The 55,966-nt window shown below is 64.7% G+C and carries 57 protein-coding genes (1 of these 57 cut by a window edge); 26 read left to right on the top strand and 31 right to left on the bottom strand.

Going from position 1 to position 55,966, the window contains the following annotated elements; genetic code table 11:
• Window positions 1–314: 314 nt before the first annotated feature.
• A complete protein-coding gene (locus tag IEW19_RS24255) occupies window positions 315–626 on the top strand; it encodes a DUF3024 domain-containing protein (protein ID WP_188572721.1) in 312 nt (103 codons plus the stop codon).
• Here the strand turns inward: IEW19_RS24255 and IEW19_RS16670 are convergent.
• The 7 genes from IEW19_RS16670 to IEW19_RS16700 all read right to left on the bottom strand — a co-directional run bounded on the left by IEW19_RS16670 (window position 595) and on the right by IEW19_RS16700 (window position 6,222).
• On the bottom strand, window positions 595–1,950 hold the full coding sequence (locus IEW19_RS16670; RefSeq protein WP_188572722.1) for an alpha/beta hydrolase: 1,356 nt from the start codon (window positions 1,948–1,950) through the stop codon (window positions 595–597). The genes IEW19_RS24255 and IEW19_RS16670 overlap by 32 nt on opposite strands.
• Before the next feature lie 52 nt (window positions 1,951–2,002).
• Entirely contained in the window at window positions 2,003–2,575 is a 573-nt protein-coding gene (flgN, locus tag IEW19_RS16675) for a flagellar export chaperone FlgN (protein ID WP_188572723.1), read from the bottom strand.
• A gap of 138 nt (window positions 2,576–2,713) precedes the next feature.
• The gene (locus IEW19_RS16680; protein ID WP_188572724.1) at window positions 2,714–3,499 is read right to left on the bottom strand and encodes a hypothetical protein; all 786 of its coding nucleotides are present in this window, start codon (window positions 3,497–3,499) and stop codon (window positions 2,714–2,716) included.
• The gene (locus tag IEW19_RS16685) at window positions 3,496–4,038 is read right to left on the bottom strand and encodes an RNA polymerase sigma factor (protein WP_188572725.1); all 543 of its coding nucleotides are present in this window, start codon (window positions 4,036–4,038) and stop codon (window positions 3,496–3,498) included. Before IEW19_RS16685 ends, IEW19_RS16680 begins: the two co-directional genes overlap by 4 nt.
• 68 nt (window positions 4,039–4,106) lie before the next feature.
• Window positions 4,107–4,631, bottom strand: a complete 525-nt coding sequence (locus IEW19_RS16690) for a hypothetical protein (protein WP_188572726.1) — start codon at window positions 4,629–4,631, stop codon at window positions 4,107–4,109.
• A gap of 600 nt (window positions 4,632–5,231) precedes the next feature.
• Window positions 5,232–5,489, bottom strand: coding sequence for a hypothetical protein (locus IEW19_RS16695; RefSeq protein WP_188572727.1), 258 nt, complete (start codon window positions 5,487–5,489; stop codon window positions 5,232–5,234).
• Window positions 5,490–5,637: 148 nt separating this feature from the next.
• A complete protein-coding gene (locus tag IEW19_RS16700) occupies window positions 5,638–6,222 on the bottom strand; it encodes a recombinase family protein (protein WP_229748534.1) in 585 nt (194 codons plus the stop codon).
• A gap of 422 nt (window positions 6,223–6,644) precedes the next feature.
• Between IEW19_RS16700 and IEW19_RS16705 the strand changes: the two genes are divergently transcribed.
• From IEW19_RS16705 to IEW19_RS16715, 3 genes are read left to right on the top strand one after another with little or no spacing between them, the layout of a single operon-like run.
• Window positions 6,645–7,745, top strand: a complete 1,101-nt coding sequence (locus tag IEW19_RS16705) for an adenine-specific methyltransferase EcoRI family protein (protein WP_188572728.1) — start codon at window positions 6,645–6,647, stop codon at window positions 7,743–7,745.
• The gene (locus IEW19_RS16710) at window positions 7,742–8,836 is read left to right on the top strand and encodes an HNH endonuclease family protein (RefSeq protein ID WP_188572729.1); all 1,095 of its coding nucleotides are present in this window, start codon (window positions 7,742–7,744) and stop codon (window positions 8,834–8,836) included. The genes IEW19_RS16705 and IEW19_RS16710 overlap by 4 nt, the downstream gene beginning before the upstream one ends.
• A 58-nt stretch (window positions 8,837–8,894) precedes the next feature.
• Window positions 8,895–11,453, top strand: coding sequence for an AAA family ATPase (locus IEW19_RS16715; RefSeq protein WP_188572730.1), 2,559 nt, complete (start codon window positions 8,895–8,897; stop codon window positions 11,451–11,453).
• Window positions 11,454–11,770: 317 nt separating this feature from the next.
• Here IEW19_RS16715 and IEW19_RS16720 read toward each other — a convergent pair whose 3' ends face one another.
• Complete coding sequence (locus tag IEW19_RS16720; RefSeq protein ID WP_188572731.1) at window positions 11,771–13,114, bottom strand: ParB/RepB/Spo0J family partition protein; 1,344 nt, start codon at window positions 13,112–13,114, stop codon at window positions 11,771–11,773.
• Between the two features lie 420 nt (window positions 13,115–13,534).
• Here IEW19_RS16720 and IEW19_RS16725 point away from each other — a divergent pair, with 420 nt between their 5' ends.
• Entirely contained in the window at window positions 13,535–13,783 is a 249-nt protein-coding gene (locus IEW19_RS16725; RefSeq protein WP_188572732.1) for a hypothetical protein, read from the top strand.
• Between the two features lie 85 nt (window positions 13,784–13,868).
• On the opposite strand, the gene IEW19_RS16730 is transcribed toward IEW19_RS16725, so the two are convergent.
• From IEW19_RS16730 to IEW19_RS16740, 3 genes are all read right to left on the bottom strand, one after another.
• Window positions 13,869–14,015: a hypothetical protein gene (locus tag IEW19_RS16730; RefSeq protein ID WP_188572733.1), complete on the bottom strand. Its 147-nt coding sequence runs from the start codon at window positions 14,013–14,015 to the stop codon at window positions 13,869–13,871.
• A gap of 187 nt (window positions 14,016–14,202) precedes the next feature.
• Complete coding sequence (locus tag IEW19_RS16735) at window positions 14,203–15,180, bottom strand: DUF4192 family protein (RefSeq protein ID WP_188572734.1); 978 nt, start codon at window positions 15,178–15,180, stop codon at window positions 14,203–14,205.
• Window positions 15,181–15,528: 348 nt separating this feature from the next.
• Window positions 15,529–15,957, bottom strand: a complete 429-nt coding sequence (locus IEW19_RS16740; RefSeq protein ID WP_188572735.1) for a hypothetical protein — start codon at window positions 15,955–15,957, stop codon at window positions 15,529–15,531.
• Window positions 15,958–16,492: 535 nt separating this feature from the next.
• Here IEW19_RS16740 and bioB point away from each other — a divergent pair.
• The 6 genes from bioB to IEW19_RS16765 are packed head-to-tail and all read left to right on the top strand — an operon-like array spanning window position 16,493 to window position 22,169.
• Complete coding sequence (bioB, locus tag IEW19_RS16745; protein WP_188572736.1) at window positions 16,493–17,518, top strand: biotin synthase BioB; 1,026 nt, start codon at window positions 16,493–16,495, stop codon at window positions 17,516–17,518.
• Window positions 17,515–17,754, top strand: a complete 240-nt coding sequence (gene bsaP / locus IEW19_RS24390; protein WP_442863723.1) for a biotin synthase auxiliary protein BsaP — start codon at window positions 17,515–17,517, stop codon at window positions 17,752–17,754. Before bioB ends, bsaP begins: the two co-directional genes overlap by 4 nt.
• Window positions 17,751–19,112 carry an adenosylmethionine--8-amino-7-oxononanoate transaminase gene (locus tag IEW19_RS16750; RefSeq protein ID WP_188572737.1) on the top strand — a complete coding sequence of 454 codons (1,362 nt, stop codon included), beginning with the start codon at window positions 17,751–17,753 and terminating at the stop codon, window positions 19,110–19,112. The genes bsaP and IEW19_RS16750 overlap by 4 nt, the downstream gene beginning before the upstream one ends.
• Before the next feature lie 8 nt (window positions 19,113–19,120).
• A complete protein-coding gene (locus IEW19_RS16755) occupies window positions 19,121–20,278 on the top strand; it encodes an 8-amino-7-oxononanoate synthase (protein WP_188572788.1) in 1,158 nt (385 codons plus the stop codon).
• Window positions 20,275–20,952 carry a dethiobiotin synthase gene (gene bioD / locus IEW19_RS16760; protein ID WP_188572738.1) on the top strand — a complete coding sequence of 226 codons (678 nt, stop codon included), beginning with the start codon at window positions 20,275–20,277 and terminating at the stop codon, window positions 20,950–20,952. The genes IEW19_RS16755 and bioD overlap by 4 nt, the downstream gene beginning before the upstream one ends.
• Window positions 20,949–22,169, top strand: coding sequence for a cytochrome P450 family protein (locus tag IEW19_RS16765; RefSeq protein WP_308420014.1), 1,221 nt, complete (start codon window positions 20,949–20,951; stop codon window positions 22,167–22,169). The genes bioD and IEW19_RS16765 overlap by 4 nt, the downstream gene beginning before the upstream one ends.
• A 187-nt stretch (window positions 22,170–22,356) precedes the next feature.
• Here IEW19_RS16765 and IEW19_RS16770 read toward each other — a convergent pair whose 3' ends face one another.
• From IEW19_RS16770 to IEW19_RS16825, 12 genes are all read right to left on the bottom strand, one after another.
• Complete coding sequence (locus tag IEW19_RS16770) at window positions 22,357–23,562, bottom strand: IS110 family RNA-guided transposase (protein ID WP_229748535.1); 1,206 nt, start codon at window positions 23,560–23,562, stop codon at window positions 22,357–22,359.
• 308 nt (window positions 23,563–23,870) lie between these two features.
• Window positions 23,871–26,837 carry a Tn3 family transposase gene (locus tag IEW19_RS16775; protein WP_188572739.1) on the bottom strand — a complete coding sequence of 989 codons (2,967 nt, stop codon included), beginning with the start codon at window positions 26,835–26,837 and terminating at the stop codon, window positions 23,871–23,873.
• A 66-nt stretch (window positions 26,838–26,903) separates the two neighbouring features.
• Window positions 26,904–27,476, bottom strand: coding sequence for a recombinase family protein (locus IEW19_RS16780; protein WP_188572740.1), 573 nt, complete (start codon window positions 27,474–27,476; stop codon window positions 26,904–26,906).
• A gap of 930 nt (window positions 27,477–28,406) precedes the next feature.
• Window positions 28,407–29,021 carry an HAD family hydrolase gene (locus IEW19_RS16785; RefSeq protein WP_188572741.1) on the bottom strand — a complete coding sequence of 205 codons (615 nt, stop codon included), beginning with the start codon at window positions 29,019–29,021 and terminating at the stop codon, window positions 28,407–28,409.
• A complete protein-coding gene (locus IEW19_RS16790) occupies window positions 29,018–30,139 on the bottom strand; it encodes an ABC transporter ATP-binding protein (RefSeq protein ID WP_188572742.1) in 1,122 nt (373 codons plus the stop codon). Before IEW19_RS16790 ends, IEW19_RS16785 begins: the two co-directional genes overlap by 4 nt.
• Window positions 30,140–30,141: 2 nt before the next feature.
• Window positions 30,142–31,437 carry an extracellular solute-binding protein gene (locus tag IEW19_RS16795; RefSeq protein WP_188572743.1) on the bottom strand — a complete coding sequence of 432 codons (1,296 nt, stop codon included), beginning with the start codon at window positions 31,435–31,437 and terminating at the stop codon, window positions 30,142–30,144.
• 48 nt (window positions 31,438–31,485) lie between these two features.
• On the bottom strand, window positions 31,486–32,316 hold the full coding sequence (locus tag IEW19_RS16800) for a carbohydrate ABC transporter permease (RefSeq protein ID WP_188572744.1): 831 nt from the start codon (window positions 32,314–32,316) through the stop codon (window positions 31,486–31,488).
• Window positions 32,313–33,266 (bottom strand): carbohydrate ABC transporter permease, encoded by a 954-nt coding sequence (locus IEW19_RS16805; protein WP_188572745.1) that lies wholly within the window; start codon window positions 33,264–33,266, stop codon window positions 32,313–32,315. The genes IEW19_RS16800 and IEW19_RS16805 overlap by 4 nt, the downstream gene beginning before the upstream one ends.
• Complete coding sequence (locus tag IEW19_RS16810) at window positions 33,263–35,419, bottom strand: outer membrane protein assembly factor BamB family protein (protein ID WP_188572746.1); 2,157 nt, start codon at window positions 35,417–35,419, stop codon at window positions 33,263–33,265. Before IEW19_RS16810 ends, IEW19_RS16805 begins: the two co-directional genes overlap by 4 nt.
• A 39-nt stretch (window positions 35,420–35,458) precedes the next feature.
• Window positions 35,459–36,334, bottom strand: a complete 876-nt coding sequence (locus tag IEW19_RS16815) for a MurR/RpiR family transcriptional regulator (protein WP_188572747.1) — start codon at window positions 36,332–36,334, stop codon at window positions 35,459–35,461.
• A gap of 697 nt (window positions 36,335–37,031) precedes the next feature.
• A complete protein-coding gene (locus IEW19_RS16820; RefSeq protein ID WP_188572748.1) occupies window positions 37,032–37,307 on the bottom strand; it encodes a hypothetical protein in 276 nt (91 codons plus the stop codon).
• 71 nt (window positions 37,308–37,378) lie between these two features.
• Window positions 37,379–37,807, bottom strand: a complete 429-nt coding sequence (locus IEW19_RS16825) for a hypothetical protein (protein WP_188572749.1) — start codon at window positions 37,805–37,807, stop codon at window positions 37,379–37,381.
• 474 nt (window positions 37,808–38,281) lie between these two features.
• Here IEW19_RS16825 and IEW19_RS16830 point away from each other — a divergent pair, with 474 nt between their 5' ends.
• From IEW19_RS16830 to IEW19_RS16855, 6 genes are all read left to right on the top strand, one after another.
• On the top strand, window positions 38,282–38,923 hold the full coding sequence (locus IEW19_RS16830; RefSeq protein ID WP_188572750.1) for a helicase associated domain-containing protein: 642 nt from the start codon (window positions 38,282–38,284) through the stop codon (window positions 38,921–38,923).
• A gap of 202 nt (window positions 38,924–39,125) precedes the next feature.
• Window positions 39,126–39,461 carry a hypothetical protein gene (locus IEW19_RS16835; protein WP_188572751.1) on the top strand — a complete coding sequence of 112 codons (336 nt, stop codon included), beginning with the start codon at window positions 39,126–39,128 and terminating at the stop codon, window positions 39,459–39,461.
• Window positions 39,442–39,750, top strand: coding sequence for a hypothetical protein (locus IEW19_RS16840; protein ID WP_229748536.1), 309 nt, complete (start codon window positions 39,442–39,444; stop codon window positions 39,748–39,750). Before IEW19_RS16835 ends, IEW19_RS16840 begins: the two co-directional genes overlap by 20 nt.
• Before the next feature lie 13 nt (window positions 39,751–39,763).
• A complete protein-coding gene (locus tag IEW19_RS16845; protein WP_188572752.1) occupies window positions 39,764–40,138 on the top strand; it encodes a hypothetical protein in 375 nt (124 codons plus the stop codon).
• 44 nt (window positions 40,139–40,182) lie between these two features.
• Entirely contained in the window at window positions 40,183–40,455 is a 273-nt protein-coding gene (locus IEW19_RS16850) for a hypothetical protein (RefSeq protein ID WP_188572753.1), read from the top strand.
• A 26-nt stretch (window positions 40,456–40,481) separates the two neighbouring features.
• The gene (locus IEW19_RS16855; RefSeq protein WP_188572754.1) at window positions 40,482–40,628 is read left to right on the top strand and encodes a hypothetical protein; all 147 of its coding nucleotides are present in this window, start codon (window positions 40,482–40,484) and stop codon (window positions 40,626–40,628) included.
• A 41-nt stretch (window positions 40,629–40,669) separates the two neighbouring features.
• Here IEW19_RS16855 and IEW19_RS16860 read toward each other — a convergent pair whose 3' ends face one another.
• The 7 genes from IEW19_RS16860 to IEW19_RS16890 all read right to left on the bottom strand — a co-directional run bounded on the left by IEW19_RS16860 (window position 40,670) and on the right by IEW19_RS16890 (window position 46,338).
• Complete coding sequence (locus tag IEW19_RS16860) at window positions 40,670–41,023, bottom strand: ParB family protein (protein ID WP_188572755.1); 354 nt, start codon at window positions 41,021–41,023, stop codon at window positions 40,670–40,672.
• On the bottom strand, window positions 41,020–41,937 hold the full coding sequence (locus tag IEW19_RS16865) for a ParA family protein (RefSeq protein WP_188572756.1): 918 nt from the start codon (window positions 41,935–41,937) through the stop codon (window positions 41,020–41,022). The genes IEW19_RS16860 and IEW19_RS16865 overlap by 4 nt, the downstream gene beginning before the upstream one ends.
• Window positions 41,938–42,084: 147 nt before the next feature.
• On the bottom strand, window positions 42,085–43,650 hold the full coding sequence (locus tag IEW19_RS16870) for a bifunctional DNA primase/polymerase (protein WP_229748537.1): 1,566 nt from the start codon (window positions 43,648–43,650) through the stop codon (window positions 42,085–42,087).
• Window positions 43,651–44,077: 427 nt separating this feature from the next.
• Window positions 44,078–44,281: a hypothetical protein gene (locus IEW19_RS16875; RefSeq protein WP_066431794.1), complete on the bottom strand. Its 204-nt coding sequence runs from the start codon at window positions 44,279–44,281 to the stop codon at window positions 44,078–44,080.
• A 238-nt stretch (window positions 44,282–44,519) separates the two neighbouring features.
• Entirely contained in the window at window positions 44,520–44,825 is a 306-nt protein-coding gene (locus IEW19_RS16880; protein ID WP_188572757.1) for a hypothetical protein, read from the bottom strand.
• A gap of 14 nt (window positions 44,826–44,839) precedes the next feature.
• Entirely contained in the window at window positions 44,840–45,559 is a 720-nt protein-coding gene (locus IEW19_RS16885; protein ID WP_188572758.1) for a hypothetical protein, read from the bottom strand.
• Window positions 45,560–45,600: 41 nt separating this feature from the next.
• On the bottom strand, window positions 45,601–46,338 hold the full coding sequence (locus IEW19_RS16890) for a hypothetical protein (protein ID WP_188572759.1): 738 nt from the start codon (window positions 46,336–46,338) through the stop codon (window positions 45,601–45,603).
• Between the two features lie 180 nt (window positions 46,339–46,518).
• On the opposite strand from IEW19_RS16890, the gene IEW19_RS16895 reads away from it, so the two are divergent.
• Genes IEW19_RS16895 through IEW19_RS16935 form a run of 9 tightly spaced genes read left to right on the top strand, consistent with a single transcriptional unit; the run spans window position 46,519 to window position 55,633 of the window.
• Window positions 46,519–47,616 (top strand): CHAP domain-containing protein, encoded by a 1,098-nt coding sequence (locus IEW19_RS16895; RefSeq protein ID WP_229748538.1) that lies wholly within the window; start codon window positions 46,519–46,521, stop codon window positions 47,614–47,616.
• Complete coding sequence (locus IEW19_RS16900; RefSeq protein WP_188572760.1) at window positions 47,613–48,131, top strand: hypothetical protein; 519 nt, start codon at window positions 47,613–47,615, stop codon at window positions 48,129–48,131. Before IEW19_RS16895 ends, IEW19_RS16900 begins: the two co-directional genes overlap by 4 nt.
• A gap of 42 nt (window positions 48,132–48,173) precedes the next feature.
• Window positions 48,174–49,610 carry a chromosome partitioning protein ParA gene (locus IEW19_RS16905; RefSeq protein ID WP_188572761.1) on the top strand — a complete coding sequence of 479 codons (1,437 nt, stop codon included), beginning with the start codon at window positions 48,174–48,176 and terminating at the stop codon, window positions 49,608–49,610.
• 34 nt (window positions 49,611–49,644) lie between these two features.
• Entirely contained in the window at window positions 49,645–50,247 is a 603-nt protein-coding gene (locus tag IEW19_RS16910; protein WP_188572762.1) for a DUF6668 family protein, read from the top strand.
• Window positions 50,244–50,528 (top strand): hypothetical protein, encoded by a 285-nt coding sequence (locus IEW19_RS16915; protein WP_229748539.1) that lies wholly within the window; start codon window positions 50,244–50,246, stop codon window positions 50,526–50,528. Before IEW19_RS16910 ends, IEW19_RS16915 begins: the two co-directional genes overlap by 4 nt.
• 25 nt (window positions 50,529–50,553) lie before the next feature.
• On the top strand, window positions 50,554–51,309 hold the full coding sequence (locus tag IEW19_RS16920) for a DUF8175 domain-containg protein (protein WP_188572763.1): 756 nt from the start codon (window positions 50,554–50,556) through the stop codon (window positions 51,307–51,309).
• Between the two features lies 1 nt (window position 51,310).
• Entirely contained in the window at window positions 51,311–52,594 is a 1,284-nt protein-coding gene (locus tag IEW19_RS16925; protein WP_188572764.1) for a TrbL/VirB6 family protein, read from the top strand.
• Window positions 52,581–54,089, top strand: coding sequence for an SCO6880 family protein (locus tag IEW19_RS16930; RefSeq protein WP_188572765.1), 1,509 nt, complete (start codon window positions 52,581–52,583; stop codon window positions 54,087–54,089). The genes IEW19_RS16925 and IEW19_RS16930 overlap by 14 nt, the downstream gene beginning before the upstream one ends.
• Window positions 54,089–55,633, top strand: a complete 1,545-nt coding sequence (locus tag IEW19_RS16935; RefSeq protein WP_188572766.1) for a helicase HerA domain-containing protein — start codon at window positions 54,089–54,091, stop codon at window positions 55,631–55,633. Before IEW19_RS16930 ends, IEW19_RS16935 begins: the two co-directional genes overlap by 1 nt.
• Window positions 55,634–55,692: 59 nt before the next feature.
• On the opposite strand, the gene IEW19_RS16940 is transcribed toward IEW19_RS16935, so the two are convergent.
• Window positions 55,693–55,966, bottom strand: the 3' portion of a protein-coding gene (locus IEW19_RS16940) for a site-specific integrase (RefSeq protein WP_229748540.1). It continues 1,085 nt past the right edge of the window; the window shows 274 of its 1,359 coding nt (coding positions 1,086–1,359); its start codon lies off the right edge, out of view — the gene reads right to left on this strand; it ends in the stop codon at window positions 55,693–55,695.

Genomic DNA, 55,966 nt, shown 5'->3' on the forward strand with positions numbered 1-55,966 from the left:
GTCTGATCGATGATCTCTCCCGTCACAGGATCGATCATCACCCCTGTTACTGCGGTCGTGGACTCTGACACGGCCGTCTCCTTTCGGATCAGGCCGGACCATCACACACCGTTTTTCTTACAGTCCCCTTGACAACCCCAACGTTCTACCAGGATCTGCTGGACGGCTACGCCAGCGCGGGTGGCACTGCCATGATTCCCAACTACGTCAATGGCGGCGAGGGGTTGAACGATTGGTTGTGTCAAGTAGTTCTGAACCCACTGTGACGGTTTGATTTGAGCCCACCTGGTGATGATTCTGGGATTATCGTGGGAATGGTTTCTTCCGGATTGCCCGAACTCGATATTGCCCGTGCGCGCCGCTGGTGTGCTGGGCGGGTGCCTGCCAGGTTCAAGGATGAGATGCGGGTGGAGTGCGATGTCGCTGCCCGTCACATCACGATTCTTGAATGCCGCCCGCCATGGGATGAGAGCGGGGAAACGGAATGGTCGCGGTTCCCCATAGCCCGGATGTCTTTCACGAAGAAGACAGGGCTATGGACCTTGTTCTGGCGCGACCGGAAGAGAGCATCGAGGCCAGTGCGCCTGGAGTTGTTCATTTTTTGGTGGAGGGTGCGGCCTGGGTGAGGCCCAGCCGGGGGTATAGGATGCGGAATCCTTCGCGGAGGCCTCCGTTCAGGGCCCCGATCACGTGGCCGGCGTTGGGTATCTCGATGTAGGTGGCGGTCATGCCGGCCGATGTCGCGGCGTCATTGACTTTCCTGGCCGCGTCGACGTAGATGGGGTCATCGTTGGAGACCGTAAAAACGGCCGCAGTGTTGGGGTAGTGGTGCCCGTGCAGGATGGTGATGGGCTTTTGCGCGTCGTAGGCGCTTTGGTCTCCGCCGAAAATGTCACGGAGGGTGCTGTCGGGGTGTTCGGCGCCGGGGTATTCTTCCCCGGAAATGTCCAGTACGTTGCCCCAGAGTTGCGGGTATTTAGCGGCGAAGGAAATCGCGCATTGGCCGCCGTGGGAGTACCCGGCGATGGTCCGGTAGCGGGGGTCATTGATGACGTTCAGGTGTGTGCTCGCCCAAGAAAGGACGTCCTTGTTGATGAAGGTCTCTACGTTTCCGTAGACCGGGGTGTCCAGGCAGAGGCTGTCGATCAGGGGGTCTGCGAGTTGGTCCGCCACGATCACGATCGGTGCCAGGCCTTGGTGGCGGGAGGCGTACTTGTCTAATACGGCGGCAATGAACTGTGGGTCCGGGTTCCCCGGTTGCCCCATCATGAGAACGACCAGGGGCAGTGCGGGCGGTTCCGGGACCAGGGCGGCCGGGGGCAGGTAGATTCCGGCCGGGCGTGAGGGGAATCCCGATTCGGGGTTGGGGATGATCTGGGTTCCGGTGGTCCCGGTCTCGGGCATCCCGGGCGGGGGAGTCCAGTGGACGGGCGGACCGGTGGGGCCGGTACTGGCAGGGGGCGGCACCGCCGGAGCAGCAGGTTGGGGTTGGAGGTTGATCGGTTTGACCAGCGAGAGTCCGGCCAGGGATGCCACTGTGGGGTGGAACCCGTAGTGGGCATTTATACCCAGACCGGCAGCCAGCACGAAGATCAGGGACGCGCCGGCGGCGGCGACTTTCCTCCAGGGCCCGGAGTTCCAGAAGTTGGCTCCGGCGAGGCCGAGGGCGGCGGACAGGGCCAGAATCCAGGCCCTGGTTTGCCACCCCAAGGGGGTGCCGAATACGTTGAAGACTTTTTCAACAAGCCACAATGCAATGGCCCCGCAGAGGGCCCCGGTCGCGGCCGCACCGGCAGCTATGACCGCCCAACGGCGTGCGCGGCGAACGCATAGGAAGACCAGCCCGGTACTTGCGAGCACGAAAACGATGACGAGGACCGGGCCATCGACGATCCTCAACGCCAAGACAATATCCGCCACGTCCGGGTGCTTCCCTTCCTCCGCCGCCATCTAGAATACGTGACCTGGTTCCGCGGACGGGTCAGTTCCGGTCCCGCGCGGGCTATGGCGTCTTTGGGATCCGGAGGAATTCCTGGAGGGTTCCCGGGAGCACCTGTCCGGTGATGACTTGCGCAGCCCGGATGGTGTCATCGCGCAGCATCAGGTCGAGATCGTCGGCGTCGGTGTCCGCGTCCGGGTGTGGGATCACCGAGATGCCGTGTGTGTCGGTGGACAGTTTCGCGGGTTCCTCCCGGGCCTGGAGCGCGGCCTTCTCCAGCAATTCTTCGTTGATTTGACCCAGCGCCATGACCCGGCGCGCCTGGACGCTCATGGCCGTGAGGTGCGCTCCGAGGATTTCGGCCCACACACTCGTAGGGGCATGGGCAACCAGACCGCCAAGGGTGACGCTGTCCGGGGCTGACCATTCCCTGGCCAGAAGGGAAACCTCGACGCTGCGCGCCAGTTCTTCCAAGCGGAGCCGACCGAGGACGTCTCGGAGTTCCTCCGTCGAGTGGCCCAGCCAGTGCAGGCTGCCTTCCCGAAGGAAAAACCGTTCGGTCTCCAATTTCAGGAGCAGTCGTTCCAGTAATGCCCGTTCCCGCCAGAGCAGGGCAGATAAATCGTTCGCGTTCACAGGTCCCTCGCCGGTTACCTCCCGCCAGGAACCACCAGCGGGATTGCCGGGGAAACGCGGGGCAAAAAGACAATCGACCGCGGGGCCTAAAAGTTACCCGCAGGACGAAACTTTTTTGCAGCCGACGACAGTCGCCAATCACGGGCCTGCCGCAGGCCCCTCCGTTCCCTCGTTCCCGCCCCGCCCGGCCGTGTCCGCCGCCCCGGTGTCCTGGGGTGCTGCTGACCCGGAAACAGACCCAGACCCCGGGCCAGGCACTGGCGTCACCGGTTCGAGCGTGCCCTCAAAAGGCGCATCTCCCGGCCCCTGGACTCCCTGCGCGGGCTTCTCCCCGGAACCGCCGCCATCCGAATAGCCACCGGATACTCCAGTGCTGTCTTCCCGACCGGCAGGCACATCCCCGCCGACGGGACTGTCGGCACCGGCACCTTCCGGGAGGTCAACGGACCCTGCGGTGTCCCCCGGGACGACTGTCCCGGACGGTGCGGGTGAACCGCCTGGAGCCGGGGCCCTGTCAGGGTCGGTGAGGCCTGGTTCCACGGGGGTTTCTGAAGGCGCAGAGGGCTTCCTCACCTCCGGGCCGGGTCGCGTAGCCCCAGTTATCGCCTCTATCACCTCCTCCACCGCGTGCCGGACATCCGGGCTGGCGGCGGCCGCTGCACCGCCTCCCAAAGCCAACGCGGCTGCCACCAGAGCGGCCGGCAGTATCCGAGGACGGAAGCGGGCTGGGGCCAACGGGATCACCACACCGCCGGTGATCAGGGCAGCCAATTCCGGGGAGGGCGCAGGTACGGGCGGAACGTCCTCGGTGAAAGCCGTCAGGGCCGCCAGCAACCGAGGGGAATCCCCTATCCCGGACTCCCGAAGGACGGCCTGGACGCGGCCGCCGCCGGCCCCATCGGAATCCGTCACTGTGGTATTCATTCCCCGTCCTCCAGGATTGCCCGTAATGCAATGAGGCCTTTTCGCTGCAGCTGCTTGACGGCCCCGGTGCTCCGCTTCATGATCCGTGCAGTCTCGGCCAGGGAGAGGTCCGCAACAATCCGCAGCAGAAGCGCCTCGCGCTGGTCGGCTCCGAGCCTTTGCAGTAATTCGTCCATCTCGGCGGCCCCGGCAAGGGTGATCACAGTTTCCTCGGCCGATTCCACGCTTCGGTGATCGGCCGCAGCGACGAACTCACCCACCGGGGGCTGCCGGCCGTTCCAGCGGTACTGATCCACGATCCGGGCATGCGCGACAGCGAACACGAAGGACCTCAAGCCCGCCATACCACCGGTGACAGTGGGAATCCGGGAGAAAACCGTCAACAGCACGTCATGGCATGATCCCTCGGGGTCCCCCGCGCCCCGGCCCCGGAAATACTGGATCAGGACCGGTGCGAAATACCGGTAAATATCCTCCAGCGCTCCCACCTCCCCGGACGCGGCAGCAACAAGCACCGAGTCCGGGGGAAGCTGAGTCATCCGACAATAATCCCATCGTCACCGGCCGAACCGAACCAAAATCCCCAACGGCTACCGCAGCACCAGACTCAATTGTTCTCCCCGGTCACCCCGGACTGGGTTTCGTTGTTCTCCCCGGTCACCCCGGACTGGGTTTCGTTGTTCTCCCCGGTCACCCCGGACTGGGTTTCGTTGTTCTCCCCGGTCACCCCGGACTGGGTTTCGTTGCTCTCCCCGGTCACCCCGGACTGGGTTTCGTTGCTCTCCCCGGTCACCCCGGACTGGGTTTCGTTGCTCTCCCCGGTCACCCCGGACTGGGTTTCGTTGCTCTCCCCGGTCACCCCGGACTGGGTTTCGTTGCTCTCCCCGGTCACCCCGGACTGGGTTTCGTTGCTCTCCCCGGTCACCCCGGACTGGGTTTCGGCGTTCTCCCCGGCGGGGCCGGTCGTGCTGTTTCCATCGGAGGTCTGTTCCGCAGGCGTCAGAGGCCTGTCCGACGGCGCGGCACTAGCCATCGCGGCACCGGAAATTGCGCCGGTCACCAGAACGGTCGCTGCAAGAAGAGCTTTCCCTGCCGCGCTCATCGCGTTCATGCGGGTAAATATGCCGGTCATGGTGGATCCCTTCAGAAGTGAAAAATACGGAACATCCAAGCAATCGACCACGCGACCGAAAAAGTTACCGCCAGATAAATCCGGAGAGGTTGCGCGAGCGTCCCAGAGGCGCGTTCCCATGACGCCGGCGGCCCGGCAACCCCGGCCGCCCCAATCACCGACGGCGCCGGCACCGAGTTCGCCCGTTACTCCAAACCCCCTCCCGCGCTGGCCCTCTCGGCGGAATGAGTCCGGCTCCGCGACTCCCAGAATCCCCACGCATCCGCAGTCTTCTGTACCTGAGTGCCAGCCAGACGCGGGCGTTTTTAGAATAGCGATTGAGGTTCCTCGACGAGATGAACGCGGTCTCGATGGAGACCAACGAGTACTGTCCCGTTAACCGATCCACCACTATGCCGGACTCCAATGTTCCAGGAACGGCAGGGGCATTTCTGGTAGTTCACGTCGAGACTTTCATGGCCGGCGTTGGGGACCTGAACTATCCTTTGGGAAAGGAAGGTAATCTCCTTGCGGGCTGGGGTCCGCGGTCTTTCCAGGAAGGCTCCCATTCGTCGGTTTCTAGCGATTTCCGGAAGGTCTCATGCCACAGCTCTCAGCCCTTCAACGCAAGCGCCGGGCCGCTGGCTCCGGGGAACATGGCGCTGTGGCAGTGCTTATTGCGTTGTTCACCAGTCCCACGTACTCCAGCGGGTCTTCCTGGCCCCGGGGCGGGATCAGGTCCTCGCTCAGTGCCCAGATCCTGTCCTGAATCTCCCGGCCCAAAGTCGAAAAGTGTGTCTCGGGGTCCGCTATCTGCGCGAAGCTCTCCGGGTCGTGGTTCTTCATGGTTTCCATGGCGTGTCTGCCGTGCTCGTTCATTGACTACCTCTTCCGGTTCGGCCCACAAGGACTCCAGGCTCATCTGGCCTTCGATGTGGTTTCTAGATTTCTTCGGTGCCATGTGCGCCGTCCCCCTCCGTTTGCCTCCAACGTTAACGAAGGCCTGGATGGATTAACAGCCGCACCCTTACTCCTGCGGGGCCTGCTGGCCCTTCCTCTGTCGTGCGAGCTCGCGGACTACCGTCGCTTCGCTGACGTCGATGGTCTTGGCGATGTCCCGGATGGTCCGTCTCTCGCCTCTCATCCGGTGGGCGGTGGCTGCTTTGTCCGGGGTCATCTTTGTCGGCCGACCGCCGACGCGGCCGCGGGCCTTTGCTGCTGCGAGGCCGGCCATGGTCCGTTCGCGCAGCCGGTTCCTTTCGTACTCCGCGAGGGCGGAGAAGAAGTGGAACATCAGCACGCCCTGGGACGTGGTGGTGTCTAGCCAGGTCTCCGTCAGGGAGCGGAGGCCGATGTGCCTGTCGGCCAGCGTCTGCACGATGCCGGCCAAGTCCGCGGTGTTTCGGCCAAGCCTGGATAGGTCGTTCACCACGAGGATATTCCCCGGTTGAAGGTGGTCGAGGCATTCCTTCCACTGCGGCCGTTCCGCCGTCGCACCGGATGCGAAATCTGTCCAGATCCGGAAGCAGCCGGCCTCGTTCAATGCGTCGTGCTGGAGGTCAACTGACTGCTCGGTCGTGCTGACTCTGGCGTATCCCATCAATGTGGCCACGACGTTCCCCCTTCGTTGGTCAAAAACCGTCACCCACGGAGTTTTGACCAACAGTGGCCCCGTAGATTTCGTAGTCGAGTTCTGACACAGCGTAGCACTGCCAAAACCGATATTTGGAGGGGTCACCGGCCGCCCGTGTCGACACAGGCACAAAGGGTCGTTTTTGACCGTTGCGGTCAGCGCCCCTTCACCGGGCATCATTGTCGGCGAATCTTCCACGAATCGACCCGGTCGGAGCCACGCTGATCCAACGATCGTGAGCGGCCCGCTCTTACGTCCGATCAGGGATCGACTTACGGGCCTCCAACGTCGTTGGTGGTCGTCATCCCGTCAGACGTCGTTGCCCATGGGTACGATAACGACGTACAACGTGCCCCGTTCCCGGCGGTGCGAGACAGCCGGGTGAATGGGGCACTTCCAGCATGGCATCGAAGCAGCAGTCTCTTGGAGACGCCAAGTCCGCCAAGCTGGACGAGTTCTACACGCAGCTGTCAGACATCGAGAAGGAACTGCGGCACTACAAGGCGCATTTCAAGGACAAGGTCGTCTACCTCAACTGCGATGACCCCCGTGAATCGGAGTTCTTCCACTACTTCAGCTACAACTTCGAGAAGCTTGGCCTGAAAAAGCTGATCGCCGCGTGCTACAAGAGCCAAAACGTCGACCTGTTCTCCACGGGCGACAACGAGCGGGCCATCTACCTCGAGTACACCGGCGACAAAGACGGTGACCGCGTCCCCGGGCGCGACGAGATAGAGGTCAAGTGCTTCGACGGCGACGGTGACTTCCGCTCTGCCGAGAGCATCGCCCTACTCAAGCAGGCCGACGTCGTGGTGACCAACCCTCCGTTCTCCCTGTTCCGGGAGTATGTCGCGCAGCTGGTCGAGCACGAGAAGAAGTTTCTGATTATCGGGAACATGAACGCCGTCACGACCAGAGATCTCTGGCCGCTCGTTCAGGCGGGCAAGTTCTGGTTGGGTATTACCCGCGCCGGCACCGGGCAGATGTGGTTCCGCATCAGTGATGACTTTCCGGAAAAGACCGGTCAGCGCACCGACGAGAACGGCCAGCGCTACCAGACCATCGGCAGTTCTGCGTGGTTTACGAACCTGGATCATGCCAAAAGGCATGAAGAACTGATCCTCTACAAGTCTTACGACCCTGCGGAATACCCAACGTACGACAATCATGACGCCATTGAGGTGTCAAAAACGGTGGATATCCCGGTTGACTACGACGGTGTGATGGGTGTTCCCGTCAGCTTCCTGGGCAAGCACAACCCTGATCAATTCGAGATCGTCGGCATCACAAAGACATGGTTCGGCGCGGCTACCAAGACCTACCCGAAGCAGACGCAGGTCAGCGCGAACGGTGCGACCAGCGCTGTAGGAAAACTCAACGACGGTGCAGTGCTAAAGGTCGAAACTCCCCCTCGAGGGAAAACGTACTACCAGGTGGATGACGAGTATTTCATTCAGACCTATCCACGAGTTCTCATACGTCGTAAGGAAGCGACCTCATGAAAATTGAACTGTTCAAGCTCAGGATCCGCGACCTCGTCGATGGGTACGAAGACAACGACGAGCTAGGCGTCCGCGCCTACGGCGGCAAGCTCGACGTGCGTCCGCCCTATCAGCGCGAGTTCGTCTACAAGGACAAGCAGCGCGATGCCGTCGTCGAGACGCTCCGCAAGGAGTTTCCGCTGAACGTCATGTATTGGGCCGTCCAGAATGACGGCACCTACGAGATCATCGACGGTCAGCAGCGCACTATCTCGATCTGCCAGTACGCCGAGGGCGACTTCTCGATCCAGATCGATGGGCACCAGCTGGCCTTCCACAACCTGCAGCCCAACCAGCAGGACCAGATCCTCGACTACGAGCTCATGGTCTACCTCTGCGAAGGCACCGATTCCGAGAAGCTCGACTGGTTCAAGACGATCAACATCGCCGGCGAGAAGCTGACCGACCAGGAGCTGCGCAACGCGGTCTACCACGGCTCGTGGGTGACCGCAGCGAAGAAGTACTTCAGCAAGAACGGCTGCCCTGCCTACGCGATCGGATCCGATTACATGAGCGGCGTCCCCATTCGACAGGACTACCTCGAAACAGCGATCGAGTGGATCAACGGAGGCGATGCCGACGGCTACATGCGCGACCATCAGCACGACCCCAACGCCAATGGGCTCTGGCTGTACTTCCAGAACGTCATGGCCTGGGTCAAGGCGACCTTCCCCAAATGGCGCAAAGAGATGCGCTCGGTCCAGTGGGGGCCGCTGTACAACGCCTACAAGGACGCGAGCCTCGACCCCACGCAGCTCGAGGCACAGATCAAGAACCTCATGATCGACGACGACGTAACCAGGAAGCCCGGCATCTATCCCTACGTCCTCAGCGGCGAAGAGAAGCACCTGAGCATTCGCGCCTTCACGGACAACCAGAAGCGCGAAGCGTATGAGCAGCAGGAAGGAATTTGCCCCAGCTGCAAACAGCACTTCGAGCTCGCCGAAATGCAAGCTGACCACAAGACGCCTTGGAGCAAGGGCGGCAAGACCACCGCCCAGAACTGTGTCATGCTCTGCGCGCCGTGCAACCGCAAAAAGTGGGACGTTTAGGGCGCATTAGTGTGAGCCGAGCTATTCCCCGCAACGCCCTCCGACAGAACGAGACAAAGTGACTGCTTACGCAGACGTACTTGACTGGATCGCTACCCGACCCTGGTGGCAGCAACGATCCCTGGCACGCATCGCGAGCGGTGAGACAATCTCCGAGGCCGCGTACGAGGAGATCGCCCAAAGCCTGTTTGAAGCGCCGCCTGCTGCACCGGAAGAGGGATGGCTCGCATCCGTCACCGCTCCTCAGAGCACCGACGATGATCCGGTGCGGATCCTCTCAGTCAAAGGTGTATCGAACGTCAATCGACTCGCGGAGAACCAAGAGCTCACGTTCGCCCCTGAAGGCCTGACCGTCGTGTACGGCAACAACGGCAGCGGGAAGTCCGGCTACGCGCGCATCCTGCAGTCCATGGTGCGCGCCCGCCACCGGGCAAACATTCTCCCTGACGTCTTCGCTGAGTCTCCGGGAAAGCAGTCGGGCGAGGTTACATTCCTCGTCGCGGAAACCGCGTACACCTCGGCCCTCGGGTCCACTGCCGACCCTGCCCTCGGGCGCGTCGCCCTCTACGACGAGCACTGTGGAGACACCTACCTCAACTCGGAAGCAGAGATTTCATACCGACCTTCGGCGGTTCAGCTTCTTGACGACCTTTCGACAGTGACCGCCGGCGTGCGACGTGTCATCGACGGGTGGAGGAGCGATAAAGGCGTACCCGGACCTCTTCCCGTTGTCACCGAGTCAGGATCGGCCGCGACGTTCCTTCAGGCTCTCACTGCCAAGACGACCGGCGAAGAGATCGCCGCGGCCGCCTCTTGCTCTCACGACGTCGACCAGAAGTTGAGCAATCAGGTTGAGGAAGTGGCTCGACTTCGAACTACTGATCCCGGGCAGGAGAAGCAGAAGCTAATCCGAACGGCCGATGCCTTAAGCCGGGTCTCCGAACACTTAGCAGCCCTCGACCGCTCCTTCGGCACCGTGGTACACGAGAAGCTGAGTGCGCTGCGTGAGGGCGCGAAGGTGGCCCAGGAAGCGGCAGATGCAGCATCAGCAACCACGTTCGGAGACGAACCGCTCCCCGGCATCGGGTCGCCGGCCTGGAAAGCGCTGTGGCAAGCGGCCGAGAACTACTCTCTGGTCGTCTACCCGGAGCACGGTTTCCCGCATACAGACGAACGAGCGGTCTGCGTCCTGTGCCAACAATCCCTCGACGGCGGAGGCGGGGCACGGCTGGAGCGGTTCCGTCAGTTCGTAGCGGACAGGACGGCCCAAGATGCAGAGTCGGCCGTGAAGGAACTCAAGACGTTCCTTGAGGCTCTCGGCCGACAGCCAATCGAGAGCCAACCGGTAGCGGTCGCTATCGCGACTGTCGAGCACTCTGAACCGGGATTCACCGCGCAGGTCCAGGCGTTGTTCGACGCGTTCCGCGCGCGTCAGGCAGCAATGATCGCGGATGAACAGCCCGCGAGCATAGGCGTAGCCACGGAGGTCACCACTCTTGCCAAACAGGCAGACGGCCTCCGCGACCAAGCCGGCGCGATCGACGCCGCGGATTTCGCCGAACGTCTCACTCAGGCCCAGTCCGAAGAAAACCGGCTGCGCGACCAGATCGCTATGCGGGACGGGAAGCCTCTCATCGAGTCGGAACGCGACCGCCTGCTCCAGCTGAAAGTGCTCAACGACAAGTATTCCGAGACGAACACCCGCCCCATCACGGACAAGGTGGGCGAACTTACGAAGAAGTACGTGACCGAAGAAGCGCAAGATCGCTTCACTCGCGAAACGGACCGGCTCGAACTGGAGCGGGTCACCTTCAAGGCAACCAAGTCGCGCCAAGGGGTGGGCTTGCTCCACAAGGCCGACTTCTTGAACGCTCGTGCAGGCGCGCGCCTCGGCGACGTCCTCTCCGAAGGCGAGCAGACGGCGCTCGGCTTCGCAGGATTCCTGACCGAAGTGCACTTCGACAAGAGTAAGTCGGCGCTTGTGTTCGACGACCCCGTGTCCTCGCTCGACCACATGCGGCGCGAGGCCGTCGCCAACCGAATCACCGACCTGGCCGGAGAGCGACAGGTAATCGTCTTCACGCACGACATCGCATTCACCATGGTTCTTCGCAAGAATGCAGAAGCATCGGACATCCCCTTCGCGACCCGCGGCATCGAACGCAAGCGCAAGGTCGGCCCCGGGTTCACCACCCTCAAGCATCCCTGGACGGCGCAGGATGCCGCGCAACGCGTAAACACGTTGAGGCAAGAAGTAGCTTCCCTGCGTCGCGACGAGGAAGGGATGTCCGATCAGGCCTACCAGCGCGCCACCGAAGAAATTGCGGGTCACATGTCCCAGACCTGGGAACGAATCATCAGCCAAGTGCTGGCCGAGCCGCTTGTGGACTATCGCACACTGGAGGTCCGTGTCGGGAAACTGAGGGTTATCGGCCGAGTCACTCCTGAAGACATAAAGACGTACGACGATTCCTACAGCAGGATCTCAGGTTGGGCTTCCCGTCACGATCCCCACCCCGAGTTGAACTACACACCGCCCTCGGTGGACACCCTCACGGCCGAGATCGATGTGCTGGATACATGGCTAAAGAGCGTTAAGAAGTACCAATCAACCTAACTCCTGTTGGGGTTACGTGGCCGTCGCAACCTGCCGCAAATCCCGGGTTTTTCCTCTGCAAAAGGAAATCCGTGGTTCAGCGGAGCTGAAGTGTTTGTGGTGCTGCCGCGGTCGGATTACCTCGTTGTTCCTGGTCGCGCGGCTATTGAATGGCCGGCTGCGTGGTCGCGGTGAATGGCGGTCTGCCGCTGGTGAGTGGCTGCTGTGGTTCGCCCTGGGCGGCGGACCGCCCGCCGTCCGGGAGGTTCCTGGCCCTTGCCGGGGTGAGTGACCGGGCGACCGCATTGGGGGATTCAGCCGCCCGGCACACTTTCAGGCTACTCCGCTTCGGCGGTGTGGTTATCGATGATGATCTGCTCCACGGCGCTTGCCGTGTAACCCCAAACGACTAGCTGGTTCAGGTAGTGGAAGTGCCGCTTCTCAGCTGACCTCCATGAGTCTTTCTGGATGGTCTTCTCGTACCCGGCGCAGATCAGGGCGACCAGGGAGAACTCGGGGCGTGCGGTGGTTTTGGCGGTGTGGTCCCGGAGCGGGTTCCAGCCCCAACGGTCGGTGTCCTCCCCGGTCTTGGCCCCGAGCATTTCGGTGGCGACTTTGCCGTCGTAGCCGCTGGCGGTTTCGGGGTGGTGGGTGATGGCGTGGACGGTAAAGTACTGCCAGCCCTTCGGCGCGGTCTTCCGCGAGAGCAGGGTCTTTACGAACTCGCGCCTTACCTTGGTAGCGCTTTCCATCTCGCGGTTGTTGGCGATCAGGGTCTTGCGTTCGGCTTTCTGCTCCTCGGTCATCGGACCTTTCTGGGCCTGGGTGCCGCCGTCGTAGCGTTCGTACTTCGGGGCGAAGCCCAGGTCTTTCCAGCCGGTGATGACGGTGGTGGCGTTGTGTTGGCCCCGGTAGTCGGTGCTGATCTTGTAGGCGTTGGCGTCCTCGTCGGTGGCCGGTTCCCCGTCGGCACGCTTGGCGGCCGAGACGTAGAGGTTTTCCTCGTCGGCGTAGTGTCCGGCGTCCTCGACGATGGTCTTGCCCGCTGCCTCGAGCTCGGCGATGAGCGCCGCGAGGGCGGCGGCGCGGTCGCGGCGGTCCCGGAGCATCTGCGCGACGTGCAGGAGCTGGTCGGGTTCGTCCGCGATCACGGACTCCAATTCATCCGTGGCGTCCTGGTCGCCTTCAAATTCGGCCATGATGAGTGCTTCGTCGATGGTGTAGCCCTTGCCCAGGGCGGCGGCTCCGGCGTCGGAGGCTTTGGCCTTCAGCGCGCCCTCGACCGTGGTTTTGGTCCGGCCGGTTTTCTTGGCGATGGCGGCGGCCGAGACGCCGATCAGGGACAGCTGGTGGTAGGCGTCTGCTTCGTCCGCTTCTGTCAGCACGGCGCGCTGGATGTTCTCTACGACCTGGGTCACGATGCGTTCGGCTTCCTCGGGGGATTCGATGATCATCACCGGAATCAGGGGTCGGGCGGCTTCGACGGCGGCGCGGGTGCGGCGCTGGCCCATCAGGACGTGCACGGTGCCGTCGTCCTTGCGGTGTGCGATCACGGGTTCCATGACGCCGTGTTCTTTGATGCTGGCGATGAAGTCGCCGGTTAGGGCCGCGTCTTTGCGGACGTTGATGTCGACGGTCAGGGTGGCGGGGTCGAGCATTTCGAGGGTGGGGTTGGTGTTCATGGTGTTGCTCCTTTTTGCCCAAGGATTTCGGTGGGTGGGGCGGCCATGGTGACCGGCCAGCGTCCCCTCTCCCCCCGTTGTTTTTTGGCTGCTGGCGGAGCTTGCGGAGCTGTGCCCGACGGAGGCCTGTCTACCGGAGGCAAGGGGCGGGAAATTCCCGGAGGAAATAAGCGACGAAGGAGCGCCGCAGGGACATTTCCTGCACCGCAGGCCCCGGAGGAACGACAGGGGCTAGACGGGCTGGAGCAGGCACGTACGATCCGAAGGACAGCAGCCAAAAAACGTCGAAGACGTGGAGAACAGGGCCAGGGATCCCGGAGCTCTGCGACGGAAGCACTGGGCCCAACAGCCGGCCGCGCCAGCGGACGCCCGAATCGGTGCGAGCCCTGCGAGCATGCCCTTTCTGCGTAGGGTGGGGGCATGGATGATCCTCACCGACATGATGGTGGGCGCCCGGGCCGCCCTCGGCGCGCTCCCGGGTGGGACTCTCCGCGGGTTTACCGGGTCCTGGCCTTGGTGTTCACGGTCACCGCCGGCGGGGCTCTGGCGCTGGTGATCCTGGATCTCTTCATCAGCCGGCCGATCCCCGGCGACCTCTTCGTCCTGACTCTCAACAGCCTCGCGGCCGCCGTTTTGTGGCGGCGAGCCCGGGCAGGAGCCAGGGCATGAAGAAGGCCGGCACCTTGCGGTGCCGGCCTTCTCGTTTTCCCTTGGGCAAAGGAAATCTGTGGGGCAGCGTCTCGCTGCCTGGTCGTTAGAAGTTGTGGTGCTCCTGGGCCCATTCGGTATCGACCGGGCCGGTGGTTTCGCCGGCGGTGAGCAGGCTGAGCTCGATGACGTCTTCGGCGATGCTGGGATCTTCGGGGCGTTCGTCGCCGGTACGGGTGTTCTCGGTGCTCATGCTCACGTTCCCCTGGTCGATGCAGTGTTCGTCTCTCCACTGTATCCGGGGATCTGCCCGTTGGTTGGGTTTGGCGGCTGCGCCCGCGCGAGCGTCCGGCGGCCGGAGGAGCGCCAGCGGGGGAGGCCGCCCCGCCACCGAAAAGGCCGGACCGGGTCCTCTCAGTCCCGGGCCGGCCTCTTCCTGACTAGATCATGCGGCGCTTGTAGGCGGTTTCAACGTTCCGGGCGACCTCGGCAATTGAGCCGCGGTTGATCAGTTCCTGCATGAGGACCGCGAGCCGGAATCCGGGGACGTCGTTGGCGGCGTGCTTGAGGTAGCGGGTGGCTGCGGTGGCGTTGCCTTTGAGCCATTCGAGCCAGCCCATCAGGGTCAGCATGGGTGCGCGCTGGCCAGTGGGGACTGCTTTCATCAGTTCGAAGGCCATAGCTTCGGCGCGGTCGATGCGGTCCCAGTCGGGGCGGCCGGTGAATTTGCCGAGCATCACGTCGGCGAAGCTGCCGTTGTGGGTGGTGATGGTCTCGCGGAACATGAAGTCCCGGATGAACTTGTTCTGGAACGCGGCCGCGAGGTCACGGGCGCTTTGGCCGTCCGGGGTCGCGGTGCCGTCGAGCAGCACCGCCCACGCCTCGCACGCCGCCTCGGTCTGGGCTTCCGTGCCCTCGGGGGCTTCGACGCGCAGCGCCCAGGTTCCCAGCAGGGCCGGGTTGTAAACGTCGACGTCGGTGGCGCTCCCCATGTAGGTCAGGGCGGCGTTGGCTTGGCTGTCGGCGATTTCCTCCAGCGGGTGGTGTTCGTCGGTGCCGAATTCAGCCCAGTGGATGGAGGTGACCAGCCAGACGTTCCGGACGGGCATCCTGGCCGCGGCTAGTTCGTTGACCAATGCCGCGACGTGCGCGGCGTAGGGGTAGCCCTCCGGGTCTTCGTCGGTGTAGACGATGACGTAGGACGCGGTGGCTTCCTCGTCGTTGGCCGCGTGGCTGGTCAAGGTCTGTGCGTAGGGTGCCGGTTCGGCGTGCTCCGGGGCGTCGACCCGCAACGTCGCGCCCAGGGCGCCCGCCCGGGCGGTGAGGACGACGAAGGATTCTGTGGGCTTGGTGCCCAGCAGGTGCGGGATGGTGGCGAGCAGGTCGGCGGGTCCGGTGAGGTTCAGTTTCTTGTTCATGGTGTTGCTCCTTTTTGCCCAAGGATTTCGGTGGGTGGGGCGGCCATGGTGACCGGCCAGCGTCCCCTCTCCCCCCGTTGTTTTTTGGCTGCTGGCGGAGCTTGCGGAGCTGTGCCCGACGGAGGCCTGTCTACCGGAGGCAAGGGGCGGGAAATTCCCGGAGGAAATAAGCGACGAAGGAGCGCCGCAGGGACATTTCCTGCACCGCAGGCCCCGGAGGAACGACAGGGGCTAGACGGGCTGGAGCAGGCACGTACGATCCGAAGGAATCTCAATGATGTTGTCAACGGATTTTCGTGTGCCGTTCGGGCGTCCCGGCCGGTTGGTGGCCAGGACACCCCGGGGGTCTTAGGTGGTCCAGACAGGGTAAGGTTTCCGGTCCTCTTCGGGCAGTCCGGCGGCCGTGGCGGGTAGGCTGTCGGGGCCGTCGGACTGACCGGAGGCCCAGTGGAAAAACACCTCAGCGGTGATCGCTGCGAAGCAGGCTTCCTGGGAACGGAACCAGTGCGTGGAGGTGTCCCCTTCGACGTAGGTGCCGTAGCCAAACAGTTCCCCGCTCCCGTCGCGGATGCGTGCGACGGTGAAGATGATGTAGGGCCAGGATCCGGCGTCCCAGCCTTCACTGCCCCAGTTCGGCAGGACCGACCAGGCGGTGCCTTCGAGGGTGTCCATCCAGTCGTATCCGTCCCCTGCCCGGTCGTCGGCGGGAAGGGCCGGGGCGGTCACCGGTTCGGCGGTGTCGGTCGTGACCGTGCGGGTCATGGTTTCTGTGCTCATGAGGTGATGCTCCGTTTCACTGGGGCGGGGCGGCTGCCTGGAGTACCGGCTTCCCTCTCCCCCACCATCTTTTGCCTGCTGGCGGAGCATCGCGTAGCTGTGCCCGACGGAACCGGGCAACCCGAAGGGCTAGCAACGGATGGATTGGGTGAGGAAATAAGCGCAGCGCCGAACCCAAGACAGCCGTGGCGCGGCCGTCCGCAGGACGGTTGAGCCGGTGGAGCGGGCACGTAGGATCCAACGGACAGCAGCAAAAAGAAAAAATGCTTGTGCTGTCCGAGCGCAGCGAGGTCCTTTTCCTCCCCGCCGCCGCCCAGCGTCCGACGTCTCCGTAGGGGTTAAAGTCGAGCGATTCACGCAGTCTGAGGGCTTTCGGCGCGGGGACCAGGCACCGGGGTGCAGGTCGCTTGAAGGTGAGGGCCGGACCAAGGCCTCAACCGCCCGGCTGTAGATACTCAACAAAATCCTGTCCTGATCAGGAAACTAGCCTCGGTTCTACGGCATACCCGCAACCAAGCAGCGCAAAGGACGATCAATGACGATTCCGGCACATCCGGCGATTACCCGGTACGAGATTCTCGAAACAGCCAGTGAGCAGGTCCTTGAAGAAGGACGCGGGCTGACGCAGGAGCAACTGCTGGAGGTGCTGCGCCTGCCCGATGAAGCCCTTCCGGCGGCGCTGCAGCTGGCCCACGAGGTGCGGCTGAGGCACTGCGGTGAAGACGTCGAGGTCGAAGGCATCATCTCAATCAAGACCGGCGGGTGCCCCGAGGACTGCCATTTCTGCAGCCAGTCGGGGCTCTTCGATTCCCCCGTCCGGGGCGTGTGGCTGGACATTCCCGAACTGGTCAAGGCGGCAAAAGAAACGGCCGCGACCGGTGCCACCGAATTCTGCATCGTGGCCGCCGTCCGTGGACCCGACATCAAACTGATGAACCAGATCAAGTTCGCGATAGACCGTATCAACGAAGCCGTGGAGATCAACATCGCCTGCTCCCTGGGCATGCTGACCCAGCACCAGGTGGACCAGCTCGCCGCCTGGGGGGTGCACCGCTACAACCACAACCTGGAAACAGCACGCAGCTACTTCCCGCAAGTAGTCACCACCCACAGCTACGAAGAACGCCTCGAGACCTGCGCCATGGTCAAGGCGGCCGGCATGGAGCTGTGCTGCGGCGCCCTGATCGGCATGGGCGAATCCCTGGAGCAGCGTGCCGAACTTGCTGCCCAGCTCGCCGCGCTCGAACCCCACGAGGTCCCGCTGAACTTCCTGAACCCTCGCCCCGGGACTCCCCTGGAAAACCAGGGGATCATGGACGGCAAAGACGCCCTCCGCGCCATTGCTGCGTTCCGGCTGGCCATGCCCCGGACCGTGCTCCGCTACGCCGGCGGCCGCGAACTGACCCTCGGTGACCTCGGAACCAGGGATGGCCTGCTCGGCGGCATCAACGCCGTCATCGTCGGGAACTACCTGACCACTCTGGGTCGGCCCGCCGACGCGGACCTGAACCTGCTGGTCGAGCTGAACATGCCCATCAAGGAATTCCAGAAATCACTATGAAAACGGTCCCGGCTGCCGGGGGCGCGAACGGCTCGAGCAACGGCCCATTCTGCGGACACTGCGGGGGCCCCGACGGCGGCGGTCTCCCCGCGTCGGACGAGCACCGGCGCTGCGTCGAACTACTGACGCTGGAACCGCCACGCTACTGCGCCAACTGCAGGAGACGGATGAAGGTCCAGGTCACGCCGGCCGGCTGGAGCGCAGAATGTTCCCGCCACGGGGTGCTCATCCGATGACACAGGTATCGGCTCCGATGAGCCTGATCCAGCGGGACCGCGCACGCCTGTGGCACCCGTACGCCCCCGCGTCCCCCAGCCTCCCGTTGTGGGAGGTCGAGGCGGCCAACGGTGTGCGGTTGCGGCTCCGCAGCGAAGACGGCACACGCCATGAGGTCGTTGATGCCATGTCCTCGTGGTGGTCGGCGATCCATGGCTACCGCCACCCTGTACTGGACGCGGCCGGGAAGCGGCAACTCGATGATTTCAGCCATGTGATGTTCGGCGGACTCACCCATGCCCCGGCGGTGGAACTGGCCGAGCGGCTGGTGGATATGGCCCCTTCCGCACCAGGACGGTCACGGTTGGACCGGGTGTTCCTCGCGGACTCGGGTTCGGTATCGGTGGAGGTTGCACTGAAGCTGGCGGTGCAATTCCAGACCGCGTCCGGCCACCCCCGGCGGCAGCGGTTCCTGAGCATCCGCGGCGGATATCACGGTGACACCTTTGCGGCAATGGGGGTTTGTGACCCCGTGGACGGGATGCACGCCGCTTTCCCCGGTCTGCTGGCCGGCAACGTGTTTGCTCCCCGCCCCCCGGCCGCGGCGTCCGCAACCCCGGAAACGGTGCAGGCGTGGGCAGCCGAACTCCAGGCCACCGCGGCTGCGCATTCCGGGGAGCTGGCCGCGCTCATCGTCGAGCCGGTCCTCCAGGGCGCAGGTGGCATGTACCCCTACCCGGCCGAGTGCCTCACCGCGTTGCGGCAGGTGGCGGACCGGTACGGGCTGCTGCTCATTTTTGACGAGATCGCGACCGGGTTCGGCCGCACCGGCGAGCTGTTCGCCGCCGGTCATGCCGGTGTGGTCCCGGACATCATGTGCGTGGGCAAGGCCCTGACCGGCGGGTACCTCACCCTCGCCGCGATGCTCTGCACGGACGAGATTGCGTCAACGGTTTCCGGCGGGCAGGCAGGGGCACTCCTGCACGGCCCGACCTTCATGGGCAACCCGCTGGCGTGTGCGGTAGCCAACGCCAGCCTGAGCATCATCGACGGCGGCGGCTGGCAGACCGACGTCGCCCGGATCGGGGCGGGCCTGGCGTCGGGGCTGGCCCCCGCCCGGGGACTTGAGTCCGTGGCGGATGTCCGCACCGTCGGGGCCGTCGGCGTCATTGAGCTGCACGACCCCGTCGATGTCACGGCGGTCACGGCCGCGGCCATCCGGCACGGGGTCTGGGTGCGGCCGTTCCGGAACCTCGTCTACACGATGCCCCCGTACATCAGCACCGCGGCAGACATCGAACAGATCACCGCAGGCATGACAGCGGCCGTCGCCGAAGTCCATCAACGCGGCCCGGAACGCTCCGGAGTCCCAGCATGAGCACCTCGATGACCCAATGGCTCGAGCAGCAAGCCTCCGTCCGGGACCGCCGTGGTTTGGTCCGCCGCCCGCTCCCCCGCAACGCGGACGAACAGCTCATCGACCTGGCCAGCAACGACTATCTGGGCCTCGCAACGGATCCGCGGCTTGCCGAGGCCGCCGCGGCAGCCGTTTCATCGTGGGGTGCGGGAGCCACGTCCTCGCGGCTGGTTGCCGGAACCACCCGGCTGCATCTGGACCTCGAGCAGGAACTGGCCACGCTGGCCGGTATGGAGACGGCACTGGTGTTTTCCTCCGGCTATCTGGCGAACATGGGTGTGATCACTGCACTCGGCGGTCCGGGGACCCTGATTGTCGCGGATGAACACTGCCATGCCTCGATGATCGACGGATTTCGGCTCAGCCGCTCCCGCACCGAATCGTTCACCCACAACAGCGTGGAGGACGCCGGCCGGCTGCTCGCGGACCGGCTGGAGCCGCGCGCACTCATCGCCGTTGAATCCCTCTACAGCGTCCTTGGTGACGAAGCCCCGCTCGCTGGTCTGCTGGCCCTGGCCGGGCAGTACGACGCGGCGCTTCTGATCGACGAGGCCCATAGTCTAGGTGTCACCGGTGCCGGCGCCTTTCAGGGCCGCGGCTCGGTGGCCGGGACGGCCCTTGCCGGGCATCCGAACGTGATCGTGACCGCGACGCTGTCCAAGGCCCTGGGCAGCCAGGGCGGGGCGGTCCTGGGATCCGCGTTGCTGCGGGAACACCTCGTCAACCGTGCCCGAAGCTTCATCTTCGACACCGGCCTGGCGCCGGCCTCTGCAGCGGCGGCCCTCGCCGGGGTGCGGATCATCCGGGATGAACCTTGGCGGGCCGGATCCGTCCGAAGCAATGCTGCGGCCCTGGCCGCCGGACTCGCCCCGGCCCTTGCAGCCCGCGGCGCTGAGGTCGAGCACGGGGCGGGGGCGGTCCAGTCCATTCCTATGCCGTCGGCCGAATCGGCCCTGGCAGCCACCGGGGCCGCGCGCACCGCCGGCGTTCGGATCGGCTGCTTCCGCCCCCCGTCCGTTCCGGACGGGATTTCCCGGCTGCGGCTCACCGCCCGGGCCACCCTTACACCTAAGGAAATCGAAGACAGCTGCGCCGTACTGCGCAGCATTTTGGAGGAACTTCCATGAACCTGCCCGGCATCATCATGATCACCGGAACGGACACCGGCGTCGGCAAGACCATCACAACGGCGGCCCTCGCCGCCGCCCTCCACGAACAAGGGCGCAGCGTCGCGGTCTACAAGCCCTGCCAGTCAGGAGCCGCCGTCGGCGATTCCGACACAGCCGAAATCATCCGGCTCGCCGGCGACGTGACAGCAGAAACCGGGGTGGTTCTCCAGGAGCCATTGGCGCCCGTCGCGGCAGCCGCCATCGATAAAACACCCCTGCCCCGGGTGGCTGCGCACGCCGGGAGGGTCCGCGAGCTGGCCGCCTCCCACGACCACGTCCTGGTCGAGGGCGCAGGCGGCCTGCTGGTGGACCTGGATTCCGACGGCTGCACCCTCGCGGACCTCGGCTCACTCCTGGCAGCGGCATTCGTGGTCGTCGCGCGGCCGGACCTTGGCACCCTGAACCACACCGCTCTGACTCTCGAAGCGCTGCAAACACGGGACCTGCAGGTCCTCGGCGTAGTGCTGGGAAGCTGGCCAGGCAACCCAGGCGTCGTACACCACACCAACCGACAGGTGCTCGGATCCCTGCGGGTGCGTTTTCTCGGCGCCCTCCCTGGGCATGCCTCCGAACTGTCCCCGCCCGCTTTCCGTACCGAAGCAGCCGCCTGGCTGAACGGTCTACCCGCATGAACCCGACCCCAACGACCACCGGACCCGCGCAGCCGCTGGCAGAAAGCCCGGGACAGTGGCAGAGCTCTGAGCAGCCGCGCTGCCCGTACATGGTGGTGCGTGACCCGGATATGGTCCGCGAAGTGCTGCACCGACCGGATGTTTTCAGCCCCGCGAACGCCCTCGTCGCGGTCACGCCCCTGGCTGGGCCTGCCCTGCGCGTGCTGCAGCGTGTTCGCTTTGCGTTGCCTCCCGTGCTCGCCAGCAACGACACCGACACGCACGCCGGGATCCGTAAGATCGTGGCAGGGTTTTTCACGCCCGCCACGGTCGCGGCCATGGAGCCGCGGATCCGGGAACTGGCACAGGAAGCGGCACGGAATGCCGCAGACCAGCTCGTGAGGTCCGGGCCTGTGGACCTCGTCCAGACGGTGGCGGCGTTCCCCCCGGCAATTGTCATGCTCGAACTCCTCGGGCTGCCCGTACGGGACCTTGCAGACCTCAAACGCTGGAGTCTTGACTCCATGGAGCTGTTCTGGGGCTGGCCCGACGAAGCCCGGCAACTCGAACTCGCCCACAGCGCGGCGGAATCCTACCTCTGGCTGCGCAAACTCGTCGCAGAATCCCTGACGGCACCGGGATGCAACCTCTTCAAATCCCTCGCCGAACACGGCCTGTCAACCCCCGAAATCTGCTCGCTCGGCTATTTTCTGCTCATCGCCGGACAGGAAACAACCACCCAGCTGATTAGCACCACCCTGTTCCGACTCCTTGAAGAATCCAACCCAGTGGACTGGAAGGACGCCGCATCCGGGGAAGGCTCCAGGAGCGCGGTCCGACACGTGCTCGCCACTGAATCATCAGTCCCCACCTGGCGCCGTGTCGCCGCACACGATACCAACATCGCCGGCTCGCAGATTTCGGCGGGCACCGAAATCGTCCTCGAACTGAGCGGCAACCACACCACGAGACCAGCCCAAACCCGAGGTTCCTCGCCCCGAACGCAAGAGGCCCAGCACAAACCACCCACCACATACGGCCTGGTTTTTGGCTCGGGGATCCACCGCTGCCTCGGTGCCAAACTCGCAGAACTCGAGGCCGCCATCATTGTCCAGGAAACCGCCATATCACTTCCGCGAATACAGCTCCGGGACGTGAATCCAGACTGGATCCGGCTCCTGTCATTCCAAGCCCCCCGGACAGTTGTCGTGGCAGCCCAGCCACTCGGACCGCACTGACTTTGCTCAGAGGAACGAAATCGGCGGAATTCAAAGGTCCTACCGCCAGCGACGTAACCAAACACCAGGGACCGGCTGCGTGCGCAGCCCTCAACAGCACGGGCCCGGATTTCAAGGCCAACGCGCGGAATTAGTGCCCAGTCAGCCACCCGGATTCGGCCCCCAGGGATCGCGGGACCTGGGCAGCTCAGGCAGCCAGGCGGGCTGCCCGAGCCGGGACCGGCGTGTAGGTGGTGCCGTCGCGGAGCATGGCCCAAAGGACGTTCAGGCGGCGCCGGGCCAGGGAGAGCATGGCCTGGATATGGGTTTTGCCTTCGGCGCGTTTTCGGTCGTAGTAGGTCCGTGAGGCGGGGCAGCTTTTCAGGGCTGATAGCCCGGAGAGGTAGAAGACCCGGAGGAGTCTGCGATCGTAGCGGCGGGGGCGGTGGTGGTTTCCGGTGATCCGGCCGGAGTCCCGGGGCGCGGGGGCGAGTCCGGCGACGCCGGCGAACCGGTCCGCGGTTTCAAAGACCGTAAGGTCCCCGCCGGTGGCGCCAAGTAACTCAGCGGCCAGGACGGGTCCGAAACCGGGCATGCTGAGCAGGGACGGGGTGTGCCGGTGTTCGCTGACTTTCTCGCTGATTAGCGCGTCCAGCTCGGCCAGTTCCTTGTCCAGGGTGATGATTTCCTGTGCGAGGGCGGCGACTATCTGTTCTCCAAGGTGTTGGGCCGGGACGGTGATGTGCTGGGATTTCGCGGCGTCGACGGCGGCCTGGGCGACCGCGGCGGAGGAACGGGTGCCGTGTTTCTTCAGCCAGGCGTGGATCCTGGTCTGGCCGGTGCGGCGGATCCCGTCCGGGGTCCGGTGTTTGGTCAGCAGGGTCAGGGCCGCTTTGGAGCGGCTGTAGTCAAAGGCCCGCTCCAAGGCCGGGAAGTATTCGAGCAGTTGGGCCTGCAGGCGGTTGATCGCCCGGACCCGGTCCGCGGATTTGTCGGCCCGGCGGGCGGTGAGGAGCCGCAGCCCTGTGCAGATCTCATCCCCGGCCCGCAGCGGCTGCAGGTCGCGGCGCATCCGGGCCTGGTCGGCGATCACGGCGGCGTCTTTCGCGTCCGTTTTGCCCTCGCCGCGGTAGAGCTTGGAGGCGTGGTGGACGATCCGGCCCGGGATGTAGAGGATGGTCTGGCCGTGGGCGACGAGGATGGCGATCAGCAGCGCCGGCCCGCCGTGGTTCAGGTCCGTTGCCCAGATGACCTCGTCCCCGTCCCCGAGTTTCAAGACGTTGACGATGAGCTCGAGCAGGGCTGGTTCGTCGTTGGGAACTCGTTGGGAGAGCAGCCGGTTTCCGGCGGCGTCGATCACAACGCAGTGATGATGGGCTTTGCCGGCATCGATACCGGCCCACAATTTCGTCAAAACAGCCTCCAGTCTGTCGGATGGGTCGAACCCGGCAGATAACCGCGCCGTCGTGTCCTTATCCGGCGATTCAAGTCGCGTCTCTCAATCAGCGGTCGGGTCATCGCGGGGCGCCGGGCGGCCAATCCTACGAAGCCGTCACGACCTGGATCGTCCGGACCACAGCAACAAAGCCATACCCGCCTCCCCCGGGTAGCCACGACCCTACAACGGCCACGGAACCACCCGTCAACACCATAAGGACAGCAGCCAAAAAACGTCGAAGACGTCAGAACGGGGTGGCTTGTGAAAAAGTGAAATATCCGACGCTAAGGTTTTGCCGGTCGTCGTAGTGGCCTGTATTTGCCGGGTTTGATGTGGCTGGTCCGGGGCCAGGTGTAGTCGCCGGTGAGGTTGATGTGTTCCCAGCCCAGCGGTGAGAGGAACCGCAGGAGGTCCGGGTCAATGTCACCGCCGCTGCTGGTCAGGGTGGCGACGGCGCGGTCGAGGTAGACCGTGTTCCAGAGCACGATGGCTGCGGTGAGAAGGTTCAGCCCGCTGGCGCGGTAGCGCTGCTGCTCGAAGGAGCGGTCACGGATTTCGCCGAGCCGGTTGAAAAACACGGCCCGGGCCAGGGTGTTCCGGGCTTCGCCCTTGTTCAGGCCGGCGGTGACTTTCCGGCGCAGGCCGGGGTCCTGGAGCCAGTCCAGCAGGAAGAGCGTCCGTTCGAGTCTTCCCAGTTCCCGCAGGGCGAGGGCGAGCCCGTTCTGGCGGGGGTAGGCGCCGAGTTTCCGCATCATCAGGGACGCGGTCACAGTGCCGGTTTTGATGGACGCGGCGAGGCGGAGGATCTCGTCCCAGTGCAGGGCGATCGTTGTGGTGTTGATGCTCCCGCCGATCAGCGGAGCCAGTGTCGTCAGCCCGGAGTCGTTGGCGGGCGTGTAGAGGCGGGTGTCGCCGATGTTGCGGATCCGTGGTGCGAACCGGTAGCCGAGCAGGTGCATGAGGGCGAAGAGATGGTCCGTGAATCCGGCGGTGTCGGTGTAGTGTTCCTGGATTTGCAGTTCAGACTCGTGATAGAGCAGCCCGTCCAGGACGTAGGTCGCGTCGCGGTCCCCGACGTTGACGAGTTTACTGTGGAAGGGCGAGTACTGGTCCGAGACGTGCGTGTAGACGAGCCGGCCGGGTTCGGCACCGTACTTGGGGTTCACGTGGCCGGTGGACTCGGCTTTGCTACCGGCCCGGAAGCGCTGCCCGTCAGAGGACGAGGTGGTCCCGTCGCCCCATTGTGCGGCAAAGGGGTGGCCGTGCTGGGTGTTCACCAGTTCCGCCAGCGCGGCGCTGTAGGTTTCGTCCCGGATATACGAGGCCTGGTGGCGGTCCAGCCGGGCGTAGGTGACGCCAGTGCAGGACTCGGCCATTTTCGTTAGCCCCAGGTTGATCCCGTCGGCCAGGATGGCGGTGAGCAGGAGCTGCCTGTCCTTGGAGGGGTGGCCGGATTTAAGGCTGGTGAAGTGGCGGGTGAATCCGGTCCAGCTATCGACTTCCATCAGCAGGTCGGTGATCCGGATTCGCGGGAACATGGCGCTTACCTGGTCGATCAGTGGCTGCGCATATGCGGGGACGATCGTCTCCAGTGGGGTGATTTTCACACCTTTCTCGGTGACCAGCACCCCGGGGAGTTCGTCGCGGGCGGCGAGGTCGTTGACTTCCTTCAGCCGCTTCTGAAGGAGGGCAAGCCTGCCCTCGAGGTACTGGGGGCTTCCATCGGTCGTGATCAGAGGCAGCTTCCCGGAGTTCTTTATCCCGGTGTAGTCATCGCTGGCAAGAAGGTAGTCATCGAAGTCGCGGAACTGACGTGATCCGGTGACCCATATGTCCCCGGAACGCAGGGCATTCTTCAGTTCCGCGAGGGCGCAGAACTCATAAAAGCCACGGTGGACGCCGTCGTCGGTGAAGACCAGCGGCTTCCACCGTGGCCTGATGAACGAGGTGGGTGCATCCTCCGGGATCCTCCGGGCGCCGGTGGTGTTCAGAGCTCGGATGAGGTTGATCGCGGCCAGCAGGTCCTGTGCCGCGGGTGCGGCGTGGAGGTCAAGGACGGCAAGGAACGCCGGCGTATAGCGGCGCAGCGTGGTGAAGTGGGCGCTGACCAGGGCCAGATGATCTTCAAAGGCCGGCTTGGTCAGTTTCTTGGCCTGGGCGATGCTTTCGGCCAGGGATTCCCAGCCGATGGCTGTTTCGATCGCGGCGAAGGGGTCTTCGCCGTTTTTCTTCGCCTCAAAGAGGGCATCACCGAGCCTTGAGTGCATGCGCATCATGGCTGTGACGGTGGAGCGGGACGCCAGCGTGGCCTGGTTTTGCTTGTTCTGCGCGGTCCGGATGAGCCGGCCAATGATCCGGTCGTGCAGATCGATGATTTCGTCGGTGACCGTTGCCATGCTTTCGGCGGCCATGGCAAAGAGAGTCGCGTACCTGCGCGCGGGTTCAAACTTGGCCAGATCCGCCGCGGTCATGGAGGCGCCCTCCCGGGCAAGCTTCAGCAGCCGGTTCCGGTGCACCAGCCGGGCCGCCGCCCACGGGAGATCAAGGGCACGCCAGGTAGTGAGCCGGTCGATGTGCTCGTTCATCGCCCGCGCGTTGGCACGCAGCGGTGCCTGCCGCAACCAGCCGATTTCAGTCGATGAACTCTCAGGGCGACGGAGCAGCAGCCCGTCCAGTCGTTTGCAGTGTTCCACGGACAGCTGCTCACACAGGGTGGCGTAAATGTTCCGGTTCGCCCTGGTCAGGGCCTGGGCGCAGGCCCGTTCAATGACGCTGACGCCAGGCAGAGCGACCTTCCTTGCCCGCAGGAGGTCCCTCGCGCCTTCAACCAGGAGCAAACCCTTGTCTGTTTGCGCAGCCACGGCGCCCACGTGCTCCACGAGCTGGCGGAAGTCTGCAATGCCGAACGCTGACATCCCCAGATACGCGCGGATCTCCCGTCCGTGCTCCTGCCGCGTTTCCTCACGTTGCCCGTAGTCCGCCCATGCCTGGGCCGAAACGGCCAGACGGGAGGCCAGCCAGGAAATCAGTTCAGGGGGCACTTCGGTGTCTTCGGCCAGCGCGACGCCCGGGTGACGCAGCAGAGCCAGTTGGACGGTGAAGCCCAGGCTGTTCGCTTCTCCGCGGCGTTGCCGGATCAACGACATATCCGCCTCGCTGAGCGTGTAACGGGCTGCAAGATCCGCTGTTGCTGCGGGTATGGCTAGGATCTGGCCGCGCTCGGCAGTCGTGAGCAAGGAACGTAGGGCCACGTCAGAAGTCCTTATCTGCTAAACGGCCGTGCCGTCGTTCGGTTGTGGCGCGCAGGGGCCTACTGTTCATGGTTTGGCGAGGTGGCGGTAGATGGTGGGCCGGGTGACGCCGAATTCCTGGGCAATGTGCTCGACCGTGTGGGCCCGTTTTCCGTCGGGGCCTTTTTCATCGTACATTTCGCGGGCCAGCTTGACTTGGCGGGGGCCTAGTTTTGGTTTCTGCCCGCCGGTCCTGCCCCGCGCTCGGGCGGCGGCGAGGCCGTCGCGGGTCCGTTCGGACATCAGGGCGTGTTCGAACTCGGCGATCGAGCCGAGGATCTGGAAGAACATGCGTCCGATGGCTGTGGATGTGTCTATGCCCTGGTCAAGGACGACCAGGTCAACACCACGCACCTGCAGCGTGTTGGATAAATCGATGAGGTTTTCCAGCGACCGGCCGAGCCGGTCGAGTTTGGTGACGACGAGCTGATCTCCTGCCCGGTTGGCGGAGAGCAGCGCTTTGTCGAGTTCGGGCCTGCGGGCGAGTTTCCCGGAGGCTGTGTCAATGAAGATCTGCTCACAGCCGGCCGCTGTCAGGGCGTCGTGCTGGGCTTCGGGGTGCTGGTCATGGGTGGAGACACGTCCGTATCCGATTCGCATCCCAAAAATGTATCAGTAACCCGGTTGGACCTTACATAGGAGGGTACACGCGAAGCATTACAAAATTGGCCTCGTAGTTCCGCACTCTGCGAAAACGCCCTTGATGTGTCTTGCGAACGATCGTTACCGTACCCATCCGACAATGGCTTAGCGCTACTTTTACGCGCATTGGTCGACGCGCTGTTCCCATAATTCGACCGGATTACCCGGCGCGCTGCGCGGGTCACCAATTCTCGTCCCGGAGGCCCGGGCTCCGGAAAGCACAGAACGCCGTCGCGCACGGCGAGGCACGGTCCTTGGGGCAGTATTCGGGCGGGGACGTCACGATAGACCCTATTGCAGACAAAAGAACCCGCCGTCGTTAGAATTCGCTTAAGTGCGGTGTCTTCTTCCTGAATTGCGGGGTCGGCTCCGTGCCCGGATTCCAGGCTCAGCTGGGACCGTGAACAAAGGGAGCAGACAGTGTCGAAAGATGCTAATTCTTTTGGTGTGCCGTCAGACAGGGCAGCGGGGCCGGCCACAGGTCCCGCGTCCGGGGCAGGGGCAGGGGCGAATTGTGCCCGGACGGTCCGGGAGCAGCTCAAACAGCTGCAACGTGCGGTTCGCGATGCTCAGCGACGGAACCTTTTTATGAACCGCGAAGACACTCAATACCTTGCCAGAAGTTATAGGGGCACCCCCAGCTGAGCCGTAGCCGACAAACTGAACCGCCGCTCGCTAACATCCCGGGCGAACACGCCAGCACAACGCTAACGTCCGATATTTCACGAATTCACGACCCATGAGGCCAGCGGAGCAGGATCTGGCCGCGTCGGCGGGGCGCTTACATCCGCGCGAAGTTTCCCACGTTCTTCCTGGTGGAACCTGCCTGAGGCCCCCGGGCACAACCGGTGGGCCGCCCAAAAGTAACGGCCCACCGCTTCGCAGCTTTTAGGCAGCCATCAGCCGGCGGGCCAGGCCGGTGGCCCTGAACTCGTCGAAGTCGCGCACCACTAGTTCGGCTCCCGCCTCGACAAGCCGTTCTTCCGGGCAGTAACCGCTGAGCACCCCCACGGGGACACAGCCGGCTTCCGCCGCGCAGCGCATGTCATACTCCGTGTCGCCGAAGTACAGGGCTTCGCCGCCGTCCCGGAGCTCCGTCAGCACCCGGGCTTTGTCCGCGGCTTCAGTAACAACCGCGCCGAACCGGTCCTCGAGGTCAAAGGACCGGAGTTCGGCGAGCAGGTACCCGGGCCCTGCCGCCGATATGACCGCACACATCTCGCCGGCCGCATTGAGCTCGGCCAGAAAGCCCGCCGTACCGGCGCGCAGGGGCGCTGGCTTCGAAGCCATGGCCGCGTTCCATTCCGCTATGGCGGCCGGGACGTCTCCGGCGCGAACGCCAAGCTTCACGAACATCTCGTCCATCGGCAGCATGAACTTGCGGTCAAACTGATCCGGGCTGATCTCCTGTCCTCCCACCAGCCGCAACGCCGCATTGGTTGCATCACAGGCCCGGCCTGCGTCGTCGGCAATGGTGCCGTTCCAGTCGAAAAGGTATTTCATACGGCGGCCGACAATGCAGCGGCTGTCAGTCCCAGTTCGGAGGCCATGCCCGCCCGGAGCCCGCCAGGGCCGTGGAAAACGTGGATCTTCTCCGGATCAGACCACACCGCAACACGGGAATGCAGCTGCGGGCGCTCAGCGGAGCGGCAGGACAGGAGGAGCACCGAGCCGCCCAGGTCCACATGAACGGTCCTGAGCGGGCCGTTGGGCTCGACCAGGATCACTTCGCCTTCCGTAGTCCAGGCGTTGCCGTGCTCAGGCCGTCCAAGGCGGACGTCCTCGGGCCGGACGCCCAGGACAACGTCGCCCGTCAGGGCTGCGCTGCTGACGTCCGTGGACACCCGTCCGTAGGCCGTCTCCATCGCCCCGGATTCCGTGCGGACCGAGGAGAGGAGGTTCATCGGCGGCGCACCGATGAACCCGGCAACGAAGGCTGAAACGGGAGAATCGTAGAGCTCGTCCGGAGTGCCCAGTTGCACGATGCGCCCGTTATCCATCACGGCAATGCGGTCGGCCATGGACATGGCGTCCTGCTGGTCATGGGTGACGGTCACGCCCGTGGCGCCCTCCTGGCTGATGAGCTGGTGGATTTCGGCGCGCAACGAGATATGGAGCTGGGCATCGAGTCCGGACATGGGCTCGTCGAGGAGTACAACGCCGGCATGCCGGGCCAGTGCGCGCGCCAGGGCAATGCGCTGGCGCTGGCCGCCCGACATCGCCTTCGGACGCCGGTGAAGCAGTTCCTCGACCCGCATCCGGGAGGCAACCTCGCGTGCCCGCGTCTCTGCCTCCTGCTTGGACAGGCCCAGGCCGTGGCGCAGCCCGAGGGTGATGTTGCCCAGAGATGACAGGTGCGGATACAGCGCGAAGTTCTGGAAAACGATCGACACGTCACGCTGGTGGGCGGGCACACCGGACTGATCCTTTCCGTCCAGTTCCACGGTGCCCTCGTCCGGGTGTTCGAGCCCGGCGATGATCCGCAGCAGGGAGGACTTGCCGGATCCCGAGGGTCCCAGGATGGAGAGATTCTCCCTGTCCCGGATGGACAGAGTGACGCCGTCGAGCGCCGTCACGTCGCCGAAGCGCTTGGTGATGTTGGTCAGTTCAATCGCTGTCATGGTTACTTACCCAGCATGGAGTTGATGGACTTCGCGGTGGCGGGCACAACGTCGTCGGCGGGCTTGCCGGTGGCAAGCTGCTCCATCATGGTGCGGACGGTGTTGATGATCTGGGCCGTCTGGGCTCCTTCGAAGCCGCCCCATACCGTCAGCGGCTTGTCATAGGTCCACGCGTAGCGCATCTGGGGAGCGATGTTGTCTCCCTTGAGGAGTTCTTCGGTGGCGAGCTTGTTGACCGGGATGTAGCTGTAGTCCTTGCCGCTGCTCAGGAGCGAGGCTTCCTTGGTGAGCATTTCGGTGATCATTGCCTGTGAGAATGCTGCTTTGCAGGAGTCCTCGGAGATGACCACCCAGCCGTTGCCGCCCGCAGGCAGGTCACCGGCGGGTCCGTTGAGCCCGGGCAGGTCGATCGGTGCCCAGTCCAGGTCCTTCGGAGCTTGCTTGGCAATTTGCGCGATGCGGGACGTCGTGGCCATGTGGAAGGCCAGGTTTCCCGCGGCAAACTGTGCCTGGCCTTCGTTCATGCCCACATTCAGGGACACTTTGTCCTGCGTCAGGCGCGAGAGCAGCCCGATGGCCTCGCGGCCCTTGGGGGTGTCGAAGCCGAACGAGCCGTCCTCGGCCACGTACTTTTCGCCGGAAGACTGCACGAGTGCCTGCGAGAACCAGTCCGGCAGGTCATCCGAAGAGATGTTGATGCTGGGCTTGCCGGTCTTCGCGGTGACCTTCCTGGCAGCGTCCTCCAGTGCTGCGAAGTCCTTGATGGATGCAGGATCGGTAATGCCTGCTTCAGCCAGTATTTTCTTGTTGACCAGCATGGTGGGCGTGGAGATCTGGAACGGTGCCAAATACGTGGTGCCGTTGACTTCCCCGGCCGTCAGGAACTGCTTCTGGTAACCCTCAGGAAGTGTTGCAGGGTCCAGCGGCGCGGGGTTGTAGCTGTCTGTCCAGAACCGGAGCTGACCCAGGCCCGTCATGATCAGGTCCGGCCGCTTACCCACGGCTGAATCCGCGACGATCTGCTTGGTGAGGTCGGAATAGTTGCCGCTCTGGGCGGCGACCGCATCGATTTTAAGTCCGGGGAATTTCTGTTCCATAACCTTCTTTGCGTATTCGACGGCGGGCGTGCCCTGGGGGGCGAACGCCAGTTTGATGGAGGTTTCCTCCGGCTTGCACTGGTCGATGGCGGCTGCCGTGGCGACAGAGACGCCAGAGCCGGACTCAGCACCTCCACAGGCCGAGAGGCTTAGGGCAGTCACTGTGGCGAGTGCGGCGGTGGCAAGGATTTTGCGGCGCATGGGGGGTCCTTCGTGTAAGTGGGGGTCTGCAGTCGGAGGGTTACGGAGTCAGCCGGCTACTTCGGTGCCGGCCATGCCGCGGACAAAGTGTCGCTGGGCGAGGAGGAAGAGGATGATCACGGGTGCGGTCACGATCGCGGCGGCGGCCGAGAGCGCGGGGTAGTCGAAGCCGGTGTCGGCATTCTGGAAAGTTGCAAGGCTCAGTGGCGGGGTCATGATGTCCGGGCTGCGTGCCACCAGGAGCGGCCAAAGGTAGTCGTTCCAGTGGGTGAAGATCGACAGCATAGAGAAGGCAGCTATTGACGGGGCCGCGATCGGCACGACCACCGAGACAAGGGTCCGCAGCGGGCCCAGCCCGTCGGTCTTTGCCGCCTCCATGATGGCGTCCGGCACGGCCATCATCTGCTGGCGCAGCATGAAGATGCCGATGGCGCTCGTGACGAATGGCAGCACCAGGCCCAGCCGGGTATCGCCCAGGCCGAGCAGGTTCAGCCCCACAAAGGTCGGGATCATGGTGGCTTGGTTCGGGATGAGGAGGCAGGCCAGCACCAGGCCGAGGATGAAGCCGGCTCCCCGGAACCTGAACTTGGACAAGGCGTAGGCGGCGGGAATGCAGGTCAGCAGTTGGAGGACCAGGATGCCGAGCGTTACCGCGATGCCGTTGAGCATGGCCTGGCCCAGGTTCGCCTTGTCCCAGGCCCGAATGAAGTTCGACAAATCGAATTCGCCGGGGATGAGGCTCAGGCCCGTGGTGGTCAGGCCCTCCGCGGGGGCCACTGCCGTCCGGAGCATCCAGTAGAAGGGAAACAGTGCAAGCGCGGCCGCCATGATGCCAAGGGCCGTAGCCAGCGCTGTGTGGACTTTGTTCGATGTGGTCATGATGTTTCCTTCGTACGCCGCTGACGTCCGATGACGCCGACGGCAAGCAGCAGGGCGATCAGGATGAAGGAGATGGCGGATGCTTCGCCGATCCGGAAGTACTCGAAGCCCACCTTGTGGGCCGCGGTCATGGCGGTTTCCGAGCTTCCCACCGGACCGCCCTTGGTCATGACGTTGACGATTTCAAAGACCTGGACCGCGCCGGTGATGGACAGGACCGTGACGAACACCACGGTGGGCCGAAGCATCGGCAGGATGACCGTCCGCAGCTTGGTGAAACCCCGGATTCCTTCGACGGCCGTCGCTTCGTGGATGGAGGACGGGATGGTGGTCAGCCCTGCCATGAACAGCAACATGCACAGGGACGTAGCCCGCCACAGCCCCAGCAGAATAACGGTGAACAATGACGTATCGGCTTCATCCAGCCAGTTCACCGGGGCGAGACCGGCGATCCCGAGGAGCTGGTTAGCGAAACCGCCCTGGAACGCGAAGATCCATTTGAACACCACGGCCATGGCCACCATGTTCGCCGTCATGGGCAGGATGAGGGCGGTCTTGGCGAGCCAGCTCCCGCGGCCCATCTTTTCCATGAGCAACGCCAGCAACAGCCCCAGCACAATGGAGGGGATGATCGTGGCCAGCGAATACACCAGCGTGTTCCACGCCGCCTGATGGATCAACGGATCTGCAAAAACCTTTAGGTAATTATTGAAGCCCGCGTACTTCCATGAACCCCCGGACAACGGGATAACGAAGAAGCTCCCGATCAGGGACAACAGGGCCGGCCCGTAGACGAACAGCAACAGGGCCGCCAGGGCGGGCAGCAGCAACAGATACGGTGTCAGGGGCTGCCGGGAGTATCCAGAAGTGGGGGCCTGCTTGGCTGGCCCGCCTCCGGGAGCCGGCGTTGCGGCTGCGACCTTCGCCGCCGAACGCGTCAGCAGGCTCATGATCCGGCTCCCAGATCAAGGGCGAGCAGCCCGCCGTCGACTCCCACCGTGAGGTAGCTGCCGCCCCCGGCGGCCACCAGCGGGGCCGCCAGGGGGACCCCGACGTCGTACGTCCCGGCCGGGGTGCCGTCCAGGCCGAAGCGGCGGATGACGCCGTCGAGCCCTGGCAGCAGCAACGTTTCGCTGGACTCTTCGTAGGCGGGTGCGGCCATGACGGGGTTTGCCTTCATGCGGTAGGCGGTCATGGGGAACGGGGCCAGCCCATCCACTGCTGCATCCCACAGTTGCCCGCCGGTGTCCTTGTCCAGCATGCGGAGACCGCGGCCGGTCACGGTGACCACGTATCCGGCCGGGGTGATGACCGGGGTGGAGGGGCTGTAGCCGCCTTCATGCTGCACGGTCCACTGCGCGGAGCCGGTCTTCCGGTCCAGCTTGGCTGTGCTGGAAATCGCCGGTACCAGGAAGCTGTCCTGGCCGTCGTCGTAGGCCGCGGTCCCGGTGACCCGGAGGTTCCGGGCGGCGTCCCACGGGTCGTCCTGCAGTAGGGGCATGGGCCAGATGGACTTCCCGGTGTGGAGGTCGACGGCGATCGGGGAGTTCGGCGTCGGCCAGAACCCCACCATCACCATGGTGCCCACGATCGCGGGGCTGGAATGCGTGACGATGTTGTGGTGGGGGGACAGATCGGTGCGCCGCCACAGGACCTCTCCGGTGGCAGCGTCCAGGGCGCGGAGGTCGCTCTGGTCGCCGAGCACTACGATGCCTGCCGATTCCACTGGTGACTGCCAGGCGAAGCGCCGGTACGGGTCCGTGGAGGGCGTGGTCCACAGCCGCTCACCGGTTCCGGCAGCCAGGCCCGCTACCGCACCGCTAACTTCGGCAACCACCACGACCTCGCCGGCCAGGACCGGACGCGTCTTGACGGCGGACCCGGTGGACGCCGACCACAGGAGCCGGCCGCTTTCGGCGTCGAGCGCCTCTACCGTCCCGGCAGGGTGGTCCTCAATCTGGGAGCCGGCAAAGATCCGGTCCCCCGCCAGGGTGAGCCCGGCGCGGTGGCCGGCACCGGCCAGCTGGTGGCGCCAGCGGACCAGGGAACTGCCGGATTTGGCGTCATATCCTGCGACGGTGGCCTTGTCGACGTCGAACGCGTGTTCCGGGTTGTGCAGGTAGTGGGCCGGCATGGTGCGGGAGTTCAGCTCCAGGCTGGTACCGTCCCACACCACTTCGCGGAACATTGGCGGGGAATAGTCCAGGCCGGCAAAAAACGGGGTGGGGCTGTTGACGTGCAGGACGCCGTCGATGTCTACCACCCGGGACGTGTGCCAATGGCCGGAGAAGGTGGCCAGCGGCTTCCGCGGGAGCCGGTCCATGACCGGGTGCCCCGGCTGGTCATGCATGCACAGGATATAGGGGGTGTCGTCCCCGGCGGCCGCGAGATCATTGCTGAGCCATTCCTCCTGGACCGTGTGGTCCAGTCCGAGCTCGTGCGTGTGCCAGTCCATCACCACCACGTGCAGGCCGGCAACATCGTAGGAGAACCACCGCGGGCCCACCAACGACTCGTACAGTCCCGGGTCGCCATCGTTGACGATGTAGTTGTTGCGGGAAATGCGCCCTGCCCGTCCGGCGTGCATGTGGTCGTGGTTCCCGGGAACCAGGTTGACGGGAACCGGTGCACCGGCAACGGCGTCCAGCAAACCGGCAAACTCCTCCGGAGATCCGTGGTCCACCAGGTCGCCGGTGACAATCACGGAGCGGCTCGCCGGCGAAAGCTGAGGGAGGTCCTGAATGAATTCCTTCAGCTGGTCAGGCGTTGTCAGGCGTCCTTTGTCGAAAGCCCACTGGTCGGGCTGAGCCATGTCGATGTGCGTATCGGTGATGTGCATGAACTGGTAGGGGAGGCTCTGCTCGGTAGCGTGCAGTTCGAAGACAATCTCCGCGCTGTCGCCGGCATCGGCGGGCACCCGCCTGAACCAGTGGTCCGTATGCCACCCGGTGGGACGGGTCAGGGTAATGAATGGGCCGAAGTGATCGACAGTGAAAGTGCCGTCCGCTCCGGTGGCCACGACGTCCCGACCATTTGTGACGGCGACGCCGGGAAGCGGAATTCCTTCTGCCGTGATGACACGGCCGGTGATGATTTTGGACATGAGGTCTCCAGGATTGAGCGGAATATTCTGGGAAGTGCGCTAACTGCGGTGAAGTTGGGAGAGGATGTCGTTGCTGGCGGACAATGCGGCCATGCGCTGATGGGATCCATGGGTCAGCAGAACCACGATGGCGTCCAGTACAGCCAGATGCACCACACGGCTGGTCATGGCATCGACCCGGTAGGCCGTTTCCTGACTACCCGCCACCACTGACAGCTCAGCGAGGTCAGTCAGGGGTGTTCCGGTAAAGCTGGTGACCGCCACCGTCGCTGCCCCCGCTGCCTTCGCCGCCCGGGATGCTGCCAGTGTTTCCGTGGTGGAACCCGTATGGCTGACGATCAGGCAGGCATCCTCCGGAGTGAGGCGGCTGGCCATGATGTTCTGGACATGTGCGTCGGCGACAAACACAGCATCGACTCCCACCAAGGCAAGCCGATACGCCACATCCGCGGCCAACGGAGCCGACGTGCCGATGCCCAAAACCAGGGTTCTGCGTGCTCTGCCGATACGGGCCGCGACTTCTGCCACGCTGCCGTGGTCAATGTTCCCCGCGGCAGACAGTAACGCCTCGGCAGAACCGAGAACCACCTTGCGGCTAACGGTCCGTTCATCGTCATCGGCCTCGATATCGGCAAGCTGCACAGTTTCGGACGGCGACTCACGGGTCAGGACCAGCTTGAGGGCCTGGAAACCGGCCAGGCCCATGCTTTGGCAGAACCGTACTGCGGACGCGGACGAAACTCCTGCCTCAGCCGCGAACTGGCCGATCGACCGATCGATAATGTTCTGCGGATCTCCCAGAATGGCGCGGGCGATACGCAGCTCCACGGCAGAGAACGAGGCCAGATTTTCCCGGACGGACTCAAGGAACTGGGCCCGGTGCCTGGCGGGGGCTTTGAGTTGTTGCGTGCTCACAACTTCAAGTTAGGTGGCTGAGTCAACGGGCGGGAACACCGGAGGTAAACGAAGAAAAAACATTCCACAAAATGGTCATCTATGAAATTTGCGTTCACGCTGTGACCGGAATCGCGCGTCCATGCAAAAGGCCACGGAATACGGCACATCTTCCGGGTGCGGCGGACTCACCCCCTGGGAGACGAGGCACCGGAGCAGCTTTAGGCGGCGGAGGCACAGCACTTCGGTTTCGTTCCTAGCGTGCGCGGAGGTCGGTGGGTGTGGTGTAAGACCAGACAGCAACTCAGCGTAAATCCTCCAGAACGGCGGGCGTAGTACGTGCTCAGGGCCTACGACGCCCGGCAAAACCTCAGCGTCGGATATTTCACTTTTCCACAAGCCACCCCAGAACAGGGCCAGGGATCCCGGAGCTCTGCGACGGAAGCACTGGGCCCAACAGCCGGCCGCGCCAGCGGACGACCGCTTGGGTGCGAGCCCTGCGAGCATGCCCTTTGTACGACCGTCTGTTGCACCCCTCCCCGCGTTGCCGGCCACCTGCCGGGGCGGGCCGGGCCGATGTGGGACCAGGGCCGGGACGTGGCCGTGAATGGCGGTCCGCCGCCGGCGACCAGCGACGTTACCAGGTCACGTGCGGCGGACCGCCCGACCCCGGGGGCGGGCCGGGACCCTGTGGTTGGTCCGGCCCGCCGTGCCGTGGTTAGTGGAGTCCGGGCCGGTGTTCGGCGGCGAAGAGGACTGCCACGATTTCGTTGTGCCAGTCCAGTGCGGCGTACTGGCGGGTGGTGTCGAGGATTCCCGGGTCTACGCGGGCCTCGGTGGTCACGGCTTCGGCCATGCCGCGGATGTGGGCGGCGAGGTCGGCGGCCGCGTCGGCACTGTAGGTCACGGGGGACTTCTGCACGATGGCGGCGAGGGTTTCGAGGAACACCACGGTCTGGGCCGGGTTTTCGGTGATGCTGTTGCCGGTGGTCATGGTTCTTGGCTCCTTGGAGGGGTTGGGGGCCTGCCGGGCGGTGTCCCGCCCGGCAGGCTGTGGGTGGTGGTTTAGGCGGCGTTGGGCCGGAAGGGCATCCGGTAGCGGGACGGGAGTTCCGCGGCGGCTTCGGGCAGGTCGTCCGGGCCGTGGGCCTGTCCGTTCTTCCAGTGGTAGAAGGCCTGCTCGGTGATCGCGTCCCACTGGCGGGCTTTGGTCCGGTAGTAGGTGCAGGTCACGTCGCCCTCGCAGTAGGTGGCGACGCCGAACAGGTTCCCGATCTCGTCCGCGGTGCGGGTCGCGGCGACCATGACGTAGGGCCAGTTGCCCAGGTCCCAGCCGTCTGCGCCCCACACGGGGATGACGGTCCAGCCGTGTTCGCCGATCAGGTCCATCCACTCGTAGCCGCCGTTGAGGTGGTAGTCGCCGAGGACGGTCACGCCGTCGATGGTTTCGTCGGTGTCCTGCGTCGTCACGGTCTTCTTGGTGATTGCGTTCATGGTGTTGCTCCTTTTTGCCCAAGGATTCGGTGGGTGGGGCGGCTCAGGTGACCGGCCAGCGTCCCCTCTCCCTCCGTTGTTTTTTGGCTGCTGGCGGAGCTTGCGGAGCTGTGCCCGACGGAGGCCTGTCTACCGAAGGCAAGGGGCGGGAAATTCCCGGAGGAAATAAGCGACGAAGGAGCGCCGGAGGGACATTTCCTGCACCGCAGGCCCCGGAGGACCGGAGGGGCTAGACGGGCTGGAGCGGGCACGTACGATCCGAAGGACAGCAGCCAAAAAACGTCGAAGACGTAGACAACAGGGCCAGGGCAGCCGGAGCTCTGCGACGGAGGCACTGGACCCAACAGCCGGCCGCGCCAGCGGACGACCGATAACTGGTTGGAGCGCAGCGGAAACCAGTCCCTCCCCGGACGCCGCGGCACACGCCCGGTTCCCTTCGCCGGCGCGAGTCCTCGTGGCAGGATGAGCCCCATCATGGACAGACTGCTGCGGAAGGCCCCGTACCCGGAGTGGGTGCTGATGTACCGGCTCGGGCTGGGCCGGGACCGCATCGCCGCCCTTGTCCGCACCCCGCCTGCGACCGTCGACTACCACCTGCGCGTGGCCCGTCGCCAGGACCCCCAGCTTCAAGCGGCACACCGGGCCGCAGGGGCAGCGCCGTCTGTGGCCGCCGTGGCGCGGATGGAGGAAGTCATTGCCTGGGTCACCGGCGCTGGCCGGCTGTCGCGAGGCCGCTCCGATGACCAGGCAGAGCGTTCTATGGAGGCATGGATCAGGCAACGCCGCAGCGAGGCGGCCGCCGGCACCCTCCACGCCGTTTACCGGGACGGGCTTGCCCGGATTCCCGGCTGGGACACCAACGCCAGGGCAGCTGCAGACGAAGCACGCTGGCATGCCAGGCTGGACGAGCTGCGCCGCTACCGGGCCGAGGGCAACGACTGGCCACGCCACCAGAAATACGCCACCGAGCAGGAACACTCCCTCGGGGTGTGGATCCACATCCAAAGGCAGAAGCTCAGGGAAGGCACCCTCTCCCCCGACAAAGCCGCCCAGCTCGACGCCGCAGTCCCGGGCTGGCTGCAGGGACGAGGACGGGGACGCCCTGCGCGGCCCTAACCGGGCATGCGCCCCGGTTGTGCCCATTGGGGTCAGGTGGAGCCCTCCGCGCAGCTCAGAGCTGTCCCCACTGGCGTGCAACCGGGCGCCCAGAACGCACTGGCGGAGATTGTCGTAGGGGTGGCCCATAATTACTTCAGCGGTCGGAAGCGGCCGCTTTTTCGTGGCGTGTCTATTCGAACATATGTTCTAAAGTGGTGGTATGGGATCGGCGGATCAAGCAAGCCGGCTGCAGGCGCAATATGCGCGACGCGCAGGCCCGATAGGGCTGACGGTGGAAGAGCTCGACTTCGAGCACTTCCCCGTCAAGAACGGCTTCCCCGGTATCCCGGTGAAGGCCTGGATCCGGTTCCCGAACTGCGCGGAGCTGGTCGATGGCGAGGTGTACGCCTGGACGGCGAAGGCCGCGGAAGTGATGTGGAAGGACGGTCCGATTACGTATCGGACCTGGGTATGGAGTTCGGCGGTCACCCGCCGGCAGGACATGATGACGAGGAACTTGGGAGAGCGCGTAAACCGTGACAGCAGTAGCGAATGAAACAACTCTGGACGTCGAGGTCGACGTCCGCTTTACCGCGGCCGGCGCTCCCCTGGCCGTCAGGTTCGATGGCCGTATCTGGGCCGTGGGCGCAGACCCGGTCCACTGGTTCGCCAGGAACGACTGGTGGAACACCCGCCGGACCGCAGCACGTGGCACAGGGGACGTCGTAAGCGTCGAATACTGGCGGGTTCAGGTCCGGCTGGGAACCAATTCCGCACTGCGCACCTTCACGCTTCGGCGCGATCCTCTGACAACCCAATGGCTCCTTGAGAGCATCAGCGACTAGGTAAGAGCCAGTCGTGCCAGCTCACCCCATTCCTGCACAAGCCTGGGACAACATCCGGGCTGAGTTCACCCTGCCCTCGCTCGATCAGGTTCGCCGCCGGCTCTCCGAGCTGATGGAAGACCCCGAACCCATCATGCGTCAGCTCGTGCGGGTCTTCATCGGAGAAGGGACGTACTGCCCGGGCTTTCAGTTCCTCCCTGGAGGGCAGCTCCAGCCCGTCGTCACAGCACTGTTCCAGCGGGCCATGGAGCTGAAGGTGCCGCACAACTACTTCACGATCTGGATGGCCACGCCCTCCCGGGCCCTGGCCGGAACCCGTCCCGTCGACCAGCTGGAGAAGGACTCCGCTCCCCTGCTCCGGGCGCTGGAATCCCACCGCTGGGACTAGAGGCCGGCCCTTGACGGGGCCGCCCGCGTGCGTAGCGTTGGCCCATGGGACTCATCTACGACAGCCCGGCCCTGGCGGCCTTGACGCTGACGCGGCTCGCGGCAGAAGAATCGGAAGGCCCCGGCGCCCTGGAAGGGCGCATGCGGGGCTATCTGGGCGATCTGGAACAGCGCAACGGTGCTGAATACCTCGAGTTGGTTGCCATCGCCCTCGCCAGGGCCCACTTCAACGCCGTCGACGACCTAGCCCGCGCAACGGGCGCCACGGCGGAGGCACTTCTCGACGCTGCGGAAGTCGAAGCCTTGGAAAGTACATAGACGCTGCCCAGGACTAAGGTGGTCAGGTGGAAATTACCGGCACCATCCAAGCTCCCGACGGCAGCTACGACCACCTCAGCGTTCAAGGTGAGAGCTACGAAGCCGCTCGGGAATCCCTAAGCGCAAGGATCCCGGAGGGGTACAAGCTCGTCGTGATTCGCACCGACCAGTAGCCCCTCCCCCGTCAATACTGTCAAAGACAGTATTGACGGCATTAGGGCTGGATTCGCCGGCCCGGAGCCAGGTTCTGCGTGCCACCCGGGAAGTTCTCGCCATCGTTGTAGACCCGCTCACGTCGGGCCACCTCCATGAGGACTGCGCGCGAGATGAAGTCGGACCAGCTACGGTCCATCTCCTGCCCGCTCGTCGCTGTATAGGCAGCCTTGGCCCTCTTCAAATCGTCGGCCGCCATATAGAACGTGATCTGCTTGGACGCCGAAGCCGGCTGCGGCTTCGGCGCAGCTTCGGCGGCGGCCACCCTGTTTGCCTTGACCAGACTCTGGACGGCGGGCGCCGCAGCAGGCCTGCGCGGCGGCGGACCGATGGGGTTCCGGGTGGATTCGCTCATGATGCGTTCCTCTTCTCAGCTGCTTCCAGACGGGCGACGAGTTCGTGTGTGATTTGGTAGAGGTCTTCTGCGACATTACCGGCGGACCGTGGCTGGTTCTGCCCAGCTTCCGCGGTACCTTTGCGGACCTCCCACCACTTAGGCGCGGCTTTGACCTGTTCTTCGAGCTCGTGGATGAGCACTCCCCTGTCCCGGGCGGCCTGAGCCGGTGCTTCTGCGTGGCGGACCATGCCTTTGAAGAGCACTGAGTCGTTCCCGAAGGTCTCTGTGATTGCTTCCCTGGTCGTCCGGTGGACGTTTTTTGCCGTGGAGGAGGTGGCGGTGATGATGACGCCCAGGAGGTCGAGATTGGGGTTTACGTCCAGAACCGTATCCAAGCGGTTCGCAACCCCGAGGAGGCCTTCCCTGCCGGCCTTATCTGTCTTGGTGGGCACCACGACGTATGACGCGGCACCTAGCGCGGCGACCTGGAGTGGTTCATTGCCGGGCGGGCAGTCGATGAGGATGACGTCGTAGTCTGCGGCGATCGGCGACAGAGACTGCGCCAGGGCCAACTTCGCCCGGTTGCGGTCACTGAGGGAGATGAGGGCAGCGGCGGCCTGGTCAAGGGCGCTCCCACCGGGAACGACGTCCAGATTTGGACGAACGTCCTTCATCGGAATCACCGTGGTGCCGAAAAGAAGGCTCCCCGCGAGACCTGTCCCGTCGTCGTCCTGCGGGTCATGGCGGTATCCGAGGTCGAGGCCGAGGTTGCCCTGGGGATCCATATCCACCAGGAGAACCTTCCAACCGAAACTCGCCAGCAGGCCGCCGATATTAGCCGTCAGGGTCGTTTTGAGGACTCCTCCCTTGCCGTTGACGAACCCGCAGATTCGCTCCATGCCCGTCCGGTCGAACTCTGTTGGAGCTGCCATCTTGCCCGCCCTACTATCGTTACTGTCATTACTGTCTTTAACTTCAATGCCGTCAAAGACTTTTTTACAGTCAACACTGTCTTTTCCGTCTTTGCAAGCATTACCCCTATTACTGTCATTAGGAGTAGTGACAGTAATAGGGGTGGCTCAGGCTGCCCTCCATACGTACCCGGGGTAACTGCCGTCGTCGTCATCCGGTGGCAGCCAGTGCGTTTCGGTTTCTGCGTCGTATAGCTCGGTCTCAGATAGCTCGGGGGAGAGGTGCCTGTCCAGCCAGGCGTGCCACTGGGCGCGCTGCAGGCGGTGTCTCGTGATCTGTTCGGCAGCGTCATCGAGGGCGCCCAGGCGGCGGGCCAGGTCGTTGAGGCCGGTGGCCGCTACCAGGAACCAGCGTCCATCGGTGCGTTGGACCATGTTGTGGGCGGCCATCTCTGCCAGGGCCTTGTCTACGGCTGACCGGCTGAGGGCTGTCGAGCGGACGATGTCTGCCGTGGTGGGGGAGACGCGGCCGCGTTCGACGGCTTCGTAGGACAAGGCCGCAACATCGCCCAGCACGCGGAATACGGGACGGATGCCGTAGATTTTTCCGCTCCGCCAAGAGAGGTCCCGGGCCAGCTGCTCGTAGTGCTGTGGCAGCTGGACCAGGTAGGTGTCGGCGTTGCGGCCCCGGGCGTCGGATACTTTCGTCAGGATGCCGTCTGATGCCGATTCCAGGGCGCGCAAGAGCCTGGCTATGGTGCCGTGGTGCTTGCCGAGTGCGCTGGCAAAGGTCCGGCAGCCAACGTCGAGCACGTCGGTTTCCATTGTTCGCATGTAACCCAGGACTGCGCGAAGGAGTAGCCGCAGGCTTACGCCCTCTCTACCGTGTTCTTTAAGCCGGTGGTCAAGGACTGCGTAGAGCACATTTTCAAGATCGTTCACGAGCTGGTGCACGCCAGCTTTGCTGGCGACTTTGATTGCCCCCCCTGTGGGTTGAGGGTGGCTTGTGTCGTTAATAAGGGAACTAGTCGCTGCAGTTTTGGAGGATGGCTTTTTCTGGACCCAGCCGCACGCGTTCGCCCACTCCTTGTTCAGGAGGCGGTCACGGTGGCCGGTGTTCTTGTAAAGGGCAGCCAGGCCGGGGAACTGACCGGTCATCTCGCGCTGGACCTGGTCCAGGGTCCAGCCGCACGCGGCGAAGTGGTTGAGGACTGCCATGCGGGCCTCTGAGGGGCTGGCGTAGCGGTTGGTGTCGTACAGGCCGGTGCGGGCGAGGACACGCAAGGGCGATTGGCTGCCGCCGGAGGGGAGCGGGTTGGTGCCAGGGGCTGTGGCGACTGTGGCGAGCTTGGCCACCCGGGCCTTCAGGTCGCGGCGGCGGCGTAGTTCCGGGGCCAGTGCCCGGCGCAGGGCGGCCCAGGCCTGCGCGTTGTTACGGCGCTGCAGCGTGTCGTAGGCGGTGTGCAGGGGGGTGGTGAGGACTTGGTGGCCGCCGGACTTGTGCGCCGATCCGGGGACGCGAATACAGCCGTCCGTAATGTTCTGGTGAGGACCCGGGTCGAGGCTGGGGGCCAGCAGCGTCATGGCTTCCACGACCTCGCGGGCCTCGGCGGCGGGGACACGTTCCACGAGCGGGACGTACAGGTGCCGGCCGCCGCTGGGGGAGTAGTCCGCGACGTAGCGGATCCCGCAGCTCTCCAGCAGCTCTCCGAGGCGCCTGGCGTCGTCGTCCACAACCCCCTGTAGAGCTTTGGAGGTATCGAGGTCGAGGCAAAGAGTGGTAACGGAGCCGTCCGGTCCGTGAACAAGGACAGCCGCCGGCTGTCTGGGGAGTGTGGCCGTGATTGGCGGTTCCTCGCGCAGCCGTGGGTACTGGAAACGGCCCCTAATCCATCGTCCCCGCCGGTACGTCGGGGCTCCCGCAATCAGCCGGGCAAGCCGCCACGCGAGCTCCGGCGTGACTTGACGCGCCGACAGCGGCACGTCAGTTGTTGACGCCGCGACAGCGGCAGGTACCATAGACAACAGCTACTCCCTTCGGGGTATAGCGAATGGAGCGCCCCTCGCGGGGAGCTTGTGAAAGTTCAGATCGTCGTCCGCCAAGATTTCGGATCTGAACGCCATACTTTTTGAAGGCCCGCCTAGTGCGGGCCTTCAGTCTTTAACTCGCCTTCGCAATAGGCAGGGCCTCCTGGCCGGAAATTGTGTCGATGTCGATGGTCTTCAGGAAGTCGATAACCAAGCGGGCCACTACGTCACTCTTGGAATCACCAGTGATGTTGGAAAAGGCCTGCAGCTTCTCAGCATCTGCGGCCTGAACGCGCACAGTGATGTTGCGGCGGTCGCCTTTGAAGGGCTGTGGCATGGTGTCCTCATTCCTTGGTCGTCCATGGACAGACCCCATGCAACCGGAATCAGGTTCCCTTAAGTGGGATGCTGTCGGCGTGTCGCCGTTGCCGGTAGCTGGCAGTGCGACGCCTTGGCATGCTCCGCTCCGCCAGGGGTTCACCCTGGGCGGTCGTGGTGCACGGAGCAAAGATGGCATGACTCAAATATGTCACAAACTCAGAAAATTTTAGATATGGAGCTTCGGGCAGAGTGCTCTAGCGCTTCCAGGCGCGCCGCACTATGGCGTCTACCTGGTCGGCCTCCACCGCTGTGGGGCGCCCCGAGAAAGCGCCACGGAACAGGTTCCGTGTCGCCATGAGTGTCCGAAAATACTGTCCGTGACGATCTATCCGGCGGGGACTCACGCCTAAGAATCTGGCGGCCTGCCTACGTTCCATGCCCGCGGCGATGCACACCTTCACTGCTTCAAAGATGACCCGGTAGGCAGCTTCGTCTTCCCTGCCCACCTCAGCCAGAACGCGCTTGACTGCGGTTTGCGCGTCTTGCGGTGTGGTGGTCATGGCAGCCGGCCTTTCTAGTCGATCGAGAGAGCTGAACCGAGTTCTGTTTCAGTTTTACGGCTTCGGCGCGCATAAGCGAAGAGGGCCAGCCCGATCACGACAAAAGCGGTCGAGATGTAGGAGACGATCATGAACAGATACGTGACGTCGCCGGTTGCTCCCAATTCGATGGGATAGGTGAAGGCTCGGGCCAGGGACAGCGCAAAACCTCCAGCGATCAAACCCGATGCCAGGCGACCGACCCTGAGTGGATTCTTGCGTGCGTCCCGGTACGCGGGCCCGATCAAGGGGAAAACGATATAGGCGACGTAGGCCAGCACCAGCCAGGTGTTGAGGCGGACACTCGGCTGCGCAGCGTAGTCCAGGAGCTGGGGGGAGGGTCTTGGCGCGTTAGTGGCCAGGAGGGTACCCAGAAGTCCGGTGGCGACGACGCCCAGCATGACCGCGCCGGGTGCTCCGACGGTCCAGCGCCGGGCGAATGGTGAGGCGTAGGCGACGCTCAGGTGGCCGCCCAGGAAGGCAACCGCGATGAGTGCGAAGTATTTGGAGATGAGGTCGGTGGTGTTAGTCACCGGCATAACGGAGTCCACGGGGATGTAGACGGGCGGCAGCAGCAGCACGTAAGCGAGTGTCAGGAAAATTCCGGACAGCGCAATGCTGCTGGCTTTACCCCGCAACGCGTGCTCGTAGCCGGTTACGGGGGTGTTGATCCGTTTGAAAGTCAGACTTCCCAAGAGAATCAGCATCAGACTGACCGGGACGACGGAAAGCGGATTCATCCCAGCAGCTCGGTCATTTTCCGGGCGTATTCGTGAGCTTCCCTGCGCTGCTTCACGCGCCGCTGCAGCAGGTGAATCCTCGCTGAAATAGTGTCCACGAGAACGTCATCCGACACTTCCAGAAGCTCGTCTTCCCTCGACCGCACCTGCCAGCCGCCTTCTGCCGGTGAGATTAGTTCGGTGACAACCATTCCGGTCGCAAACGATCCGCCTCCGGCCCTGGACGCCGCCAAGGCCAGGGGCGGGTTCAATTTGTTTTCAGTCAGCTGAGTCGCGATATATGTCAGAGCCATGCCGGTTTCCTGCGACATCTGGTGGCGGATATCTCCGGGGTCGATCGCATCAATCCAAGCCCGGACCGAGCCTTCGTGGGGGAAGTCGATGAGAGCAATTCCCTTCCGCAGCTCGCGGGGGTAGTGCTTCTTGGACGTGCGGAACTGAAGTTCAGCCATGAGGTCGGCATGGTGCACCTGGCTCAGTATTTCCGCCCTCGACGGCTCTATCGGCCGGCTCTTAATCACCTGGTACGGGCTGAATGAGCTGAGTGCGTCAATGACGTTCATCCCGGTGGCCCGGGCAACTGAAATGACCGTTGACTCGGCCACATTTCCGCGGCGGATCTGGTTGTTCAGCGTTCCTCGGTTTATCCCGGTCAGTGCGCTCAGGGCCGTGGGGGAGGCGCTGAGGGATCCCCCTTCAAGCCACTCCCTGAACTCGTCAGCTGAGACGGGCACAAACACTCCTTAGACAAGGGGATACGCAAGCACGATCGATCAACACCTGCTAGGATTGAACCAATAATTAAACAAGTTATGAAATATCAACACTTGTATTAATCCATCGTAGCTTCTGGGTTTGAGTTTAGCCGGGCCCCGCCTACGAACCTTGGCCGCCCGGGGCGAAAACAGCAAAGAATGCAGGGGGAATTCGTGAAGCCGTCCAAGATGCTGAGCAGAGGAGCCGCTATCGCGGCGCCTGTTGTCCTGCTTGGTCTGGTCTTCTCGATGCTCTTGCTTTTGGGGCCCGCAAAGCCTGCGGCCGCGGACTGCGGCCCGGCAATTTCCGTCTCCGTGGACGCGAATACTAAAGTCGCCGGCTACTCCCAGGAGCAGCTGAAGAATGCCGCCTCGATCATGGGGGCGGGCAAGGCTTTGAACCTTTCCGTGAATGGTCAGATGATCGCGGTGATGGTTGCCCTGGGGGAGTCGGGCCTGCGTGTTCTGGACACTGGCGATACCGCCGGCCCCGACTCCCGTGGCCTGTTCCAGCAGCGCGGCAACGGCGCGTGGGGATCCTATGAGGACCGCATGAATCCGACCACGAGCGCCACGAACTTTATGAAGGCGCTGCAGGGCGTGGCGGGTTGGGAACTGCTGGAGCCGACAATCGCGGCCAACAAGGTCCAGCGCAATGCCGACCCGTACCACTATCAGAAGTACTGGCCCGAGGCCGTGAAAATCGTCCAGGCCCTCTCCACCTCGAAGTTCTCCCTGCAGGGAAGCGAGTGTGGAATCCCCGGCCAGTCCGGTGCCGGCAACGACTACCCGTGGAAGGACTCACCGACGTGGATGCAGGCCGGGGCCACCTCCGCCAGCACTTCACCGCTGGGCATGTATTACCGGGAGTGCGTGGACTTCGCCCTGTGGCGGGTCAACCAGCAGATGGGCTCCACGAGTGCGCCGTTCAGGTTCCTCAACAGCAACTTCCGTCCCGATGGCCAGGGCCTGGGTTCGGCCCTGACGTGGAAGGCCGGATGGGACGCCAAGGGCTGGCCCACCGGCCGCGCACCCAAAGTCGGTGCCGTGGTTTGGTACGCGCCCGGGGCCGGGGGAGCGGACCCCAACTTCGGCCACGTCGGCGTCGTGAAGGAGGTCAAGGACAACGGCACTTACGTCGAAGAGGGCTACAACGGCAACCCGGCCCCGGATGACCACAACTACTACACCCGGACCGTGTCCAACACGGTCCCCTCAGCCTTCCTGTACCTGCCCGTCCAAGAGGAGACGAAGTGAAGAAGCCCCTGACCCTGATCGCGGTGGTGCTGCTGTGCTCGGCCTGCGCCCCTGCCGCCTCCACCGGGACCACACCCGCGTCCTCTTCCGGTGCCAGCCCCACCGCCTCCGCCCCGGTCTCATTGAGCGCCAACAGCGGCCCCCAGGCACCCGGCGGCACGGTACCGGCCACCATCGGCATCGCATGGGACCAGGCCAGCAAGGACGCCGCCGTCGACGCGGCCGAGAACGCGATGACCGACTTCGCCCGGCCCACTCTGGATGAGAAGCAGTGGGCCAACGATCTGGCCCGCTGGCTGACGCCTCAGGCCACGGCCGACTATTCCTCCGTGGATCCCTCCAATATCCCGTCCTCCCGTGTCACTGGAGCGGCGACCTTGTCCGTCGATGAGACCAACGGCTACGGCGCGACCGCCTCTGTCCCAACGAACGCCGGGACCTACACGCTGCAGCTGCTCCGCACGGGCAAGGACGCTCCGTGGAAGGTCAACCGTCTCACCCCGCCAGCATCCTAAAAGACACGACCTTTCCCCTTCTCACACCTAAGGAACAAGCCGATGGGTACTTCACCTACGCAAGTTATGGCCTTCCCCAGCATCAAGGCCATCGTCCGCGACAACGGCACCGCCGAGGTCGTCGTCGCGGGCAACTCCCGCATCGTTCCCGCCGGGGAATCCCTGCAGGACCTCCGCAACAACGCCCTGGCCCTGGTCGTCGGCGAAGCGCAAACGCTCCAGCGCCCGGTCCGGGTCCAGATCGAAGACCCAGAGGGCCACGGCGAACTCATCGTCCACCCTGACAACAAGATCGAATCCGTCTCCTACGAATCCCGCACGGCCCGCCGCCGGGCCGAGGCCCCCGCCACCACCCCGGAGACAGTCGCCCCTGCCGTCATCGAAACCACGTCTCTTACGGCACCGGAGCCCGCACCCCAGCCTGCCGAGACCGCCCCGGTTCCCGCCGCCGTAGCCGACTCCCAGCCGGGGCCACCCGCGGCCCCGGAAGCGACCGAAGCGGCAGTGGAAGAGCCGGCTCCGACGCGGCGCAGCCTGAAAGAGACCTCGTTCCTCGTCAGCGCCCCGGTCCTCGAGCCGGCCACACAGGGCTGGCGCGGCGCCCTCACACGCCTGGGCATCCGCATGAACCCCTCCGACGAAGAACTCTCCGAACGCGAGGACATCCGCACGGTCAGCCAGCACTGGCCCGGCCCGCGCACCATCGCCGTGGTCAACCGCAAGGGAGGGGCCAACAAGACCCCCACCGTCGTCATGCTCTCGGCCATCCTCGCCCGCTACAGCGGCGCGGCCACGGTCGCGTGGGACAACAACGAATCCCAGGGGACGCTGGGCTGGCGGACCGAAAAGGGCTCCCACGACCGCAGCGTCCTAGACCTGATCGATTCCTCGACCGAGCTGCTGTCCCCGTCCACGAACGCGGCCGAAATCGCCAAGTTCGTCCACCACCAGACGGCCGACAAGTTCGATGTCCTCCGCTCCGATGAGAACGAAGAAGGCGACCACGAAGTCACCGCCGAGGAAGTCGATATCGCCCACCAGGTCCTGACCCGGTACTACCGGCTCGTTGTCATGGACTCGGGCAACACCGCCCGCGCCGCGAACTGGCGCCGCATGATCGACCACACCAACCAGCTCGTCGTGCCCGTGACGGCTATCGAGGACCGCGCCGAAGCCGCCCGGCTGACGCTGCAGACCCTGGAATCCCGCGGCGGCCACGACGCGGAGCTGGCCCGCAACGCGGTCGTGATCGTCTCCGAGTCCACCGACGCGAAACGGTCCATGAGCGGGGATGCCCTGAAGCGGGCCAAGGACGAGGCGGAGCGGATCGCCAAGGGCTTCGAACCGTTCGTCCGCACGGTCGTCCGCATCCCCTATGACCCGGCCTTGGTCAACGGACCCATCCGGTACGAAGCCCTCCAGCCGGCCACCCAACGGGCCTGGCTCGCCGCGGCCGCCGCCGTCGCCGACGGCTTCTAACCACCCACTCAACGGACATTCGAAAGGAGGACCCATGCAGCAGACCCTGAACCCCTGGATCAGCCGCCCCGCCGTCGAGACGGAAACGGCGGAGCCGGAGGCACACACCCCGCCGGCGGCGGCCATCACCGCTCCGTTGCGGGGCATGGTCGAACCCGACGCCGCTGACCGGCTGGGCCGCAGGACCGTCGCCGGAACCGCAGGCCTCTGGATCACCGGCGCGCACGGCGGCTCCGGGGAAAGCCGGCTCGCTGACCTCCTGGACGGGGCACGCGCCACCGGACACTGCTGGCCCGTTCCGCAGGACGGAAGCGCCCCGAAGCTGCTGCTGGTCTGCCGCGCCGATATGCGCGGACTGACCGCGGCCCGCAGCGCCCTCACCCAGTGGGCGTCAGGGGCAGCTCCGGCCGTTGACCTCCTCGGCCTTGCCGTCCTGGCCGACGCCCCCGGCAAGACGCCCAAAGCCCTTCGCGACTTCACCGCCATTGTCGGCGGGGGAGCGCCTCGCCTCTGGACCCTGCCCTGGGTCGAAGCATGGCGGCATGAAGACACCCCCAGTGTCCCCTCGGCCCGCGAATACCAACGCTTCACCACCGACATAGCTGCACTCGTAGCTGACACCAGCACCACCAAATGAAAGGTCTCACCATGAACTCCCTGGCCCGCTTGGACTCAAGCTTCATCCCCAACCCGACCCCCGTCGTCCCGGCCCAGGCCGGCGGTCTGCTCACCATCCTGAACTGGGCCTCCGGCATCGGCCTGGTCCTCGGAGTGCTCGGCGTGATCATCGTCGGTATCGGCATGGTCATCCAGCTCCAGCGCGGCGAGGGAGCCCAGGCCATCGGAAAGCTCGGCTGGGTACTGCTGGGCTGCATCATCATCACCGGGGCCTCCGGTATCGTTCGCGCCTTCGTCTAAACCACCACCACACGGGAGGTTCACCATGAGCCAGTCCACCGAAAGCACCCCCGAGGCCAACCCCTTCACCAAACCCGGGTTCATCATCGCCGCGGCGCTGGTCGTGGCGCTCATCGCGGCCACCGTCGTCATCTTCCTGCTCCCCAAGGGCGACGCCACTGCCCAGCCGGCCCCCGCTTCACCCTCGTCCAGCGCCTCTGCAACGCCGTCAGCTGCGGCGGACGCGGCAGGCAAAAGCGTTTGCGGGCTGCCCTCCAGCAAGGACACGGCGCTGGGAACGGCACCGACGTCCAAGTGGGAACTCGTAGGAAAGATGGCCGTGCCCACCGACCCGAAGGCTGTCGGCCCGGGGACAACCGACGCGGAGGGGTTCCGCTCTTGCTTCGCGCACTCGCCCACGGGCGCTCTCTACGCAGCCATGAATGTGGCTGCACTCGGTTCCTCGGGTGCGCCCGAGCTTGAAAAGAAGCTCGCTGAAAAGCTCCTGGTGCCCGGCGCTGGGAGGGATGCTGCCCTCCGCGAGACCAATGCAGGCGCCGGCTCGTCCGGGAACAGCACCACTATCCAGGTCCAAGGGTTCCTCGTGAAGTCCTACAGCCCGTCCGAAGCCAACCTCGATCTGGCCTTCAAAACAGACACCGGAGCCCTCGCCCACACAACAATTTCCATGCGGTGGATGGACGGGGACTGGAAAGTGAAGCCCGCGGACGACGGCGTTACTTTCAGCAACGTGTCACAGCTCAGGGATCTGAGCGGCTTCATCCTCTGGTCCGGGATCTGACATGGCCGACTGCAAATGGGGGGACCTAGGCTGCGGCGTCGGAAACGCCATCTCCGATCTGACGAACGACGCGATGAACAACATGGCGAAGGCAATCATGGAAGGCATGAGCCAGATGGTGACGACTCTGTCGACTTTCTGGGTCTCCATGCCGACGGTCAACCTGACGAGCCATGACGGGACGGCGGCCAGCCCGGTTGTTTCCATGGTCAACGGCGAGCTCATGGTCTGGACTGTCGCCCTGGCCGTCCTCGCGGTCATCATCGGCGGTATTCGCATGATCTGGGAGCAGCGGGGAGCACCCCTGAAGGATCTCCTACGCTCACTGGTCACGCTGACGCTGGTGTCCGGCTTGGGCCTGGGGGTCATTTCGATTCTCGTGGTCGCTGCGGATGCGTTCTCGGCCGCGATCATCAACCGCTCGACCGACGGTAAAGGCTTCGCGGACGCGATGAAGCTTCTGGTCATGACCAACCAGACCGGCGTCGGGGTCTTCATCCTCATCATCCTGGGACTGATCGGATTGCTGGCTTCCCTCGTCCAGGTCGTGCTCATGGTCGTGCGGAGCGGGATGCTGGTCATCCTCGCCGGCATCCTGCCCACGACCGCCGCGTTCACGAACACGGAGATGGGCAGGCAGTGGTTCCAGAAAGCTGTCGGCTGGACGATTGCTTTCATCCTCTACAAACCTGCCGCGGCAATCGTGTACTCGGTGGCTTTCCTGCTCATGGGGAGCAGCGGGAAGAACGCGCTTATCGGCTCAATCACTGGATTCACGCTCATGGTCGTGGCGCTGTTCGCCATGCCGGCGCTGATGCGCTTCGTGACCCCCATGGTCGGAGCGGTCGCCTCCGGCGGCGGCGCGGGAGCCGGCGCCGCCGTAGGAGCTGTGGCCACCGGTGCCGTGTCCATGGGTCGCAGTGGAAGCGGACGCGGCAATGCCGCCCCCACGCCGGCGAGCTCCAACCAGCCGGGCTCAACCCCGAAGGGGAGCGACGGGACCCCCGGCCCCAAGGGCAGCGGTGGGAAACCAAACCCCGGCTCGGCCGGTACTGCGGGGGCGCAGGGGGCTGCCGCCGCAGGAGCAGCTGGAGCTGCAGGTGCCGCCGGAACGGCAGGGGCCGGCACCGCTGGCGCGGCAGGTGCCGCGTCGGGTGCGACGGCAGCAGCCGGCCCGGCTGGTATGGCCGTGGCAGCAGGAACACAAGTAGCGTCCCGGGTTTCCCAGGCCGCCCAACAAACCGCACAGGACTCAACCGGGGAGGGCCCCAGTGGCAGCAATTAACACCGAATACAAAGAACCGTCCTACGGCAACTGGCGCGTGCCCCGCTCGGCGGGGCTGGGCAACCTCGGCGCCATCGGTACCGGCATCGTCATGGTCGGTCTGCTGCTGGGCATCACGAGCTTCGCTATTTGGGGCCTGCTTCCCGGCCTCGCGGTCCTCGCCGTCGCCGGGATCAGTGCCCTGCTGCTGACGGTCAAGGACAAGCATGGCCAGTCCATTGTTGACCGCACCGCGACCCGGATGAGCTTCCGGATCTCCAAAGGCTCGGGCACCAACCTTTACCGCTCCGGCCCTCTGGGCGTCACGCAGTGGGGCATGTACCAGCTGCCAGGACTGGCCGCGAAGTCCACGTTGTACGAATTCTCCGACTCCTACAAGCGTCCGTTCGCCCTCCTCCACGTCCCGGCCACGAACCACTTCACCGTCATCTTCTCCACCGAGCCCGACGGCGCGTCCCTGGTCGACCCTGAACAGGTCGATGCGTGGGTGGCGAACTGGGGCGGCTGGCTCGCCGGCCTCGCCGACGAAGCCGGCCTGGACGCCGCCGCCGTCACTGTCGAAACCGCGCCCGACTCCGGCTACCGCCTCCGCAACGAGGTCGAGATGAACATCGACCCGAACGCCCCTGCCTTCGCCCAGGCGATCCTGCGCGAAGTCGTGGACACCTACCCCGAAGGCTCCGCCACCGTGCGGGCCTGGGTTTCCCTGACGTTCAACGCCTCCCTCCGGTCTGGATCAAAGAAGCGCACCCCCGAGGACGTCGCCCGCGACCTGGCCTCCCGCATTCCGGGCCTCTCGGCCCGGCTGCAGTCCACCGGCGCCGGCATCGCCCGGCCCATGTCCGCGCAGGAACTCTGCGAGGTCGTCCGGATCGCCTATGACCCGCCGGCGGCCCTGATCATTGACGAAGCCCACGCCGCCGGTTCCCCTGTCTCCCTGAGTTGGGGCGAAGTCGGCCCGACCGCGACCCAGGCCAGCTGGGACGACTACCGCCACGACAGCGCATTCTCGGCATCCTGGACGATGACCGGAGCACCCCGCGGTTCCGTGAACTCCTCGGTGCTCTCGCGTCTCCTGGCCCCGCACGGGGACATCGACCGTAAGCGCATCTCCCTGCTGTACCGTCCGATGGACTCGGCCCGCGCCGCGGCCGTGGTGGAACGGGACCAGAACAACGCCAACGTCCGCATCACCTCCGGGACCCGCCCCTCCGCCCGTGCCTTGGTCGATGCCCGGTCCGCCGTGCAGACCGCGCAGGAAGAAGCCCAGGGCGCGGGCCTGGTGAACTTCGGCATGGTCGTCACGGCCACCGTCACCGATAAGGAACGCCTCGCGGACGCTGTCGCGGCCATCGAGCAGACCTCCGGCACCGCCCGTGTGCTGCTGCGCCGGGCCTACGGATCCCAGGACACAGCCTTCGCCGCATCCCTGCCCCTGGGACTGGTCCTGCCCAAGCACAGCATGGTGCCCTCCGAGATTAAGGACGCCCTCTAATGGCCCGCATGCGCCTTTTGACTGCAAAGAAGTCAAAGACAGTAAAGGAACCTGCGGCGCGTCCGGAGAAGCGTCCCGCCCGGGACGCCGGCCCGGGCGCGCGCGGCTGGACCGGACGCGGCGGCGGCATGGCCGCTCTCGTTCCCTCCGTCACCGAATACCGCGGCACCACTGTTCAGGTCTGCGGTCTGTGGCCGTTCTCCTCGGGCGCGTCCTCACCCATGATCGGTGTACCGCTGGGCCGGCACGAGGAAACCCAAGCCACCGTCTGCTGCGACCCGATCAGCTGGTTCCAGCGGGCCCGGCTGATTTCCAACCCGTCCGCATTCATCCTCGGCAAACCTGGCCTGGGCAAGTCCACACTGGTCCGCCGCATGTTCCTGGGCCTCTCCGCACAGGGCGTCAACGCCCTCGTCCTGGGCGACCTGAAAGGTGAGCACGTCAAAGCAGTGCAGGCCCTCGGCGGGCAGGTCATCAAGCTCGGCCGCGGCGTCGGGTACCTGAACATCCTCGACCCCGGCCAGGCCGTCGAAGTCGCCCAGCGACTCGAAGAGGCCGGCCACCACGAGGCCGCCACCCGCGTCCGCGCCGACGCTCACGGCCGCCGCCTGAACATGGTCGTCTCCCTGATCACCATCAGCCGGAACAACCCGCCCACCGACCAGGAACAGACCATCCTCGACCGCGCCCTCCGAGTCCTCGATGACCGGTTCGACGGCGTCCCTGTCCTCAAAGACCTGCTCGACGTCATTGTCTCCGCCCCCGACGAGCTGCGCCAGGTCGCGCTGGACCGCGGCGACATCAACGTCTATCTGAAGGAAACCCGGGCGCTGGAGGCCACGCTGCTCGGCCTGACCGGCGGCGGGAAGCTCGGCGAAATCTTCTCCCGCCAAACCACCAACCCCATGAGCCGGGACCGCGCCGTCGTCTTCGACGTCTCCACCATTGACGAGACCGAAACAGACCTGCAGGCCGCCGTGCTGCTGGCCTGCTGGTCCTACGGCTTCGGTACGGTCAACGTCGCCAACGCCCTCGCTGACGCCGGCCTGGAACCACGGCGGAACTACTTCGTCGTCCTGGACGAGCTGTGGCGGGCGCTGCGCTCGGGCAAGGGGATGGTCGACCGGGTCGACGCCCTGACCCGGTTGAACCGTTCCGTGGGTGTCGGGCAGATCATGATCTCCCACACCATGTCCGACCTGCTGGCACTGCCGGCAGAGGAAGACCGGATGAAGGCCCGCGGGTTCGTTGAACGCTCCGGCATGGTCATCTGCGGCGGCCTCCCGGCCTCCGAGATGCCGCTGCTGACTCAGGCAATCCCGCTCTCGCGGCAGGAACAGCAGAAGCTCATCTCCTGGCAGGACCCGCCCGCCTGGGACTCCCGAGGCGCCGACGTCGAACCCCCGGGCCGGGGAAAGTTCCTCATCAAGGTCGGCGGCCGCCCCGGGATCCCGGTGCAGATCGGATTGACCTCCATCGAACGCGCCGAGGGCCTGAACGACACGAACACACGCTGGCACGAAAAGGTTGAGAAGTTCGCGTGAATTTTGACGCTTTCCGCGCGAACCTGAGCATCCCCGGGGGCGCAAGCGGGTGTTGGTGCTCAGGTTCGGGGAACCTGTTCGCCCTCAAGGGTGAGGTCCGGGTGCTCGACGGTGTTGAGGTAGCGGGTGGCGCCTTCGACGCTGAGCCCGAAGAGATCGCAGATGCGGCGGATATCGCCGCCGGTGGCGTGGATCTCGTGCAGGATACGGTCCTCGCGCAGCGCCTGGGGCCGCAGCGTCAACCCGTTCCAGGGGTACTGCCGACTGACGGGCAGGAGCCTGGGCGCCGTACGCCGGTTGATGAGCAGGTGCGGGTTGGCACTGCTTGGCCAG

It is taken from the genome of Arthrobacter liuii, assembly GCF_014639275.1.
Lineage (GTDB): Bacteria > Actinomycetota > Actinomycetes > Actinomycetales > Micrococcaceae > Arthrobacter > Arthrobacter liuii.

Coding starts and splice junctions, on each gene's coding strand:
- IEW19_RS24255 (WP_188572721.1), top strand. CDS start 315: ATGGTTTCTTCCGGATTGCCCGAACTCGATATTGCCCGTGCGCGCCGC.
- IEW19_RS16670 (WP_188572722.1), bottom strand. CDS start 1,950: ATGGCGGCGGAGGAAGGGAAGCACCCGGACGTGGCGGATATTGTCTTG.
- IEW19_RS16680 (WP_188572724.1), bottom strand. CDS start 3,499: ATGAATACCACAGTGACGGATTCCGATGGGGCCGGCGGCGGCCGCGTC.
- IEW19_RS16685 (WP_188572725.1), bottom strand. CDS start 4,038: ATGACTCAGCTTCCCCCGGACTCGGTGCTTGTTGCTGCCGCGTCCGGG.
- IEW19_RS16690 (WP_188572726.1), bottom strand. CDS start 4,631: ATGACCGGCATATTTACCCGCATGAACGCGATGAGCGCGGCAGGGAAA.
- IEW19_RS16695 (WP_188572727.1), bottom strand. CDS start 5,489: ATGAACGAGCACGGCAGACACGCCATGGAAACCATGAAGAACCACGAC.
- IEW19_RS16705 (WP_188572728.1), top strand. CDS start 6,645: ATGGCATCGAAGCAGCAGTCTCTTGGAGACGCCAAGTCCGCCAAGCTG.
- IEW19_RS16710 (WP_188572729.1), top strand. CDS start 7,742: ATGAAAATTGAACTGTTCAAGCTCAGGATCCGCGACCTCGTCGATGGG.
- IEW19_RS16720 (WP_188572731.1), bottom strand. CDS start 13,114: ATGAACACCAACCCCACCCTCGAAATGCTCGACCCCGCCACCCTGACC.
- IEW19_RS16725 (WP_188572732.1), top strand. CDS start 13,535: ATGGATGATCCTCACCGACATGATGGTGGGCGCCCGGGCCGCCCTCGG.
- IEW19_RS16730 (WP_188572733.1), bottom strand. CDS start 14,015: ATGAGCACCGAGAACACCCGTACCGGCGACGAACGCCCCGAAGATCCC.
- IEW19_RS16735 (WP_188572734.1), bottom strand. CDS start 15,180: ATGAACAAGAAACTGAACCTCACCGGACCCGCCGACCTGCTCGCCACC.
- IEW19_RS16740 (WP_188572735.1), bottom strand. CDS start 15,957: ATGAGCACAGAAACCATGACCCGCACGGTCACGACCGACACCGCCGAA.
- bioB (WP_188572736.1), top strand. CDS start 16,493: ATGACGATTCCGGCACATCCGGCGATTACCCGGTACGAGATTCTCGAA.
- bsaP (WP_442863723.1), top strand. CDS start 17,515: ATGAAAACGGTCCCGGCTGCCGGGGGCGCGAACGGCTCGAGCAACGGC.
- IEW19_RS16750 (WP_188572737.1), top strand. CDS start 17,751: ATGACACAGGTATCGGCTCCGATGAGCCTGATCCAGCGGGACCGCGCA.
- IEW19_RS16755 (WP_188572788.1), top strand. CDS start 19,121: ATGACCCAATGGCTCGAGCAGCAAGCCTCCGTCCGGGACCGCCGTGGT.
- bioD (WP_188572738.1), top strand. CDS start 20,275: ATGAACCTGCCCGGCATCATCATGATCACCGGAACGGACACCGGCGTC.
- IEW19_RS16765 (WP_308420014.1), top strand. CDS start 20,949: ATGAACCCGACCCCAACGACCACCGGACCCGCGCAGCCGCTGGCAGAA.
- IEW19_RS16780 (WP_188572740.1), bottom strand. CDS start 27,476: ATGCGAATCGGATACGGACGTGTCTCCACCCATGACCAGCACCCCGAA.
- IEW19_RS16785 (WP_188572741.1), bottom strand. CDS start 29,021: ATGAAATACCTTTTCGACTGGAACGGCACCATTGCCGACGACGCAGGC.
- IEW19_RS16790 (WP_188572742.1), bottom strand. CDS start 30,139: ATGACAGCGATTGAACTGACCAACATCACCAAGCGCTTCGGCGACGTG.
- IEW19_RS16795 (WP_188572743.1), bottom strand. CDS start 31,437: ATGCGCCGCAAAATCCTTGCCACCGCCGCACTCGCCACAGTGACTGCC.
- IEW19_RS16800 (WP_188572744.1), bottom strand. CDS start 32,316: ATGACCACATCGAACAAAGTCCACACAGCGCTGGCTACGGCCCTTGGC.
- IEW19_RS16805 (WP_188572745.1), bottom strand. CDS start 33,266: ATGAGCCTGCTGACGCGTTCGGCGGCGAAGGTCGCAGCCGCAACGCCG.
- IEW19_RS16810 (WP_188572746.1), bottom strand. CDS start 35,419: ATGTCCAAAATCATCACCGGCCGTGTCATCACGGCAGAAGGAATTCCG.
- IEW19_RS16820 (WP_188572748.1), bottom strand. CDS start 37,307: ATGACCACCGGCAACAGCATCACCGAAAACCCGGCCCAGACCGTGGTG.
- IEW19_RS16825 (WP_188572749.1), bottom strand. CDS start 37,807: ATGAACGCAATCACCAAGAAGACCGTGACGACGCAGGACACCGACGAA.
- IEW19_RS16830 (WP_188572750.1), top strand. CDS start 38,282: ATGGACAGACTGCTGCGGAAGGCCCCGTACCCGGAGTGGGTGCTGATG.
- IEW19_RS16835 (WP_188572751.1), top strand. CDS start 39,126: ATGGGATCGGCGGATCAAGCAAGCCGGCTGCAGGCGCAATATGCGCGA.
- IEW19_RS16850 (WP_188572753.1), top strand. CDS start 40,183: ATGGGACTCATCTACGACAGCCCGGCCCTGGCGGCCTTGACGCTGACG.
- IEW19_RS16860 (WP_188572755.1), bottom strand. CDS start 41,023: ATGAGCGAATCCACCCGGAACCCCATCGGTCCGCCGCCGCGCAGGCCT.
- IEW19_RS16865 (WP_188572756.1), bottom strand. CDS start 41,937: ATGGCAGCTCCAACAGAGTTCGACCGGACGGGCATGGAGCGAATCTGC.
- IEW19_RS16875 (WP_066431794.1), bottom strand. CDS start 44,281: ATGCCACAGCCCTTCAAAGGCGACCGCCGCAACATCACTGTGCGCGTT.
- IEW19_RS16880 (WP_188572757.1), bottom strand. CDS start 44,825: ATGACCACCACACCGCAAGACGCGCAAACCGCAGTCAAGCGCGTTCTG.
- IEW19_RS16895 (WP_229748538.1), top strand. CDS start 46,519: ATGCAGGGGGAATTCGTGAAGCCGTCCAAGATGCTGAGCAGAGGAGCC.
- IEW19_RS16905 (WP_188572761.1), top strand. CDS start 48,174: ATGGGTACTTCACCTACGCAAGTTATGGCCTTCCCCAGCATCAAGGCC.
- IEW19_RS16910 (WP_188572762.1), top strand. CDS start 49,645: ATGCAGCAGACCCTGAACCCCTGGATCAGCCGCCCCGCCGTCGAGACG.
- IEW19_RS16915 (WP_229748539.1), top strand. CDS start 50,244: ATGAAAGGTCTCACCATGAACTCCCTGGCCCGCTTGGACTCAAGCTTC.
- IEW19_RS16920 (WP_188572763.1), top strand. CDS start 50,554: ATGAGCCAGTCCACCGAAAGCACCCCCGAGGCCAACCCCTTCACCAAA.
- IEW19_RS16925 (WP_188572764.1), top strand. CDS start 51,311: ATGGCCGACTGCAAATGGGGGGACCTAGGCTGCGGCGTCGGAAACGCC.
- IEW19_RS16935 (WP_188572766.1), top strand. CDS start 54,089: ATGGCCCGCATGCGCCTTTTGACTGCAAAGAAGTCAAAGACAGTAAAG.